This is a genomic window from Lysinibacillus sp. 1 U-2021 (genome assembly GCF_029916965.1).
GTDB lineage: Bacteria > Bacillota > Bacilli > Bacillales_A > Planococcaceae > Lysinibacillus > Lysinibacillus capsici.
Genome location: NZ_CP123966.1, coordinates 2,764,522 through 2,822,192, shown reverse-complemented (window position 1 = coordinate 2,822,192; position 57,671 = coordinate 2,764,522). Strand labels below are relative to the sequence as shown.

At 39.8% G+C, this 57,671-nt stretch carries 53 protein-coding genes (2 of these 53 only partly in view); 15 read left to right on the top strand and 38 right to left on the bottom strand.

The window, feature by feature from the left end; genetic code table 11:
- Nucleotides 1-609 carry the 3' portion of a LutC/YkgG family protein gene (locus tag QH639_RS14490; protein ID WP_237900247.1) on the top strand. Its footprint begins 108 nt before the window's first position, so only the last 609 of its 717 coding nucleotides appear in the window; its start codon lies off the left edge, out of view; the stop codon is at nucleotides 607-609.
- 744 nt (nucleotides 610-1,353) lie between these two features.
- Here QH639_RS14490 and QH639_RS14485 read toward each other — a convergent pair.
- Nucleotides 1,354-2,649, bottom strand: a complete 1,296-nt coding sequence (locus QH639_RS14485; RefSeq protein WP_281114713.1) for an MFS transporter — start codon at nucleotides 2,647-2,649, stop codon at nucleotides 1,354-1,356.
- Nucleotides 2,650-2,770: 121 nt separating this feature from the next.
- Here QH639_RS14485 and QH639_RS14480 point away from each other — a divergent pair, with 121 nt between their 5' ends.
- A complete protein-coding gene (locus QH639_RS14480; protein WP_237900244.1) occupies nucleotides 2,771-4,024 on the top strand; it encodes a helix-turn-helix domain-containing protein in 1,254 nt (417 codons plus the stop codon).
- A 40-nt stretch (nucleotides 4,025-4,064) separates the two neighbouring features.
- On the opposite strand, the gene QH639_RS14475 is transcribed toward QH639_RS14480, so the two are convergent.
- The 10 genes from QH639_RS14475 to QH639_RS14430 form a co-directional block, all read right to left on the bottom strand.
- Nucleotides 4,065-5,969 (bottom strand): endonuclease MutS2, encoded by a 1,905-nt coding sequence (locus tag QH639_RS14475; RefSeq protein WP_237900242.1) that lies wholly within the window; start codon nucleotides 5,967-5,969, stop codon nucleotides 4,065-4,067.
- 609 nt (nucleotides 5,970-6,578) lie between these two features.
- A complete protein-coding gene (rarD, locus tag QH639_RS14470) occupies nucleotides 6,579-7,487 on the bottom strand; it encodes an EamA family transporter RarD (protein WP_281114712.1) in 909 nt (302 codons plus the stop codon).
- 134 nt (nucleotides 7,488-7,621) lie between these two features.
- Nucleotides 7,622-8,158, bottom strand: a complete 537-nt coding sequence (locus QH639_RS14465) for a hypothetical protein (protein ID WP_048390186.1) — start codon at nucleotides 8,156-8,158, stop codon at nucleotides 7,622-7,624.
- A 223-nt stretch (nucleotides 8,159-8,381) separates the two neighbouring features.
- Complete coding sequence (locus QH639_RS14460) at nucleotides 8,382-9,551, bottom strand: toxic anion resistance protein (protein ID WP_281114711.1); 1,170 nt, start codon at nucleotides 9,549-9,551, stop codon at nucleotides 8,382-8,384.
- Between the two features lie 67 nt (nucleotides 9,552-9,618).
- The gene (locus QH639_RS14455) at nucleotides 9,619-9,879 is read right to left on the bottom strand and encodes a hypothetical protein (protein WP_281114709.1); all 261 of its coding nucleotides are present in this window, start codon (nucleotides 9,877-9,879) and stop codon (nucleotides 9,619-9,621) included.
- Between the two features lie 136 nt (nucleotides 9,880-10,015).
- Nucleotides 10,016-11,260: an ABC transporter permease gene (locus QH639_RS14450; RefSeq protein WP_237900235.1), complete on the bottom strand. Its 1,245-nt coding sequence runs from the start codon at nucleotides 11,258-11,260 to the stop codon at nucleotides 10,016-10,018.
- Nucleotides 11,244-12,149 carry an ABC transporter ATP-binding protein gene (locus tag QH639_RS14445; protein WP_048390175.1) on the bottom strand — a complete coding sequence of 302 codons (906 nt, stop codon included), beginning with the start codon at nucleotides 12,147-12,149 and terminating at the stop codon, nucleotides 11,244-11,246. Before QH639_RS14445 ends, QH639_RS14450 begins: the two co-directional genes overlap by 17 nt.
- A gap of 13 nt (nucleotides 12,150-12,162) precedes the next feature.
- Nucleotides 12,163-12,693, bottom strand: coding sequence for a DUF2812 domain-containing protein (locus QH639_RS14440; protein ID WP_281114706.1), 531 nt, complete (start codon nucleotides 12,691-12,693; stop codon nucleotides 12,163-12,165).
- A gap of 77 nt (nucleotides 12,694-12,770) precedes the next feature.
- Entirely contained in the window at nucleotides 12,771-13,307 is a 537-nt protein-coding gene (locus tag QH639_RS14435) for a DUF2812 domain-containing protein (RefSeq protein WP_259419129.1), read from the bottom strand.
- 1 nt (nucleotide 13,308) lies between these two features.
- The gene (locus QH639_RS14430; protein WP_237900230.1) at nucleotides 13,309-13,623 is read right to left on the bottom strand and encodes a PadR family transcriptional regulator; all 315 of its coding nucleotides are present in this window, start codon (nucleotides 13,621-13,623) and stop codon (nucleotides 13,309-13,311) included.
- Nucleotides 13,624-13,776: 153 nt separating this feature from the next.
- Here QH639_RS14430 and QH639_RS14425 point away from each other — a divergent pair, with 153 nt between their 5' ends.
- Both QH639_RS14425 and QH639_RS14420 read left to right on the top strand, forming a co-directional pair.
- On the top strand, nucleotides 13,777-14,364 hold the full coding sequence (locus tag QH639_RS14425) for a TetR/AcrR family transcriptional regulator (protein WP_259419130.1): 588 nt from the start codon (nucleotides 13,777-13,779) through the stop codon (nucleotides 14,362-14,364).
- A 58-nt stretch (nucleotides 14,365-14,422) separates the two neighbouring features.
- Nucleotides 14,423-15,595 carry a YhgE/Pip domain-containing protein gene (locus QH639_RS14420; protein ID WP_237900228.1) on the top strand — a complete coding sequence of 391 codons (1,173 nt, stop codon included), beginning with the start codon at nucleotides 14,423-14,425 and terminating at the stop codon, nucleotides 15,593-15,595.
- Nucleotides 15,596-16,138: 543 nt separating this feature from the next.
- On the opposite strand, the gene QH639_RS14415 is transcribed toward QH639_RS14420, so the two are convergent.
- Nucleotides 16,139-16,720: a TetR/AcrR family transcriptional regulator gene (locus QH639_RS14415; RefSeq protein WP_131519799.1), complete on the bottom strand. Its 582-nt coding sequence runs from the start codon at nucleotides 16,718-16,720 to the stop codon at nucleotides 16,139-16,141.
- Between the two features lie 155 nt (nucleotides 16,721-16,875).
- Between QH639_RS14415 and QH639_RS14410 the strand changes: the two genes are divergently transcribed.
- The gene (locus QH639_RS14410; protein WP_048390161.1) at nucleotides 16,876-17,634 is read left to right on the top strand and encodes an SDR family oxidoreductase; all 759 of its coding nucleotides are present in this window, start codon (nucleotides 16,876-16,878) and stop codon (nucleotides 17,632-17,634) included.
- A gap of 48 nt (nucleotides 17,635-17,682) precedes the next feature.
- Here QH639_RS14410 and brnQ read toward each other — a convergent pair whose 3' ends face one another.
- Nucleotides 17,683-19,023 carry a branched-chain amino acid transport system II carrier protein gene (brnQ, locus tag QH639_RS14405; RefSeq protein WP_131519797.1) on the bottom strand — a complete coding sequence of 447 codons (1,341 nt, stop codon included), beginning with the start codon at nucleotides 19,021-19,023 and terminating at the stop codon, nucleotides 17,683-17,685.
- A 166-nt stretch (nucleotides 19,024-19,189) separates the two neighbouring features.
- Nucleotides 19,190-19,942, bottom strand: a complete 753-nt coding sequence (locus QH639_RS14400) for an alpha/beta hydrolase (RefSeq protein WP_131519796.1) — start codon at nucleotides 19,940-19,942, stop codon at nucleotides 19,190-19,192.
- A 285-nt stretch (nucleotides 19,943-20,227) separates the two neighbouring features.
- Between QH639_RS14400 and QH639_RS14395 the strand changes: the two genes are divergently transcribed.
- Nucleotides 20,228-21,109, top strand: a complete 882-nt coding sequence (locus QH639_RS14395) for a LysR family transcriptional regulator (RefSeq protein ID WP_016994379.1) — start codon at nucleotides 20,228-20,230, stop codon at nucleotides 21,107-21,109.
- 43 nt (nucleotides 21,110-21,152) lie between these two features.
- Here the strand turns inward: QH639_RS14395 and QH639_RS14390 are convergent, their stop codons facing one another.
- Entirely contained in the window at nucleotides 21,153-21,941 is a 789-nt protein-coding gene (locus tag QH639_RS14390; protein WP_048390151.1) for a DUF1835 domain-containing protein, read from the bottom strand.
- Between the two features lie 12 nt (nucleotides 21,942-21,953).
- Nucleotides 21,954-22,577, bottom strand: a complete 624-nt coding sequence (locus QH639_RS14385) for a LysE family translocator (RefSeq protein ID WP_048390149.1) — start codon at nucleotides 22,575-22,577, stop codon at nucleotides 21,954-21,956.
- 216 nt (nucleotides 22,578-22,793) lie between these two features.
- Between QH639_RS14385 and QH639_RS14380 the strand changes: the two genes are divergently transcribed.
- From QH639_RS14380 to QH639_RS14355, 6 genes are all read left to right on the top strand, one after another.
- Complete coding sequence (locus QH639_RS14380; RefSeq protein ID WP_004229554.1) at nucleotides 22,794-23,177, top strand: hypothetical protein; 384 nt, start codon at nucleotides 22,794-22,796, stop codon at nucleotides 23,175-23,177.
- Between the two features lie 390 nt (nucleotides 23,178-23,567).
- Nucleotides 23,568-24,662, top strand: a complete 1,095-nt coding sequence (gene proB / locus QH639_RS14375) for a glutamate 5-kinase (protein ID WP_131519795.1) — start codon at nucleotides 23,568-23,570, stop codon at nucleotides 24,660-24,662.
- Between the two features lie 13 nt (nucleotides 24,663-24,675).
- The gene (locus QH639_RS14370; RefSeq protein ID WP_281114705.1) at nucleotides 24,676-25,926 is read left to right on the top strand and encodes a glutamate-5-semialdehyde dehydrogenase; all 1,251 of its coding nucleotides are present in this window, start codon (nucleotides 24,676-24,678) and stop codon (nucleotides 25,924-25,926) included.
- Between the two features lie 39 nt (nucleotides 25,927-25,965).
- Nucleotides 25,966-26,850 carry a DMT family transporter gene (locus QH639_RS14365; protein ID WP_131519793.1) on the top strand — a complete coding sequence of 295 codons (885 nt, stop codon included), beginning with the start codon at nucleotides 25,966-25,968 and terminating at the stop codon, nucleotides 26,848-26,850.
- Entirely contained in the window at nucleotides 26,850-27,812 is a 963-nt protein-coding gene (locus tag QH639_RS14360; RefSeq protein ID WP_281114704.1) for a carbohydrate kinase family protein, read from the top strand. The genes QH639_RS14365 and QH639_RS14360 overlap by 1 nt, the downstream gene beginning before the upstream one ends.
- Nucleotides 27,813-27,875: 63 nt before the next feature.
- Complete coding sequence (locus tag QH639_RS14355) at nucleotides 27,876-28,265, top strand: RDD family protein (RefSeq protein ID WP_048390139.1); 390 nt, start codon at nucleotides 27,876-27,878, stop codon at nucleotides 28,263-28,265.
- A 122-nt stretch (nucleotides 28,266-28,387) separates the two neighbouring features.
- Here QH639_RS14355 and QH639_RS14350 read toward each other — a convergent pair whose 3' ends face one another.
- Nucleotides 28,388-29,071 (bottom strand): hypothetical protein, encoded by a 684-nt coding sequence (locus QH639_RS14350; RefSeq protein ID WP_281114703.1) that lies wholly within the window; start codon nucleotides 29,069-29,071, stop codon nucleotides 28,388-28,390.
- Nucleotides 29,072-29,165: 94 nt separating this feature from the next.
- Nucleotides 29,166-29,597 carry a GNAT family N-acetyltransferase gene (locus QH639_RS14345; protein ID WP_281114702.1) on the bottom strand — a complete coding sequence of 144 codons (432 nt, stop codon included), beginning with the start codon at nucleotides 29,595-29,597 and terminating at the stop codon, nucleotides 29,166-29,168.
- Nucleotides 29,598-29,722: 125 nt separating this feature from the next.
- Between QH639_RS14345 and QH639_RS14340 the strand changes: the two genes are divergently transcribed.
- Nucleotides 29,723-30,175: a MarR family winged helix-turn-helix transcriptional regulator gene (locus tag QH639_RS14340; RefSeq protein ID WP_004229576.1), complete on the top strand. Its 453-nt coding sequence runs from the start codon at nucleotides 29,723-29,725 to the stop codon at nucleotides 30,173-30,175.
- Between the two features lie 43 nt (nucleotides 30,176-30,218).
- Here the strand turns inward: QH639_RS14340 and QH639_RS14335 are convergent, their stop codons facing one another.
- Entirely contained in the window at nucleotides 30,219-31,574 is a 1,356-nt protein-coding gene (locus tag QH639_RS14335) for an aspartate aminotransferase family protein (RefSeq protein WP_281114701.1), read from the bottom strand.
- A 140-nt stretch (nucleotides 31,575-31,714) separates the two neighbouring features.
- Here QH639_RS14335 and QH639_RS14330 point away from each other — a divergent pair, with 140 nt between their 5' ends.
- Nucleotides 31,715-33,352, top strand: a complete 1,638-nt coding sequence (locus QH639_RS14330; protein WP_281114700.1) for a PucR family transcriptional regulator — start codon at nucleotides 31,715-31,717, stop codon at nucleotides 33,350-33,352.
- On the opposite strand, the gene QH639_RS14325 is transcribed toward QH639_RS14330, so the two are convergent.
- From QH639_RS14325 to pdxR, 13 genes are all read right to left on the bottom strand, one after another.
- Nucleotides 33,341-34,168, bottom strand: coding sequence for an ABC transporter permease (locus QH639_RS14325; RefSeq protein WP_004229583.1), 828 nt, complete (start codon nucleotides 34,166-34,168; stop codon nucleotides 33,341-33,343). The two genes, QH639_RS14330 and QH639_RS14325, sit on opposite strands and share 12 nt — an antisense overlap.
- A gap of 12 nt (nucleotides 34,169-34,180) precedes the next feature.
- Nucleotides 34,181-35,122 carry an ABC transporter permease gene (locus QH639_RS14320; RefSeq protein WP_009374228.1) on the bottom strand — a complete coding sequence of 314 codons (942 nt, stop codon included), beginning with the start codon at nucleotides 35,120-35,122 and terminating at the stop codon, nucleotides 34,181-34,183.
- 16 nt (nucleotides 35,123-35,138) lie between these two features.
- Entirely contained in the window at nucleotides 35,139-36,695 is a 1,557-nt protein-coding gene (locus QH639_RS14315) for an ABC transporter substrate-binding protein (protein WP_009374229.1), read from the bottom strand.
- A gap of 17 nt (nucleotides 36,696-36,712) precedes the next feature.
- Nucleotides 36,713-37,684, bottom strand: a complete 972-nt coding sequence (locus QH639_RS14310; RefSeq protein WP_054550828.1) for a P1 family peptidase — start codon at nucleotides 37,682-37,684, stop codon at nucleotides 36,713-36,715.
- A 3-nt stretch (nucleotides 37,685-37,687) separates the two neighbouring features.
- Complete coding sequence (locus QH639_RS14305) at nucleotides 37,688-38,701, bottom strand: ABC transporter ATP-binding protein (protein WP_066037719.1); 1,014 nt, start codon at nucleotides 38,699-38,701, stop codon at nucleotides 37,688-37,690.
- Nucleotides 38,670-39,704: an ABC transporter ATP-binding protein gene (locus QH639_RS14300; RefSeq protein WP_237900215.1), complete on the bottom strand. Its 1,035-nt coding sequence runs from the start codon at nucleotides 39,702-39,704 to the stop codon at nucleotides 38,670-38,672. Before QH639_RS14300 ends, QH639_RS14305 begins: the two co-directional genes overlap by 32 nt.
- A gap of 15 nt (nucleotides 39,705-39,719) precedes the next feature.
- On the bottom strand, nucleotides 39,720-41,174 hold the full coding sequence (locus tag QH639_RS14295; RefSeq protein WP_237900213.1) for an aldehyde dehydrogenase family protein: 1,455 nt from the start codon (nucleotides 41,172-41,174) through the stop codon (nucleotides 39,720-39,722).
- A gap of 10 nt (nucleotides 41,175-41,184) precedes the next feature.
- Entirely contained in the window at nucleotides 41,185-41,931 is a 747-nt protein-coding gene (locus QH639_RS14290; protein ID WP_281114699.1) for an SDR family NAD(P)-dependent oxidoreductase, read from the bottom strand.
- Nucleotide 41,932: 1 nt separating this feature from the next.
- The gene (locus tag QH639_RS14285; RefSeq protein WP_131519782.1) at nucleotides 41,933-43,021 is read right to left on the bottom strand and encodes a tartrate dehydrogenase; all 1,089 of its coding nucleotides are present in this window, start codon (nucleotides 43,019-43,021) and stop codon (nucleotides 41,933-41,935) included.
- Nucleotides 43,018-44,250 (bottom strand): M20 family metallopeptidase, encoded by a 1,233-nt coding sequence (locus tag QH639_RS14280; protein WP_131519781.1) that lies wholly within the window; start codon nucleotides 44,248-44,250, stop codon nucleotides 43,018-43,020. Before QH639_RS14280 ends, QH639_RS14285 begins: the two co-directional genes overlap by 4 nt.
- Nucleotides 44,251-44,672: 422 nt before the next feature.
- Nucleotides 44,673-45,800, bottom strand: a complete 1,128-nt coding sequence (locus tag QH639_RS14275; RefSeq protein WP_131519780.1) for a conserved virulence factor C family protein — start codon at nucleotides 45,798-45,800, stop codon at nucleotides 44,673-44,675.
- Nucleotides 45,801-45,812: 12 nt separating this feature from the next.
- Nucleotides 45,813-47,699: an ABC-F family ATP-binding cassette domain-containing protein gene (locus QH639_RS14270; RefSeq protein WP_131519779.1), complete on the bottom strand. Its 1,887-nt coding sequence runs from the start codon at nucleotides 47,697-47,699 to the stop codon at nucleotides 45,813-45,815.
- A gap of 124 nt (nucleotides 47,700-47,823) precedes the next feature.
- On the bottom strand, nucleotides 47,824-49,287 hold the full coding sequence (gene pdxR / locus QH639_RS14265) for a MocR-like pyridoxine biosynthesis transcription factor PdxR (RefSeq protein WP_237900209.1): 1,464 nt from the start codon (nucleotides 49,285-49,287) through the stop codon (nucleotides 47,824-47,826).
- Nucleotides 49,288-49,388: 101 nt separating this feature from the next.
- On the opposite strand from pdxR, the gene QH639_RS14260 reads away from it, so the two are divergent.
- Nucleotides 49,389-50,795 carry a pyridoxal phosphate-dependent decarboxylase family protein gene (locus tag QH639_RS14260; RefSeq protein WP_131519777.1) on the top strand — a complete coding sequence of 469 codons (1,407 nt, stop codon included), beginning with the start codon at nucleotides 49,389-49,391 and terminating at the stop codon, nucleotides 50,793-50,795.
- A 195-nt stretch (nucleotides 50,796-50,990) separates the two neighbouring features.
- On the opposite strand, the gene QH639_RS14255 is transcribed toward QH639_RS14260, so the two are convergent.
- From QH639_RS14255 to QH639_RS14230, 6 genes are all read right to left on the bottom strand, one after another.
- Nucleotides 50,991-51,602, bottom strand: a complete 612-nt coding sequence (locus QH639_RS14255) for an HD domain-containing protein (RefSeq protein ID WP_281114698.1) — start codon at nucleotides 51,600-51,602, stop codon at nucleotides 50,991-50,993.
- A gap of 701 nt (nucleotides 51,603-52,303) precedes the next feature.
- On the bottom strand, nucleotides 52,304-53,347 hold the full coding sequence (locus tag QH639_RS14250) for an S-methyl thiohydantoin desulfurase domain-containing protein (protein WP_281114697.1): 1,044 nt from the start codon (nucleotides 53,345-53,347) through the stop codon (nucleotides 52,304-52,306).
- Between the two features lie 16 nt (nucleotides 53,348-53,363).
- On the bottom strand, nucleotides 53,364-54,938 hold the full coding sequence (locus tag QH639_RS14245; protein ID WP_004269402.1) for an OPT/YSL family transporter: 1,575 nt from the start codon (nucleotides 54,936-54,938) through the stop codon (nucleotides 53,364-53,366).
- A 22-nt stretch (nucleotides 54,939-54,960) separates the two neighbouring features.
- Nucleotides 54,961-55,713: an IclR family transcriptional regulator gene (locus tag QH639_RS14240; protein ID WP_281114696.1), complete on the bottom strand. Its 753-nt coding sequence runs from the start codon at nucleotides 55,711-55,713 to the stop codon at nucleotides 54,961-54,963.
- Nucleotides 55,714-55,725: 12 nt separating this feature from the next.
- Nucleotides 55,726-57,405 (bottom strand): hydantoinase B/oxoprolinase family protein, encoded by a 1,680-nt coding sequence (locus QH639_RS14235; RefSeq protein WP_131519775.1) that lies wholly within the window; start codon nucleotides 57,403-57,405, stop codon nucleotides 55,726-55,728.
- Nucleotides 57,406-57,408: 3 nt separating this feature from the next.
- On the bottom strand, nucleotides 57,409-57,671 hold the final stretch of the coding sequence (locus tag QH639_RS14230; RefSeq protein WP_131519774.1) for a hydantoinase/oxoprolinase family protein. Its footprint extends 1,774 nt past the window's final position; only the last 263 of its 2,037 coding nucleotides appear in the window; its start codon lies beyond the right edge, outside the window; it ends in the stop codon at nucleotides 57,409-57,411.

The window sequence follows — 57,671 nt, the reverse complement described above, 5'->3', positions numbered from 1 at the left end:
CAAGATCGTGTGCTCAAAGATGCGACAAAGGATGAATTGGTGGAAATATTAATCAAGCAGTGTGCCAACATCCATACCAATATTGTCATTTCTAATACTGCCACACTTCCAGAGGATTTACAGGACGTTGTTGACAAGTATGGAGGTCAGTCTGTTATTACATGGAAGGATAAACGGTTCCAGGACTACGGATTATCCGCACTTATGAACGAACAATGGCCACGAGCCAATATTCAGCTTTATGAATGGGATTCACAGCAACCTGAGGAAAATATCCGTCAAGCTGAAAAAGCAAATATCGGTGTGACAATTAGTGAAATGACGTTAGCAGAATCGGGAACTGCCGTGCTTTTTAGTAGCAAAGATAGAGGGAGGAGCATTAGCTTTTTACCCGAAAAATCAATCATTATCATTCCTAAAAGTACAATTGTGCCTCGTATGACACAGGCAGCTCGTTGGATTAGTGAAAAAATCCGTCAGGGTGAAAAAATTGCTTCCTGTATCAACTTTGTTACGGGACCAAGTAACTCAGCCGATATCGAAATGATTCTTATCGTTGGTGTCCATGGCCCTATTCAAGCAACCTATATTGTCATTGAGGATCAGTAAAAGAACAGGCATGCATTTCACTGCATGCCTGTTCATGTTGTTGAAAAAGATGATGTCAACAGCAGAAAAAGCAACTTTGCAAGGTGAGGGGTTGATTTCCGTTCCGCCAGCGTCCTTTCCAGGGGGCGTCCGATGAGCCGCTTCACTCACTTCCGTTCGCTCCAGGGTCTCCTCTGTGACGCTCAATCCCCTAGGAGTGACGCTGGCTCCACTCCAATCAACCATTCTGCAAAAGGGGCTTTTCCTTATCTTTCATACTAGCTAGCCGTAGTAATCAAATTAGCCTATTATTTGTATGATTAGAGAAAGGATAGACTCTTAATTTCATTGCGAAGAAGTAATGAGTGTCAAAAGCCCTCCATAATGGGTAGTGAAGACCTTCACTTTATTTGAAAACCTTTGCTAAAAAGTTAGTGGGTTGAAGTGGAAGGCTACTTGACTCCCGTGGGATAGCGAGACAGGCGAAACTCTAAACGGAGCGGTAGCGGAGGAAGCGATTCGGCGCTCGCCCACAGGAAAGCAAGTAGCCTGCAACGGAAATCCATTTCTACCTTTCAATTGACTGTTTTGTTTTTCAACACTAAGAACGAGGCTGGGACAAAAAGAAAAAATGTTAGACCAAGATATAATTAGTCTAACATTTTTTTGATTTAGGAAGGCATATTTAACTTCTTAAAGTGAAAAAGCTAATATCCATTTTTATTGTTTTTCAATATAATCGAGTTCTGTCCCAGCCTCGTTATTTTAAGTTGTTGTGTTCGCGACCCCTTCTGGTAGAGCTGCTTTTTCGTAATACTCTGGATGTGCCTCTTTTAAAATAGATGAGCGCAGCATCACAAGTGAAATGATAATAATAATGACACTCGTTACTGGTAAAATAATAGTTGCTGGTAATGTATCATATAACATGCCATAGACTACCATACCAATCGGCATCATAGACATCGCCATCGTTTCCATTAGCCCAAAAACACGCCCACGATACTCTTCCGCAATGATTTTTTGCATATACACCCCGATGGGCATATTAATCCCCATTTCGAAAATTGCGAAAATAAAGTAAATGATGAGATAGAAGATCACAATAGCTATATAGGAAAAATCAGTAACTAAAGGGATGACTGCTAAGCCAACACTTCCCGCCAATAGTAATAAGCTGATTTTCGAAAAGCGTAAAGGGACCTTTACTTCAGATCTTGTTGCGAAATAAAGGGATGCTAAGAGCATGCCTAATGCACCAGATGCTTCAATAAAGCCAAAGTGTGTGGATTCTACTTTTAGCAATTCAATAATGATGTACGTTCCTCCAACAGCGATGGCAGAAAAGAATAGGTTGATCCACAATGCTACCCACATAATGGTCTTAATGACGTTACGTTGCTTGATATAATGAAAACCACTTTTCAGCCCTTCCCACATCTTTTCTTTTTTCGTATCTTCCCCTCTTGTACTATAAAGGTTAAAATCCATTGTTGCCTCTAAACAAAAGGCAATCGCATAGGCCACCATATTCACCATTAAAAATACATCCATATTAAAAAATCCATACATCATACCACCAATGACTGGTCCTCCAATTGCAGCTACGGACATTGACATTTGGTTAAATGACATCGCACGTTGTAATCGCTCTGGATTGACAAGTGTGGCAATAGCAGATGAAAACGTTACACCAGAAAAGGCTGAGCAAATAGTATTAAAAACAGTAGCTATGTATATAGCATAAACAGACATTCCTACTGTTTCTGTATAAAGCAGTAATCCCCCTACTGTCAAAATGGTTCCTGCCTGTGCTATTAATATTGTGCGTTTTTTTGAAAAATTATCTGCGACATAGCCTGCTAAGGGTGCTACAAGTGCGCGTGGTAATACTGAACAAATCATATTGGTAGCGAAGCTCATTGCCGACCCAGTCATCGATAAAATATACAAGCTAATACCGAATGCCATGACGTTTGCACCCAACATGGCAATCATTTTACTCGCCGTGAACATCCATAAGTGATAGGTCGCCTTTTTTAATTTTTCCGCTTCTTTCATCTATACCCCTCCATTATTTAACTAAATTAAAAAGTTTAATTAGGTTAAACAAAATATACCATAGCTCCCTCTTTTCACGCAAGCAAAAGTTTAATATAATTAAACAAAAGGAGGCGAGGCAGTGGACTCTTTAGGCACACGAATTCGCAAATTAAGGAAAGAACAAAAATTAACATTAGAGGCACTTGCCGGTGATCGTCTAACTAAAGGAATGTTAAGCCAAATAGAAAATGATAAGGCTAAACCTTCTATGGAAAGCCTTGACTATATTGCTGAACGTTTAGGTGTAAAAGCTAGTGCATTACTGGAAGAAGTAACCCCATCCTCCATACGCCAGTTATTGGAGCAGGTGGAAAGTTTATTTGCAGAAGTAAAACGTGGTGATGCTCATCATCATCAAGAAATTGTCGATTTAATTAAGCCGTCTGTGGAGGGCTTGCCTCAAAGTTATGAAGCTGGCCGTTTATTGTATATTTACGCAGATGCCCAGTATGAAGCTGGATTAACAACATGGGAAGTCCCGCTTCAGCAAGCCCGCACTATTTTTAAGGAAATTAATTTACTTAGCCATTGGTTCAAAACCTTTATCCTAGAGATGGCTATTTTAGCAGCAAAACGTCAATATACAGTGGCGTACGATTGTATCTTACAGGCAAAGGAAATTATCGAACAAGAAGACTATCAGCTCGATTCTCGTGATGCCTTATTAATGACTTATTATACAAGTATTTTCCAACTTGCAATTGGTGAGCATGAGGAAGGGAAAAAATTAATTCAAGAGACGATTGCCAATGCTCATAAAAACCAACTGTTCTATCAGATTGATAATATGTACAGAATTGGTGCCTATTGTGCCATGATTGATCGTGATTTTGAACAAACCAATCATATGTTTATGAAACTGGAGCAATATCAGGCATTTGCTGAACGTGTTGAGGTTGATGCTTTTATTTTTGTATTGAAGGCACATTATTATAATAATTACAGCAATAATTATGACCAGGCTCTGATCGAAATAGAACGTTTTTATCAGCTTAGACACGATGATTATTTAGACAAGCTAGATCCAAACTTTTACTATGCTGAAAAAGGAAAATCCTTATATTTACTTGGACAATATGAGGAGGCGAAGGCTGCATTCGAACAGTATAAACACAGACCGATCTATATTAATCATCCATATGATATTTTAAGCTTAAATGAATGCTTTTCCTATAAAGCCCTTTGCTTTGCACATTTTGGTGAGCTAACAACAGCCTATGAAATTGCAAAAATGGCCTATACAGATTCACTGGATTTAGTGGATTTGCCCTATAAACGAAAAATTGAGGAAGTCTATCGAACGATTAAGGCACAGATTGATTCCATAACTTAATTAGTAAAGGGATTGCACGAGGCTGTGCAATCCCTTGTTTTTATTGCTGACGATCACTCTTTATTTGTTTATGGATCTTGCGTAACGCTTTTTTCGACCCACGTTCGATATCGTGCTGAAGCTTCCGATCCTGATAGTCTACAAATAATGTCTCTAAATCATATCCTTCAGGGTATAACTCTGTTGCAGGTAATTCAAGGGCAAGCCGCTTAACATTCACCTCTAGTATTTGCCCCTGATAGAATACGCTGACATTATTGTACGGATTCATTTCTTCATATACCAATCCCACATCATCATAGTCCAATAATTTCACACGATCCCCTTTGGCAAATGTATAAGCTGCTGCCAAGCTTTTTTTCTCTTCTTTAGGCTTTCGAATTTTACTATCCTGAACGAGCGTCAGCTGATATTCTTTATTATTGATATAATCCTTTGCTCTTTGTAAAACCGCTTCGCGGACATTCATTTTTTTAGAAATCCATAAGGCATTGCTTTCTCCAGAGGTGCCGATGAGTAATTGGTACAAAGGCTCTAATGTTTCAGCATGGAAGCGCATTGCCGCATTCATAAAATCAGGATGCATGTCAGAAAATCGTTTAATTTCACCATAATGTGTAGTTGCCACAGTTATACAGCCCATTTGATAAAATTCTTCTAATAGCGCAATGGCTAGTGCAGCTCCTTCATTTGGCTCTGTTCCACTGCCAATTTCATCAAACAGTAAGAGTGTATGATTATTAGCAGCTCTCATAATATCGGAAAGATTTTTCATATGAGAAGAAAACGTACTAAGTGCATTCTCTATACTTTGATTATCGCCAATATCAACAAAGATATGATCAAATACAGCCATTTCCGTTCCTTCGTCCGCTACAATATGGAAGCCCGACATCGTAGCTAATGTTAAAAGGCCAATGGTTTTCAACACAACTGTTTTCCCACCAGCGTTTGGACCTGTAATCATTAAGCTACGGTAGTCTTTCGCGATGGAAAATTGAAGGGGTACCGCATTTCCTGGTAGTAATGGATGCTTACCATTGATTAGTTGAATATAACCGTAATCATTTATACGTGGCTCCCTACCACCAATTTGTCTACTGAACTTCGCTTTGGCAAAAACCATATCGTATTGACTAATCAACTCCATGTTAATGGTGATGGCATGAAGATGTTCCATCAATAGCCCTGATAAAGACGCTAAAATCTGGTATTCCTCCACGGCTTCCTCAGCCTTTAAGGTAGCTAATTCTACATTTAATTTAGCGACAACACTTGGCTCCATAAAAACGGTTGCTCCTTTTGAGGAAATTTCAACGACCGTACCCTGTACATGATTTTTATAGGTCGCCTTAATTGGAATCGTATAGCGATCATCCTTTTGACTAATAAAAAATTCCTGAATATACGGTTTATTGGCACTGTTATTTATAAATTTCGTTAAACGTTCTTTAATTTTTTCCTCTGTCGTTTCCATATGATGTCGGATGCGTTTTAATTCACGACTAGCGGCCGAATCTACACGATTGGCTTTGATCGCAAAATTAATTTCCTCCTCCACGCTTTTAAATTCAGCCATAGAATGAGCGTAAGAGGAAAGAACAGGCGCAAAAAATGCCTTATCTAACATAAATTTTTTGATGTTGCGGCAGCCTCGTAAAAAATCAGAGATACTCACTAGCTCACTGGGATCTAGAAGCATTCCCTTTTCAAGCTTTGTCATAATATGCTCAATATTCGATACCCCTAAAAACGGAACATGCCCCTCTGCATCCAATATTGCACGAGCTTCTGTTGTTTCATTCAACCGATTTTTTACCACTGTTAAGTTTGAGCTTGGCATTAATTTATCTAAAAGCTGTTTTCCTAACCCGCTGACACAATAGGATTTAACGATGTCCTTTAATTCATGATATTGTAATTTTTCAAGTGTAGTATTATTCATTTCTTTTTGCTCCTCATTGTAATGTTTTATCATACATGAAGATACCTACCCAATAATAGATAGCAATGATGGTTTAAACAAAATAAAAAAGCTGTGAGGAATCCCCACAGCTCTATCTTTAAAAGGCGCGTTTTCCTAGCATCACAAATAAAACTTCAGCTAATTGAAGTTTCTATCCTATCTGCCACGCTTAATAAAGTATTGTAGGTATCTACATAGGTTGTTGAAATAGATCCATGACAAAATAAGGGGTGTTTATAACATGTATCCCCTGCTGTCGTCATCGCCACTATTTCATTCAATTTTTACCTAGTTAGAACCTACCGCACTCACAAAAAGCACCTCTCATTAATTGATCATTGTTATCTAATTATTGTCATTTTACTATATGCTAACAGGAAAGTAAAGGTACCTACCTTGTCGAATCTATCAAAAAGACTCTATTGTTAGCCTCACCCTACTCAGTCTACTATTCTTTAAGATACGATTAAACAAATAGCAGAAAATCTAGCAGCTCAATCCGATAAGGAAATAAAAAAGTTTTGTCCATTACAAAGCGAAGTGATTAAAGTTACATAAAAAAGACCTGTAGAAACATCTACAAGTCTTTTACGAAACTGATTTATGATGGGCTTTTCTTGTTTCTATAATTTTCGAACCCGAAAATAAAAGTAAAGCTGCCCAAATAATGCTGAATGCAAGGAGCTCAACCTGACTAAATGGCTCTTTGTATAGCACGATGCCTAAAATTAAGACAATCGTTGGCGATACGTATTGGATAAATCCTAGTAAATATAAAGGAATATTTTGTGCCCCCTTCGCAAATAAAATAAGCGGGACGGCTGTTACTAAACCACTAAAGATCATCAAAATATCTGTTTTAACATCAACATGTAAAAACGAGGCTTGATGTGTAGTAAAAAGATAGACATAATAGCCTAATGCAAAGGGTAAAATCAATAACGTTTCAATGGCTAGGCCTCTTGTAGCATCCAGTGTAATTTTCTTTTTCAGCACACCATAAATAGCGAAAGATAGCGCAATCAATAAAGCTACCCAAGGTACTGAGCCGTAATTGATCGTTAAAATAATCACCGCAATAAAAGCAATTCCTGTTGCTACCCATTGTGCACGACTCAGCGATTCTTTAAAGAAAATCACCCCGAAAATTACTGACAATAGCGGATTAATATAATAACCTAAGCTCGTTTCAATGAGATGATTATGCGTCACTGCCCAAATATATAAATACCAGTTCATTGAAATGACAAAGGATGCACCCGCAAGCTGCCAGAAATGCTTTTGATGTGACCATAAATATTTTAAATCTGCTACGAGATCCTGACGCATTCGAAATACGAGCACTGCCAGCACCGTAAAGACAAAGGACCAAATGACACGGGATAATAAAATCTCCATACTTGGTACATGCTCAAGTAATTTCCAATATAGAGGGAATGCTCCCCAAAAGGCATAGGCAAAAAAGGCTGTCAAAACTCCTTTTTTCTCATTTGACATGCTATTAACGCTCCTACTCTTACTGAAATCGGTTAACGATTTCCTATAATCTTAAACTAGTTAAAGAATAGACTCATTATAGGACTTTGAGTAGCTGCTGTAAATGCCAAATTTCTAGTTCCTTTTAAAAGCTGTTAACCTTTTTGTTCCGACTCTAGCTCAGAAATATACTTGCGTACAGTACTATAGCTAATCTCTGGATTGATTTGGCGCTTGATGCGAATATGGATTTCTTTAATTCCAACCCCTTGCTCACGCATATCTCGAATCATCGACTTCAAGGGCCCCGTCAATGACTCTCGTGACATCGCTGTATATTTACTTAGTTCAATGAGAAGATCTGTATTTTGTTGACGGAGCACCTTCATCTCCTCCACCACGCAATTGTATTCAGTTACCTTTTTCTGCAAGACGGTGTTTTGCTGCTTTAATTTTTGTAAATCTTCTGTTAGCTGTGCATTTTGTTTTTTTAGCATTTTTCGTTCCCGTTCTAAACCATTTTGCTTGTTATCTAAATCTTTATACATAGCATTATATAACTCCTCCATATGCAAAAGCTCTAGATAGCGACTTTGCGGTACAATCATTAAGCTATCTGTCGTGTATAGAGCAAGTGTTCCATCTTTAAAAGGCTCATACGACAATGTAGAGGGATTGATTTTATTTGCCATTTATTTTTTCACTCCTCCACGAATAATTACATGTAATCGAATACCTTTGTGTAGCATCTTTCCGCTTCCTTTTCTATTTGATAACCATTCTCATTTAACATTATCATAATCACTATTTTGCTTTTTGTCAAAGATCATTTCCATTGTGTGGAAGGAGCCTCTATCTGCCTACCCTTTCCATAAAAAAAGCCTCTTGCAACAATAGCTGCAAGAAGCTTTAGCCTTACATTTTTTTCAGTTTCTCATACTCCAATTGCAAACGCTCAATACGTTTACGACCTTCTTCACGGTTTCTTGCTGTTTCTGCTTGAATTTGCTTTGTTTCTTGAATACCAGCCATAATTGTTTGCCATGTTGTTTCAATGGTTTCGATTTTAATGCTTGGACTACCAGCTTGACGAGCGATATTCACACTGTTCTTACTAATATTTTCTGCATTACGCACAAGCATTTCATTCGTACGGCGATCTAGTTCCACCATAGAATCAGAAATTAACTTTTGACGCTTCAATGTCACTGCGTGAATAAGCCCCTGCTTAAAGATCGGAATCGTTGTGACAAAGGCAGAATTAATCTTGGCAATTAGATGATTGTTCCCTTGCTGCATTAATCGAATTTGTGGTGCTGATTGGAATGATACTTGTTGTGCCATTTCTAAATCATAACGACGTTGCTCTAATAATTCCACAGCACGAAGCATTGTTTCATATTCCATAGCTGCCAATTGATCACCACTTTGAGCCTTTTGTTCAAGTGCTGGTAAAGACGCACGAACCTCTTCTGTTTTCACTTCAATAGCTGCAACACATTTACTTAATGATTGGAAGTAGTTTAAGTTTTGATCATACAAATTTTCAAGGTCAATGGTATTACGCTTCATTTCCCCTTCATATTTTTGGATTTCACGGTAAATGACATCCACTTCTTTATTCATGCTGTCATACTTAGATAAGAACCTTTCCAATTGCTCTTTTCCTTTGTTAAAGAGCTTGGAGATGAAACCGCCCTTTTTCTCTTCCGCAAAATCCTGTGGATCAAATTTATCCATAATTTTATTCAGGTTATTTAAAAGCACACTCGATTCTTCCAGCTTACTAGCTTTCATCGTTGCGAGCATTTTATCAGAAAAGGTTGAAATGCCACTTGCCGTTTCTTTACCGAGCTCTAGCATGGCAATTTGATCTTTGACATCAATTTTTTGTGCAAGTGTATGAACCTCTGGATCCTGCTTTAACATTAGCTGGTTTTGAGCGATTTGTGATAGTTCCTGCTCAGATACAAGTACTGGCTTTTGCTCAGCCGTTTGCTGTAAAAGTGGATTTGGCTGTAATAAAGGATTTTCTGAAGCGAATGGGTCCTTGGATTTTAAAAGATCATTGTTGAATTCAGACATATGTTTTACCCCCTGCAATTTATCTCTACTAATTACTTACGATTACCATGTAAAAAAGTTTCATTTTCTATAGGATGAAAAAATACGAATCTGCTATACAATAGCCATTCTGATGTACCTTATATTGCAAACTATATTGATTAGGGTGAGCATTATTAACAAAAATTTCCACTTCAGTGCAATAGTGAAGAATTTCTGCTATTTCTTTACTAGTAGGACACAGCTGTTGAAGCTTTTGAAAGAGCTGCGCTTTTTCTTCGATTGTTGCTAAACGCTGATTTGATGATCGGTCAAGAATTGCCTCCACCTCTGATTTAGCTAACATCATCCCATCCCCTTTTATAAATTATAGCTTCTTTCTAGCCAAAATTCGACTGATTCCGTAAATTCCTTTACATTGTTTGCTAACAATGGCACCATGACACCAAAAAAGCAGCTACATTATCCATGTAGCTGCCATTATGTTATGTTGTTACCTTTAATACCGTTTTAATTTTTTGAATGACGCCGCCAGAGCTATATGTCAATACACTACGTTTATAGAACGATAAACTGAATAGGTATACGACAACAATCGTTACGACTAAAATTCCTAAAGAAAGTAATGGTACAATGCCACCGATATCTGTAGCGCCAATACGCATTGGCATGATCATGCCAGAAGTTAGTGGGATATAAGAGAATATTTTAATGATAATTGTATCTGGATTCCCCATGCCTGTCAGCATAACATAAAAGCCAATAATCGTAATAATCATCGCAGGCATTAATACTTGACCCGCCTCTTCTACTTTCGATACTAAAGAGCCAAATAATGCACCGATAATAAGATAAAGGATAACTGTTAACAGTAGGAATACGATCGCATAGATGACATAGCCAACGGACAATTCCTTGACAATACTAGCAGCTGCATCCCAAACCATCCCACCTTTGATAAACTTCGCATAGATAAGGAACACGATCGCAATAATGCCCATCTGTGTTAAAGCGAGCAATAAAACGCCAGCGATTTTTGCTTTAAAATGTGTCGCTGGTTTGACACTAACTAAAAGCATTTCCATTGCGCGTGAGCCTTTTTCAGAGGCTATTTCAGTCGTAATCATCGAGAGGAATGTAGAAATGAAGAAATAGATTAAAATTCCAACCGCATAGGAAACTACTAGCCCTGATTGCTTTTCTTCTTCACTTTTCCCACCTGTTGATGCCTCATTTAAGTTTTTCGTTGAAATTGTTGTTTGAGCTGCCATAATTTGTGCTGCTTGCTCAGGTGAAAGCGATAATTGTTGTACGGCATAGTGTTGTCCTGCATATTGTAATAAGGATGATAATGTAGATTGATCGTTTAATTTCAGTGGTGTGAACGTAGCAATTTCCGCATGTAATTGACCATTTTGATCGTTAATCGTCACAATCGCATCCAGCTTGCCGTCCTTTACTCTTTTTTCAAGGGTCGATACATCTTGCTCATCCTGAATAAAATTCATATCTCCATTCGAGACAAAAATACCACTTAGATCAGCAGAGGTTTTATTAATAATCGCGATTTGCTGTGCTTCATCATCACCTGTGAATAATTCCTTAATTTCTGACCAGAAGACAGCCACTGACATGACAATTACATATAAACAAGTCATTAAGATAAAGGATTTTGATTTAATTTTAGCTTTATATAATTGCTTCATTAATAAACTAAACTTCGACAACATGGCCACCTACCTTATCTTTAAAGATTTCATCTAACGATAAATAATCTAAGCTGAATTTTTCAATATACTTCCCATTGGATAGCTGCTCAAAGATACCTTGAGCAAAGCTTTCGTCCACTAATGTAAGCACTGTTTGCTCCTTCTCTACACGCACATCCTTGACACCCTCAAGTGCCAATAATTGTGTTGTTGACCAATCCGTACGGACAGCAAGCTTTGTTTTACCATATTGTTTCTTTAAATCTAGTAAGCTTCCAGAAAATAAAGAAACACCTCGTTTTAATAAACACAAATGATCACAAAGCTCCTCGACATTGTCCATTTGGTGACTGGAGAACAAAATCGTCGTGCCTTGCTCTTTCAATAGTAAAATAGCATCCTTTAGTAAATCTTTATTGACGGGATCTAGCCCACTGAACGGCTCATCTAAAATTAAAAACGCAGGTTTATGGATAAAGCTTGCAATGAGCTGTACCTTTTGCTGATTTCCCTTTGACAGTGTTTCTGCCTTATCCTTGCGTTTTTCCTCCAGTTCAAAACGTTGAATCCAAAAATCTATTTCCTTTTTCAGCTCTGCTCGTTTCATGCCACGTAGCTCACCAAAAAAGTAAAGCTGCTCCTCTACCTTCATTGTTGGGAAAATACCACGCTCCTCTGGTAAATAACCAAGGACATCTCGGTTAATGGCATTAACTGGCTGCCCATCCCAAGTAATCGTCCCCGCTGTCGTCTCCTGTAAATCTAAAATCATTCGGAATGTCGTTGTTTTTCCTGCACCATTTTGACCAATTAGACCGAAAATTTCCCCTTTTTCAATGGTAAAATTTAAATCATCTACAGCTGTAAAATCCTTGTACTTCTTTGTGACATGCTGTAACTGTAATGTCATGTTGTCTTCCTCCTTATCCTTCAAATATATGTAAGTCTTGTTTCAAGCCCTTTTTACGATTTTCATTTTTAACTATAGGAATGAATAGCAGTAAGGCGACAAGCAAATTCATGCACCCCACACTTGTATTCATAGATCCTACAACGAATTCCCGTAAACCAAGGGATAGATTATAAATACCAATGATTAAATTTAACAGTAGCACGAATATAAAAATGCGATTCATGGATTTAATATAGTTTATTTTCGAGGAAGCATCTGAAAATATCTCAAAAGGGCCCTCCGATTTTGGTTTTCGATAATAGGCCCACCCACCAAACTTAGACACACACTCGATATTCATTTCGTCTAGAAACTCAAAATAATCCTTTGACTTTCTATTGACAAATTCATTTCGATAAATATATTGACCAGGTATCCCTTTTTCAAAAACAAAGTAGCCTACCACTGTCTTTTTAAGATTCCACCCCCGATCTGCCATGTCATTGACCCATCGTTCTTCCTTTTCATAATCAGTAAAAAAACGATACACTCTTTTTTTCATTTTGCATCACCCCTACTATAAAATCATGCTTCCTTTTTCATTATTTTCTGATTTCCCGGAAAATAATAGACGCTTCGTTAATCCGAAAATACATTTAATTCTCTCTTTAATCGATTACGTATACGCATAAGCTTATAAAATGGGAGGGCAAATAATACAACAACCACAAGATTCAGCGTATTTAACGCGAAACCAACCCAGTCTGTTGTTTGCTCCGAAAAATCGCCAATTAAACCGATCAGTCCAATGAACAAATTAAGTAGAATAAGAGAAAGTAAGAGCATCATCTTTTTTGACAGGTTACCAATTTTCGTTTTTTTATCTGTATACAGCTCAAATGGACCTTCCTGTGCTGCTTTTCTAAAAAATACAAAATTTCCAGAGCGGTCTACTTGTTCAATGTCAGAGGATTTGAGAAATTCGAGAAATTCCTCTTCATAGTGCGTACCGAATCGCTCTAATTCATCATGGCGATAAATATAGCTATTTGGTTCTCCACGCTCAAACGTAAAACGAATCCATGTAAATTTTTTTAAGTGCCAGCCCTGACTAGCCATGTCATTGACCCACTTCTCTATTGCATAGGGATTAATCATCAATCGATATTTATGCATATTATTCAACTCCTCTCGTTATACGGATACCATTGTCAAAAAGTTCCCTTAATCTTAAAATTTCATATTCCACCACTGTTTTTCCAGTTTCGGTAATCATATATTCTTTCTTTCTGCCATCTCCATCAAGTGCCTCTATCCATCCTCGTTCCAACAACGTTTTAATCGCACCATATATGGTTCCTGCCCCTAAGCGCACTCTTCCATTGCTCATTTCTTCCACCAATTGCATAATGCCATAGCCATGCCTCGCCTCAAATAATGCTAATAAAATATAATAAACGCCCTCTGTTAATGGCGGATGCTCCTGTGTCATACAAATCCTCCTTTATATCGTCCATCAATATATCGTCAGTCGATACATTTAAAATATATCAGCAGTCGATATAATTGTCAACGCTCATTCAGAGTGTTGCAGATCCTCGTACACTATGCTAGGATGTAAGTAATTACTTGCATGGAAGGAAGTATGTTCTTGACAACGAAAGGAACTGCGCAACGAATTATCGAAGCTGCTCTACAATTGATTAGTGAAAAAGGCTATACAGCTGCAACGACCAAAACCATTGCAGAATTAGCAGGTGTCAATGAGGTCACTCTTTTCCGTCACTTTGGTAACAAACATGGTTTATTAAAGGCCATTATTGAGCAATTTTCTTATTATCCGCTTCTACAGCAGGAGATCAATCAAAATGTAACGTGGGAATTAGAAAAGGATTTGTTAAATTTCTCACTGAAGCATTTTCATTTTTTAATGTCGATTAAAGATTTTGTCATGATCGGCTTTAAGGAATCCATTCAATTTCCTGAAATTAGTGAGGAAATCGCCAATATCCCTCTCCTCATCAAAAAGGAGCTCATTCACTATTTTCAAGAGATGCATCAACAGGGGAAAATAAGGGAAGTTGATTTTGAAGCAGCAGCGCTATCGCTTATCGCTTTGAATTTTGGTCATTTTATGTCACGTGCTCGACTTGGAACTATCGTATCTGACTTACCAACGGAAGAACTTTTACAAACTAGTGTTGCTATTTTTTCTAGGGGACTCGTTTCCTAGAAAAAATTTTTCTAATCAATGCAAGTAAGTACTTACTTAATTTTAGGAGGAATAAAAAATGACAGGTTTACAAGCACTATTGCGAGTTCGTGAAACCTATATCGGCATTGTTGCAACCATTGCCTTCCAATTAATCTTCTTTACAATTTGGATGACTGCCTATGATGGTGTCAATGAAAGAGCAGAACAGTTAAGCATTGGTATTGTTGTAGAAGATTCTGTAATGGGTCAACAGGTAGCACAGAACATCAAAGGCTCCATCCCCTTTGGAATGGAGGACTATTCTTCGATGAAGGAAGCTGAGCGCGCATTAAACGAACGACAAATTAATATGATTATGCAAATTCCATCCGATTTTACCAATCAAATTCAGGCAGGGAAAGAGGCTGAAATTATTTATGCGATTAATCAAGCCAATGCAAGTGTAGCGAAAAATATGATGGAGGGTGTAGCAAAGCAATTAACAGAAGAAATCAATCAAGCCCTGTATCCAATGCAACAAAATCAAGCGGTTGCAGTCTTTGCTCAACAATTTGCTCAGCTTCCCTTCGAGCAACACACTGCCCAACAAATTACCACTTCTGTCAAAACGACAGTAATGAATGTCAAAGACCATCCCGTCGATGGTACGATTGTAAAAACCAATGATGTAAAGGGATTTGCTGCAAACTTTGTCCCACTTATGGTCATCATCTCCTCCTTTGTGGGAGCGATGGTTATGATTATGCAACACCAACAAGCAGCACAGCTCGTTCAAGACAGCCTATCAAAATGGCAATTGTTTCTCGCAAGACAGCTACTCAATGTGGGCGTAGCCTTTACATTGCCATTCATAACAATTGGCTTGATGCACCTTTTTAATATCGATAGTCAAGAAAGCCTGCTGTCGATTTATCTCTTCCAATCTGTAATGTATCTTGCTTTCCTCAGCTTGGCCCAAGTATTTGTGATTGCCTTTGGAAATATGGGGATGATATTTAATATTTGTGCTCTCTCACTCCAATTAGTAACATCAGGTGTACTTGTTCCAAAAACCATGCTATCTGAAGGATACAAACAGGTCGCTGCCATGCTACCTGCCTCGTATGGAGCAGATGGCTACTACACAATCATCTTTGGTGGTAGTTCTGATAATCTCCTGCAAAACAGTAGCTCATTGGCCATCATCATCTTCGTGACACTAGCCATTGCTACGTTGATCGTCACATTTAAGCCAGCTCCAGTCCGATGATTTAATAGAAAAGAGAAGGTCTACAAGTTGATGTAGACCTTCTCTTTGGTTATCCGCTACTTTTTCTCTTCTATCCTTCAAATTGAGCGTTCTATCCGCTACTTTTCCTCTTCTATCCTTCAATTTTGGCGTCCTATCCACTGCTTCTTACTCTCTCCTTCAAATTGAGCGTTCTATCCGCTACTTTTTCTCTTCTATCCTTCAATTCTGGCGTCCTATCCGCTACTTCTTACTCTATCCTTCAAATTGAGCGTTCTATCCGCTACTTTTTCTCTTCTATCCTTCAATTCTGGCGTCCTATCCACTGCTTCTTACCCTATCCTTCAAATTGAGCGTTCTATCCGCTACTTTTCCTATACTATCCTTCAATTTTGGCGTCCTATCCGTCACTTCTCTCTCTATCCTTCAAATTGAGCGTTCTATCCGCTACTTTTTCTCTTCTATCCTTTAATTTTGGCGTCCTATCCGTCACTTCTCTCTCTATCCTTCAAATTGAGCGTTCTATCTGCTACTTTTTCTCTTCTATCCTTCAATTCAAGCGTTCTATCCCCCACTCCTCACATTCTTTAAAATAGCTGCTAGCTGTTGATTTAACATGGTCACGCTATCGCTGAAATCGCCGCGATACCATTGGATGATGAGCCCGATGATGGCGTTTGCTTGATAGGCACTATAATAGTCGATCGAGATATGATCCCCCATTTGATGTATGTGCTGTGTGGTAATATCACGTTTTAATAGGGAATAAATGCCATCAAAAAGCATGTAATAGTAGGTCAGCGGGACATTTTTAGAAAAGACGATACGGTAAAACATTTTAAAGCGTTCAATATGATGAAAAATACGGATAGTATTGGGATCTAATTGATTTGTGTCCAATGTCGTGACGGCACGATAGGGTTCTTCATAGGATTGATATAAATCCTCCATTATCTCCTGAAAGTATTCTTCAAAGAGCCCCTCTTTTTGCTCGTAGTGTAAATAGAAGGTTCCTCTATTGACCTTTGCTTCTCTACAAATTTCAGCAATGGAGATTTGCTCCAATGGTTTTTGGCTAAGCAAGGTCAATAAAGCATCGTGGAGAGCTTGCTTCGTTTTAATAATCCGTAAATCCGTAGTACGCAATTTTTTCAGCTCCTTAATAAACAGATTGTCCAAATGTGTTGATTACTCAACACATCCCGTTTTTTTGCATATTGAAATCGCTTTCATCTTTATTATATGATTTTAATGAACAGATGTTCAATAAATAAAGAAATTACGATGAGGAGGTCTTTGAGATGAGATTAGAAGGTAAAGTAGCCATTGTGACAGGTGCAGCTTCAGGTATGGGGAAAGCCATTGCAGAAGGATATGCAAAAGAAGGCGCTAAGGTTGCCGTTTCAGACTTAAATTTAGAGGGTGCCCAAGCGGTTGTGGAAGGTATTCAAGCGGCTGGAGGAACAGCATTTGCCATTCAGACCAATGTCGCATCAACAGAAGACTTACAACGTTTATTTGATGAAACAAAAACGAACTATGGTCAATTAGATATATTAGTCAACAATGCAGGTATTATGGATGGTATGGAGCCAGTTGGTGAAATTTCTGATGAACGATGGGAAAAAGTATTTGCTGTGAACACAACAGCTGTTATGCGCTCTATGCGTATGGCTACAGAAATTTTCCTTGCGCAAGGACATGGTGTCTTTGTCAATAATATTTCTGCTGGTGGCTTATATGGGGCACGGGCTGGGGCTGCTTATACAGCTTCAAAACATGCGGTAGTTGGTTTAACAAAAAATACAGCCTTTATGTATGCTGATAAAAATATTCGCTGTAATGGTATTGCGCCAGGAGCAGTGATGACCAATATCGCCTCTTCCATGACAAACATGAGCCAAACGGGTGCTGCACGACAAGCACTAGGACTATCCATCAATCCGCGGGCTGGTCAGCCAGAAGAAATTGCTCAATTAGCGATCTTCCTAGGCTCAGATGAGGCTAGCTTTGTGAATGGACAAGTTATTGCGGTTGATGGTGGCTGGACAGCTTACTAATCCATAAGGAAACACGCACAGAGACATTTTCTGTGCGTGTTTCTTTCATTATATAACTTTTCGAGACGGAATCATGCTTCCAATTACTGCCCCTATTAACGCTGGCAGTATCCATCCTAAGCCAATATCATAAAAAGGTAGCATCGCAGAATAGTATTTCTCTACTGCATCCAATATACCTAACTTCGCATCTGGCACACTTTCTACCAGCGCTTTATAGCCGTCAATCAGGCTAATGAAAAATGTAAAAATCATCGCTATGGCATACACTGTTTGCTTATTCTTAAAGAAGGATGAGCTTAGAGCAAGCAAGATTAAGACGATCGCTAATGGATATAAGAACATTAAAACTGGAATAGCATATTTGATAATATTGTTTAAACCAAAATTCGCAATCGTAAAGGATACAGCACACAACAGAAACACAAACCATTTGTAACTAATTTTTGGAAATACCTCATGGAAAAACTCACTACAAGATGTAATTAAGCCGATACTTGTTTTTAAGCAAGCGAGCACGATGATGACCGCCAATAAAATAGCTCCAAATGAGCCGAAATAATGATCGGCCACTGCCGCAAAGATTAAACCACCATTATCAAAAGTCCCGACAGCATTAATACTGGAAGCGCCCATATATGTTATGAGACCATAAATCAGCGTCATTAAAGCCATCGCAAAAATACCTGATGTCCATGTAGCCTTGGCAATTTCCTTACGATCTGTAATCCCTGCACTTTTAATTGCATTAATGACAACAATCCCGAAGGCTAGTGAGGCAAGGGCGTCCATCGTATTATAGCCTTCTTTAAAGCCTGTCATAAAGGCAGCATCCATATATGCACCGATTGGCTGCTGGAAATGGCCCATTGGCTTCGTAATGCTTGTAATAATTAAAATAAATAAAACAACTAAAAATGCAGGCGTTAAATATTTACCGATATAATCCATTATTTTCGCTGGATTTAAAGAAAAATAGTAGACAATGGCAAAAAATATAAAGCTAAATACAGCTAGTAGCAGTGTTGCATGCTGTGCTTGAATATATGGCTCAAACCCTACTACAAATGGTACAGTTGCTGTACGTGGGATGGCAAAGAATGGTCCGATTGTTAAGTACAGTGCCAATGAAAAAATAATACCAAATATAGGATGAACACGATTGGCTAGATCACGTAAACCATTACTACCTGATAAGCCAATTGCCAAAATTCCGAGGAATGGTAAGCCGATAGCAGTCACTAAAAATCCGATTAATCCAAACCAAAAATTAGTCCCTGCAAATTGACCCATTTGAATAGGAAAAATTAGGTTCCCTGCTCCAAAATACAGTCCAAATAACATGGTACCAATGACTGCGTAAGTTGAAAAAGGTATTTTTTGTTGCATAATTGATGTGCTCCTTAGAAGTTTTAGACTATAGCAAATTATTTTAATCGAATGATTTTTCACTACAATTTCATCATGTTATCAAGCATTTATTATAATTACAATAGTTTTTTCGTTTATCCAGTGAGATTCAACAAAAAAAGAGCTGTCTACTGACAGCCCCTTCTTAGTTTGCAACTGACCATTCAATATGATCTAAAAATTTATAAACATCTTCATACACTTTATCGCGTTCTTTGTCCAATGTAATAATGTGGCCAGAGTTTTCATACCAAATGATTTCTTTGTCGTCTGTTTCCACAGTATTTAAAATAAAAGGTGCGCTTTCTTGATAGAGGTCATCATCTAGTGAGCCTTGTAACACAAGAGTTGGTGCTTTGATCGTTGATAATTCTTCACGCGTTTCTGTTGTTAAACGTGTTACGCCGTCCAATGAATCCTTCGGTGAAATACGTAATTCATGTAATTCTGAAATAATTTGATCTTTTGATTTATTTTCAAAGTGTTTATATAAACGAGCATAGTGGTACAAACGTGTAAATAAGCCTTTTGAATTATCACGTGTAATCGGTGCACACATCGCTACACATGCTTTCACTGGGAATGTCTCTGCTACCTTTAATGAAAAGACACCTCCAAGTGAAATCCCAACAACAGCGATTTCTTCATAGCCTTTCTTTTGTAGGAAGTTATAACCTTCTACTACATCGTTCCACCAATCTTCTGGTTTTGTTTCTAATAATGCTTCTGGTTCTACGCCATGCCCACTATAAATTGGTGCATGCACAGTATAACCTCGTTGAGATAAAAATTCTCCTAGCTTTTTCACATCTTTTGTGCTACCTGTGAATCCATGCAGTAATAGTACGGCTTTATTGCCTCCCTCGATTGTTAGAGGTTGTGGCTTTGTTAACTTCATTTTATGATATCCCCTTCACGGAAATTAATAATTGTGTATTTTATGTGTCTATCTTAACACCCTTTATTCATAATGTACAATTTATAGTTTTTATCAAATCAATGTGTATTGTGCATGAATGATGTCAACTTAACGGCTGTACTATCACACTTTCTGCTACTTAACTTTTCCATTCTGCTAAATAATTGCAACGTCCTTTTAAAAAATTTTTGCTACCTATACTTCCCGTCTGTTTCCCGTTATAATGCAGATAACTTAAAAATCACAAGAAAAGAGGTGAAAAAAATGGAGTGGCAACAATTAGAATATTTTGTAACCGTTGCAAAGTTAGAGCATATGACACGGGCTGCCGAAGCATTAGCGATTTCACAGCCAGCACTTAGTCGTTCAATTTCAAAGCTGGAGGAAGAATTAGGTGTACCGCTTTTCGACAGACAAGGGCGCTCGATTATGCTAAACCGATATGGAGAGCTATTTTTATATCGTGTCCAGCGCATGCGTAAAGAATATGAAAAGGCTGTTTTAGAGTTACAGGAGCTTAATAATCCCGAACTCGGAGATGTATCACTCGGTTTTTTACATACACTTGGAACGAGTATTGTACCCGACTTGATTCGTGCCTTCCGTCAAAAACATCCCCATATCCGTTTTCATTTCACACAAAACTACTCCCATTCACAGTTAAAACAATTACTGGCAGGTGAGTTAGACCTGTGCCTACTAGCTGCGATCGATACAGAGCCACCAGTTTGTTGGAAGGAGTTATGGCGAGATGAGCTCTTTATAATGGTCCCAATTGACCATCCATTAGCCCATCGTAAAAGCATCAAAATGAAAGAATTGGAGCATGAAAGTTTTGTCTTAATGAAAAAAGGCTATGCATTACGCCGCTCAGCTGATCGCTTATTAAATGCTGCGGGCATTAAGCCTAAAATTTCTTATGAAGGTGATGAAGTATCGACAATCGCTGGGTTTGTTGGTGCGGGGCTTGGCGTTTCCTTACTACCCGATGATGAGGATTTAAACCCGAAAAAAATTGTTAAAATCCATGTTGAGGATATGGTATGTGAACGAATTATCGGCATGGCTTGGATAGAAAATCGTTATTTACCGCCATCTGCACGTCAGTTTAAACAATTTGTCTTTGATTTTTATGACAATAAATAATATAAAAAAGATCAAGGCTTTGGCAACCCTGATCTTTTTTATGCTACAGTAATTTAACCTGATAGGAAAAAATATCCGTTGTATCGCCTTTCATTGCAAATACTCCCTGTTCGACGAGCGTCAGTAAGCGATACTCTACAAAATCATTTCCTACATAATGGACAAATGTTTCAAATGTCTGTGCCAAAATATGCGTAGGCATTAGCCACTCTTCATTTTGCTGTAAATGCAAATTTTTTGCACTGGCGATAATGTATGCATCCATTGCATCTTCCTCTACATGCAATAGTTCACTTTTCCATAACCGTAATGTACTTGGCTGTTCTTTGATGTTTTCCCATTCCTTAGCGAGTTGCTGACATTCTTGCACAGAGAATCGTTTTGCACTAGGGCGAAGCTTCATTAGCATTTCCGAGGAAAGCTCGCCTGTATGGCGAATGTCTAAATTGGGGTGAATACTCTTCAGATTCTCCGTTGCATCAATACCATACACCATACTGCATTTATGAATTAACTCACTCATCACATAGCGCAGTCCTATCTGTTCATGTGTGTTGTGACTATACCAAATCCACACATCCACATCACAAGGTAAATTAGCGATTTTTTTCCTCCAGTTTTCATACATCTCATCATACAATTGCTGGTCATCATCATCTAAAATATGCGTGGCTAACCAAGTTTTACGTTCTTCAAAGTTTTGAAGAGGTCCAATCGAGAGATCATCATGGACACTTAGAACTGATTCATTTCGCTGCAAACGATGTTGACGAATTGCAAGTTTCATAGAACCCTGCGTTGCTAAGCTAAAGGTAATATGTAAAATAGCCATGTCCATTCCTCCCTACTGTTTGCTGATGGCAATCTGTATCCCGATAAATGTGAATAGAATACCTTGAACTGTATTTAGTCGTTTAGCAATCGCAGGTTTACCAATAATGACCTGTCTAACTTTCCCTGCAAATATACTAAACAATGAAAATAATACAAGCGCTTGTATTAAAAATACAATACCCAAAATAAGCATTTGAAACGCCACATGTCCTTGCGATGGATTAACAAACTGTGGTAACAGCGCTAGGAAAAATAACGATACTTTAGGATTTAAAATATTCATTAATATTCCTTTTTTATATAATTTAATATAGGCTTGCGTATTTTGCTGTTGCAACGTAAAAGGGTCTCCTTTAGCACGAAATGATTGCCAAGCTAGATATAATAAATACGCTGCCCCTGCAAATTTGACGATGGTAAAAATAATGGTCGATTGATAAATTATCGCAGAAATACCAAGTACTGCTGCACTAATATGAACAAGTAGCCCTGTACACAATCCAAGAGATGTGGCAATACCCGCTTTTTTATCTTGTGTAATACTTTGGGCAAGCACAAATAAATTATCGGGCCCTGGCATAATGGTTAAAATCATCGCAGCCCCTAAAAACGCAAATAACGTTGAGATGTCCAAAACTTTCCCTTCCTTCAACTTCTTTTAAAAAACTATATACATTATACTACATGACGTTGTTCTCACTAGATGTAAGTTTATGACTTTATCCAAAAATTTTTTTCAAATTTCGGTTTCACAATTTATGCTCGCTCAAGCGATACTTTTCTTCCCTAATCCATTATAATAGTAGAAACTCATGATAAACCAGATAACTTCCATAAGAGGTGATTGATAATGGCAGTAAGTGATATTGTCACGCAATATGAGGATGAGCATGGACAGGTTTACTATAAAATGAAATCCCATGACATTGAGGTAAAGGCCACACAAAACGCAGGCTTAGCACCTGTCATCACGTATTGGATGGCTGACAAAGAGATTACAGATTCCATTCGAAATTTACGCTTCAGTCCACGTGCCCCATCTAGCTATATACAAGATTACGAAGAATTTCAAGCAATGCTTTATGCGAAAGAGCAACGGGCCATTAACCAGCTGTATGAACAAATGAGCATTAAACCCAAAAATATGTCTTCAGGGAAACAAGTCATTTGGAGTTTCTTTGTCATTGTGCTGGCTATGCTTCCCCTTTTCATTGCGATTTGGTGGTTTAAATAATTGAATAAGCGACCTCTTTAGCGTTTTAGCGCATCCCTTTCTTAATTTATCAAAACTTTCAAGTAATTTATCCATTCAGCTTGACAGACTTATAGAAGTAGTGCATCCTTTAGTCAATAGATGAGAAAACGAACGAAGACCAGTAGTTAGCCACTGCTTGAAAAGAGAGCGATGCCCATCGGCTGGAAGGCATTGTACAAGAAAGACTAATGAAACCTACTTCGTGAAACGTCCTAGCCAAACTAGGCGCAGTCTCGAGCGTTATGAGAAAAGTGGAATGTCGCATGATATTCAATGTAGGTGGTACCACGGAAGGCAAGTCTTTTCGTCCTAATTTTTAGGATGAAAAGGCTTTTTTTATCTTGATTCAGCAATGATGGAGGTCGTGAGATGGAGAGAAAAAGAATTGTTGTTAAGATTGGTAGTAGCTCTTTAACGAATGCGAAGGGTGAAATCGATAAAGTTCGCTTAATGGACCATGTACAGGCAATCGCCGAGTTGAAGAAATTGGGACATGAAGTGTTACTTGTCTCTTCAGGTGCTGTAGCGGCGGGTTTTAAACAACTTGGCTACCCTGCTCGCCCTGTGACAGTGAAAGGAAAGCAGGCAGCTGCTGCTGTAGGACAGAGCCTACTTATTCAAACGTACAGTGCCTTATTTAGTATTTACGATATCATGCCTGCACAGATATTATTGACACGAACAGATTTTTCTAAAAAAGAATGCTATAAAAATGCCTATGCGACTTTCGAGGAATTGTTAGAGCGATCCATGCTACCGATTATTAATGAAAACGATACAGTGTCAATTAGTGAATTAACCTTTGGAGATAACGACATGCTTTCAGCACTCGTCAGTGGACTTGTCCATGCAGATCAGCTCATCATTTTAACAGATATCAATGGCCTTTATAATGCCAATCCCAATAAAAACCCTCAGGCAGAGCGCATTGATCGACTAGCTGCTATTACAGACGATTTGCTACGCTTTGCGGATGGAACAGGATCAAAGGTTGGCACAGGTGGCATGACCTCTAAGCTGCTGGCAGCACGAACAGCGCTACGTGCAGGTGTGAAGGTATTTATCGGTACAGGTCATGGTGCACAGAAGCTCGTCGATATTTTAGCAGGACATGGTGATGGCACTTATGTGGAGCATGATGAGCTCGCAGTGTTAACAAATCATAAACAGTGGATTGCACTCACGGAAATTTCTGGTAAAATTTTTATAGACAGTGGTGCAGAACAGGCCTTAATGAATAATGGTAAGAGTCTATTGCCTGCTGGCGTCTATCGTGTAGAAGGTGAGTTTGTCAATGGTGATGTTGTAGAAGTCTATAGTGAGAAGGACTTACTAGGACGTGGCGAAGTACTGTACTCTTCCCAAGAGCTTCTCTCTGCCATGGGAAAACGGACTGATACATTGCTGAAAAGCCCTATTGAGGTAATTCATCGAGACAAATGGCTGAAAATTCAAACGAATTAAGGAGGAATGACAAATGACAAGTGAAATTCAAGAAAAAGGACAACGCGCAAAAGCCGCAAGCTACATGTTAAATATTAAAACAACCTGCGAGAAAAATGAGGCACTGAAAAAAATTGCAGAACAGCTATTAATCGATCAATCTGACATTATGGCTCAAAATGCAAAGGATTTGGCACAAGGGGAGCAGCAAGGTATCCCTGCGTCTACATTGGATCGCATCATGCTCAATGAAGAACGGATTGCAGCAATGGCCGATGCCATTCATTTACTCGTCTCCTTAAACGATCCAGTAGGTACAATTGTTGAACGTATTGAAAAAGACAATGGGCTCCGCATTGAAAAACGAATTGTGCCACTTGGTGTTATTGGTATGATCTATGAAGCTCGACCAAATGTCACGATCGATGCAGCAACACTCTCTCTAAAAACAGGCAATGCAGTTATTTTGCGCGGAAGCTCCTCTGCTAAGTTTTCTAATATGGCTCTTGTTGCAAGTATTCATCGCGCGCTTGCTAAAACATCCATCCCTACCGATGCTGTTCAATTAATTGAGGATACAAGCCGCGAAACAGCCAAAGAACTCTTCCATTTAAAAGAGTACTTGGATGTGCTCATTCCTCGTGGTGGCAAAGCGCTGATCGATTTAGTTGTCAATGAAGCGACTGTTCCTGTACTGGAAACAGGTGCAGGCAACTGCCACATTTACGTGGATGAAATGGCGGATTACATAAAAGCAGAGAAAATCTGTCTAAATGCTAAAACACAGCGTCCTTCTGTTTGTAATGCAGCAGAAAGCTTACTCATTCATCCTACTTGGTTTCAAGAACATGGCGTCCAGCTTTTAACGTCCCTTCATCATGCAGGTGTAGCCATCATCGGTGATGAGCAAATATGTCAGCAATTTGCAGCTGCTCTTCCAGCTACGGCGGAAGATTATGCGACAGAGTTCCTTGATTTAAAAATAAGCGTTAAATTGGTGGAAAATGTCTATGAAGCGATTGAGCATATTCAATACTTTGGCACAAATCATTCTGAGGCCATCATTACAGAAGATCAATTAACCGCCGAGACGTTCTTAAACAATGTTGATGCAGCAGCAGTGTATCATAATGCCTCCACCCGCTTCACAGACGGCTTTGAATTTGGCTATGGTGCAGAAATCGGTATTAGTACACAAAAGCTACATGCCCGTGGACCAATGGGCTTGCCTGCATTAACATCAACAAAATATGTTATTCATGGTAACGGCCAAATTCGTGAATAGTTCTTATAGTTTCATAAAATAATAGAAGGAAGGTTTCGGATGAACATCTCAGCAATCATTAAACTAACCGTCTCCATGGCACTGTTTGGTTCCATCGGCTTTTTTACCGTTCACACTGGTGTTCCCGCTACAGAGCTTGTCTTTGTTAGATGCATTTGCGCAACCCTCTTTCTAGGTGGTATGTGGCTCATCACTGGTGGACATAAAACAGAGGTATGGGATAAGAAAGAAATTTTTCAAACGCTTATTTGCGGTGTCTTTATTGTGTTAAACTGGGTATTTTTATTTAAAGCCTTTGAGGAAATGTCCATTTCAATTGCCATTTCCATCTATAATTTAGCCCCCATATTTGTGTTAATTTTAGGCGCTATCTTTTTGAAGGAAAAAATGACCATTCAGGCACTTGTTGCAACAATCACTTGCTTTATCGGTAGTATTTTTATCATCGGTCTCAATAATTTTGTGTCGTTCTCAGAATTTATGCATTCTGGCTTTATCTGGGCCTTACTGTCAGCGGTATTTTATGCCCTTACAATGCTAACAAGCAAAACCATCACGAAGCTTAGCTCGTATGCGTTAACCTATATTCAAACAACAGTTGGAATCGTGATACTACTGCCTTTTATCGACCTCTCGCTGTTTGATGGATTAACGTCAACCAATTGGTTTTATATACTCGGCACAGGCTTTATTCATACAGGATTTGTTTACTATTTATTTTTTGATAGTATTCGTAGCCTGTCTACGATTCTTGTCTCCGTATTGGTTTTTGTCGACCCTGTTGTCGCCATTTTACTAGATATGCTATTGCTTGATTTTATGCCAAGCTTTACGCAAACGATGGGGATCCTTCTCATTTTCGCTGGTATTTTTTATACCATTTATGTTCCTAAGAAAAAGCGACTACCACAGGAGGTCTCATAATGGGCAAGCTCTTCACAATTGGAGAATTATTAATTGACTTTACACCGACACAGCAGCACGGCTCCCTAGCCAACATTGAACATTTTACTAAACATGCAGGAGGGGCACCTGCCAATGTAGCCGCTGTCTGTGCAAAGCTAGGACAGCAGGCGGCCCTTCTCACACAAGTCGGTCAGGATGCCTTTGGTGACTTCCTAATCAAAACGTTGCAGCAAGCAGGTGTAGATACACAGTTTATTCGTCAATCAACAGATGGTGAAACAAGTCTTGCCTTTGTTTCATTAAATGAACATGGCGAACGAGATTTTCAATTTTATCGCCGACATGCTGCAGATCTCTTATACAAACAGGAATACCTCCCCTCGCAGCTATTAACAGCGCACGATATCGTTCACTTTTGCTCTGTTAATCTTGTAGAGAGTCCTATGAAACAAGCACATCTTGCCCTTATTGAACAGGCACATCAAGCAGGAAGCCTTATATCCTTCGATCCGAATGTGCGCCTTCCTTTATGGCAGGATAAGACGGCGTGTTGTGAAACCATTTTAGCCTTTTTACCAAAAGCCCATATTGTCAAGCTTTCAGAGGAAGAACTGTTGTTTTTAACAACTCTAGAAGATGAACAGGAAGCTGTTCAAACGTTATTCAAGGGATATGTAGAAGTTATCATCATTACACATGGTGCTGCTGGGGCTACCTTATATACGAAAAAGCATCATGTGAAGGCTCCTGCTAACAAGGTACAAACCGTTGATACAACTGGGGCTGGTGATGCTTTTATTGGCGCGATTTTAAGTCAATTTCTTCATCATCAACTAACAGTAGATCAAGTGGTAGCTCATTGTGAACAGTATGCAATGTCTCTGCTATCTTTTGCAAACGGATATGCGGGCATTTCAACAACAAAGCATGGGGCGATTCCATCCTATCCTGTACTTTCATTAGATATGAAACTAGGATAAATCGAAACTTTTTGTCCTTATTGTTCGTATGTACTAGTGACAGGTCATTAAAGGAGGGCTTATATGGAATCGATGACAAAAAAACGCACAGCTGCATTTTTAATCGATACAGCTGTTTCAACAGCTGTCACGTTTGGGGTTGAATACTTCCTACGAAAAAAAGTAAAAAATGAGGCTGTTCATGCACTCGTTACGCCAACTGTGGTATTGTGGGCGCTAGAATATGCACAACTCCGTAAAAACGGACAAACGATTGGCTACAAAGCAATGGGATTGACACTCGAAAATGAAGATGGTCGTCCATTATCAGAATGTCAAATTATTAAACGTATGGCTTATCGAGACACTATCAGTACGTTCGATTATCTTAAAGATCGCCAAGCCTTTGAGCAGCAGCATGGTCAACGTCTTCCTCATGATAGCTTTGCAGGTACGGTTGTAAAGAAAAAATAAAGGAAAGCTGCCTTATCGTTTGGGCAGCTTTCTTTAATTGGAGCATTTTGCTAAAGTGGTAATCTTCCTGATCGCCTGAACCATTACAGAAAGTAGCATGGAATTCTCTTTAGAGAAGTACGCTAATCTTTGGAAATAAACTGCTGTATATCCTTCAATAAAATCGCGTTTTCTGACGGAAACCAAAAATAAGTAGTACCATCAAATTGTATGCCATATTGAAAAGCAATGGCATCGTCTGTATAAAGGAGTACATCATAACGGTTCGTATCCCCATTTGGCTCAAAGGATGGGGCTGGTTTACTATTGACTAAAATTGCCTTTATATCTGCCATGTCAGACTGGTTTGTATAGCTAGCCGTTTTCCGATTGCCTTCTTCCGTAGATGCGTAAAATTCTATTTTCTTCACTTCTTCTAATGGAACCTGATCAAAATTCCGTCGCGGCGGAGCTTCAGCTCTTATCATATAAATTCGATAGCCATTAATAACCGACTGATCCTCTACTGCAATGGCATCGTCCAGACCCTTTATCGCATAAAGCTTTGTTCCCTTCTCATGGAAGGCTGCATCGCCATCCTTAAAGCGATAGGAAGTTCTTTTGATATGATCTGCCACTTTAAAATCAACTTCCCCTATTTCCTTATCAATGAATGAACGATCGGCTAACGCTACTTCATATACAGCTTCATATTGCTTACCATCCCATTTGATTAAATCAACCCATTCGATGATGACTTGACTACCGCAAGCAGTCAGTAACAACAAACACATGATACAAAGGCATATCCATTTCTTCAACAACATCCCCCCTTTAAGCAGTAGACCCAAGCAACGATTAAAAAGTTACAAAGTATGACGCTAAGTCTGGCATGTTCTATAATTGTGTGAATTTCGTCTGCTACCAGTATTTCTTCATTAAAATATGGGGGATGCCACAATCCATAAATTCTTCACCTTCACGCTGATAGCCTAATTTTTCATAAAAGCCTTCTGCATAGGACTGAGCATTTAATTTTGCTTTTGTTAGCCCTTTATCTCGAGTAATTTGCTCTAGGCCTACAATAACTTCCTTACCAAGGCCATATTTGCGGTATTCTTCTAATATACAAATACGCTCCAATTTGCCATAGTCCTCTACAACTCGAAGTCTCCCTGTTCCAACAGGTTGCTCATTGTAATACACCAAAATATGATCGCATGGAGCATCCAGTGCATCAAATTCATCATATTCTTCTTCCTCAGGGACTTGCTGCTCTTCAATAAAAACGCTTCGTCTAAAATCAAACGCTGTTTGTAATTCTGCTTCAGTTGTCACTTTTTTTATAGTCATTACTATTCCTCCTAGTTTCTCCTGCCTTATCATCTTCTCTAGGTGCAATTTCACTTTGAAGATGATAGTATTAGTATAGAATGATTTTTATTGCAATTACAACAAAAATCTCAGGAGGATCGAACATGAAAGAAATCTTACGTGAAATAGGTGCCATAGCACGGGCATTAGACTCGATAAGCAATATTGAATTCAAGGAATTGGATTTGACAAAGGGACAATATTTATATGTCATCCGTATTTGTGAACATCCAGGTATTATTCAAGAGAAAGTCGCAGAGCTATTGAAGGTAGACCGTACAACGGCTTCACGAGCTATTCAAAAATTGGAGACCAAAGGCTTTATTGAAAAACGAATTGAACAAGGTAATAAGAAAAATAAATTACTTTTTCCTACAGCTAAAAGCATGGACATCTATCCTTTTTTAAAACGGGAGGGCGAATATTCCAATGCTCGTGCGCTTGAGGGGTTTTCTAATGAGGAGATTAACTGCATTCACAGTCTTCTAACACGTGTGTTGCATAACATCGAAATTGACTGGGAAGAGGTGAAGAAAGGGCATAAACGACAGTATTAAAGGCGATTCCTCGTGTTTTTCTCACATTTGGAATCGCCTTAGGCTAGACATTGGCTGCAAATACTCGTTTTAATACAGCAACCATAAAATCAAAGTCCTCGTCTGTACAGCACAGCGGTGGACTTAACGTAATGATATTATTGAAGCCTTCAACTGTATCACCATTTCTTCCAATAATTAAGCCATTTGCTTGACAATCAGCCATGATTTTCGTGATTAGCTCAGGCTTGGCAGGTGTTTGAGATTGTTTATCTTCAACCAGCTCGATGCCAATGAGTAACCCAAGCCCACGAATATCGCCAACGAAAGGCAGCTCTAATAGGTCTTGCAAATCATGTAGGAATTGAATACCCAAATCTCTTGCTCGCTGCACAAGTCCTTCCTCCTCCATGATTTTTATATTTTCTAAGGCCACTGCACAAGCTGCTGGATTGCCCCCAAACGTATTGATATGGCGAAAATGACTATAGCCGTCCGTCTCTTTAAATTTTTCATAAATGTCTTTCCTTATAGCTGTAATGGATAGTGGTAGGTAGGCACTCGTTAATCCTTTCGCCATGGTAATGACATCTGGTCGAATATCAAAATGCTGATGGCCAAATAGCTTACCTGTCCGTCCGAAGCCACAAATGACTTCATCCATGATGAGTAATACTCCATGCTTTCTACAAATGCGCTCTACTTCTTTGACATAAGTTGGATGTGGAATAAGCACTCCACCACCTGTGATGAGTGGCTCCATAATGACAGCCGCAATGGTTTCTTTTTGCTCCCAAATAATTTTTTCTTCCAATTCTCGGGCAAGTGCTAGGCTGTATGCCTCAATTGACTGCCCTTTTGGACGACGATAGTGATCAGGTGGAGCAACATGTAAGAAGCCTGGTGTCAGCGGCTCGTACTTAAATTTACGTAATGCCTGACCTGTAGCTGCTAATGCCCCAAGTGAACTGCCATGATAGCCCCGATAACGAGCAATGATTTTGTAGCGGTTCCCTTCCCCATTTTGTTGATGGTATTGACGTATTAACTTAAACGCTACTTCATTCGCATCTGAGCCACTAGTGGAATAAAACATCATATAGTCATCATCAAGTAAGCTGTTTATTTTTTCAGCGAGCCTGATGGCAGGTTCATGGCTTTGTGTTAAAGGAGCATAGCAAAGCTTTTTTAGCTGCTCATACGCAACCCTAGCAAGACGCTCACGCCCATACCCTACATTCACTGCCCATAAGCCTGACATGCCATCTAAAAAGCGATTGCCTAAACTATCTGTAATCCATGCCCCTTCTCCCTGCTCAATAATGGGAGGTGCTTTGTCGTTATAGATAGACATGTGATGCCAAATGTTTTCATGATCTTTTTGCTGTAAAGTATGTGTAAACTGATCGTTTCGCTCCATATCATGACCTCCAATCGTGTATCATCGGTGTCTTTTTGTCTATCACCATTTTCCCTATTAAGCTAGTTAATATTGAAATTTTCTGATTTCTCTAACATAATGAAATAGACATTGTACATTCGAAGGGCAGGTGCTAATTGATGTCGAAACATCCTCTACTCGTACGTGATGTCCTCAAGCGCAAGTATTTTGAATCGGCGAAGCTTATTGCAGGGCAGCACGGCCTAGATCGCCAAGTATTGTGGACACATATATTAGAAATTAAAGATTTTGAAACCTTAATCAATGGTGGTGAATTAATTTTAACCACGGGTGTCGGTTTACAGCTAGAACGAGAAACACAAATAGCCTACTTACAAAACCTTATTCGTAATGAGGCAGCTGGTCTTTGTATAGAAATTGGCGACTATTTTGACCATGTTCCCGTAGAATTGATTGCCATGGCAAATGCCCATCATTTCCCTATCATCATCTTTGAGGAAATTGTACGATTTATTGATATTACGCAAGATTTGCACACGTACATAATTAATCAACACCAGCAGGCACTTACACAGCTAGATACACTATCCAAAACGTTTATGGAATTATCATTAATGCCAAATGGTATTTTAAAAATATTACAAGTGCTCCATCAAGATACAAATGCTCCCTTTCTATTTGTTTCAGAAGATACAAAAAGCTTTTATTATCCTATGGAGGCTAAAAAATATTTACGTGTCATGGAGGAGCATTGTCAGCAGTTAGAACTACAAGAGCCCTTGTACCTTCTATCCTTGGGTAAAGACCATTTTGTCATTATTCCTGTTAATGGACTTGGACAAGTGTGGGGCTATTTATGTATGCATTCTGAACTGCCAAAGCAGAGTGATTACACCTTGTTAAATCTTGAACGAGCAACTATGTCGATTGCCCATATTTTAATGCGTAACCGCATGCTTCAGGAGCGACAGCAAAGCCGGGAAGATGAATTCATACTAGCCTTAATTCAAGGTCAGCCAGTAGATATTCAATACTACCAAAGCTATTTACCAATCGAAAGTCGTAATTTATTTTACCGAGTCATCGTGTTCAATCTACATGATGAAGCCAATACTGTGCCTGAAGAAGAATGGCAGGAAATCCAGCTACAAAATGCCATGTATGTTCGTTCGATTCTGAAAAAGCTTGGCTTTTTCCCTACTGTTTCAGTAAGACAGCACGAGATAATTATTTTAGCCTTTTTCATTGCCGCAGATTATATGAAAGACAATCGCGACGCTTTTGATCAAGCAATTTCACAAATCATTGCAAGAAAAGCAGCACAATTTTTTGAGCAACTTACCCTTAGCTATGGTATTAGCAATGTCTATCAAACGATCGAAAGTGTTCATCTGGGCTATAAGGAAGCCAAATCAGCCATCCAAATGCAGCATCATCAATTGACGAGCTCCATCTATTATAAGGATTTAGGTGTTTATCGATTGTTATTACAGCAGGATCAAACAGCTCTCTTACAATTTGTAAAAGATTATTTACAGGAAATTTTAGTATTAGACCAAAAAAGTAGCCATGATTTATTTCAAACATTAGCTGTTTATCTGTCCTGTAATGGAGCTAAAAATGATACTGCAGAACAGCTGTTTATTGTCCGTCAAACACTTTACAAACGAATAGAACGCTTAGAAAGTATACTAGGTGCTGATTTTTTACAAGCTCCCCATCGCCTCAATATTGAGATGGCAGTTAAGGCATATGAACTGTTGCAAAAGACAGCACCTGATCTATTACGATTTTGAACGCGGGTCCATAAAATCTCGTAAAGCATTACTGAGCATATATAAGCCTAAAACAAGAATGGTAATGGCTCCTCCAGGGGCATACGTATACCAAGGGGCACCGATTAAATAGGCTTGTGAATCTTTTAACATTCTACCCCAGCTAGGGTTTGGTGGCTGTACCCCAAGCCCTAAATAGCTCAGTGCTGCCTCGGCTAACATGGCTGTCGCAAAAGTCACAGTTGCTGCCACAATAATTTGCGACGAAATGTTTGGCAAAATATGACGAAACATGATGCTATAAGGCTTAACACCAATTAATTTCGCTGCCAGCACATATTCCGAGTCACGTTGTTGCACAAAGCCACTGCGGGCAATCCTCGCAATAGCAGGTATCGCGATAATCCCCAGCGCTATCGCTGTATTCGTTATTCCTGGGCCGAATACTGCTACAAGCATTAATGCTAAGATGATTCCTGGAAAGGCCATTAAAGCGTCCATCGTACGCATAAATATTTCATCGACCCAGCCACCAACATAGCCTGCAATTCCGCCTATGAGAATACCAAATATCGTTCCAATCGCAACCGTTAATAGACCCACCGCAAAGGCTGTTTGTGTCCCCTTCATAATGCGACTAAAAATATCTCGCCCAAATTCATCTGTTCCAAACATATAGGCACCACCTGGACCACGCAATTTTTCAGGTATATTCATCGCGTTGACATCATGGGGTGTATAAAAAAAGCTAACAATCATGACGAGCAGAAAGCCAACAATGACGAGGAGACCAATGACTAAATTGATTTTTTTAGTATAGCGCTGTAATTGTTTCATGGTAGTCACCTCTTAACGTAATCGAATTCTAGGGTCCAACACAGAATATAAAACATCCACGATAAAATTAATCATGACGACAGCTACTGTAATATACATTACGATCCCTTGTACGAGTGGAAAATCACGATTACTGATAGCCGTAATCAATAACTGACCAATCCCTGGCAATGAAAACACCTGCTCCACAATAATCGTTCCTGCCACAACCTCCGCCATAATCAACCCAAAAACCGTCAATATCGGAATCATGGAATTTTTCAAAACATGCTTATACATTACATTTTGTTCAGACATCCCTTTACTGCGTATCGTACGGACATAATCGAGCTGGACCTGCTCCAAAATGGCTGTACGAACATAACGAAAATTCACCGCAATTTGGGGAATCGCAATCGTTAAGGCTGGAAGTATTAGGGTACTGAGCGCCCCTGCTACACTTTGTGTCCAAGGTATATAGCCACTTATTTTAAAGAAGCTGAACTGTAGGCCAATGTAAAGAATAAGCATCATCCCTAGCCAAAAGGAAGGCACTGCCATACCGATCTGGGTTACAGTCGATAATGACACATCACTTAATTTATTTTGTCTTCTTGCTGCAAACATCCCTAAAGGTAATGAGATGATTAAGACAATGATAAGGGTGAGTCCTGCTAATGACATGGTGACAGGAAGTCGATCAAATAGTAATTCTTTTACTGGCATGGAAAATCGAATGGAATTCCCTAATTGCCCTGTCAATAAGCCCTTCATCCAATCCACATATTGTTCATAAAGAGGACGATCCAAGCCAAGCTCAGATCGTAAATTTTCAATTTGAGTGGGATCCGCCTCTGTTCCTAGCATTGTGCGAACTGGATCACCAGGTAAAATTTGAAAAACACCAAATGTAATAATGGATACTAGAAGGATGGTTGTTATTAACAGGATGATTCGACGTAGGATATACATCATAAGCACTCATCCCTTTCTAGTTTGAAAACTTGACCTCTGACATATCGTGGAACCAGAATGGATAGCTCTTGAGCCCCGTCACCTGTTTGTCAGATCCCCAAACGATTTGATAATCCGCAATATACACTGCTGTTGCCTGCTCAGCTAATATTTCCTGTGCACGATGATAGTACTCTATTTGCTTGGCTTGGTCGGTTTCCTTTAAAACATCAGCCATAATTTTGTCGTATTCTTCATTTTTAAATAAGAAGAAGTTTTCACTATCGTTTGTAGAAATGTAATCATTCAACACTTCAAAAGCAGATGCACGACCTGTTAAGTCAATCGTTGTCATTGCATAGTCACGACCAAAGTAAACGCGATCTAGCCAAATTCCCCATTCCACTACTTCAATTTCTACATCAATTCCGATCTCTTGTAGATTAGCTACGACAATTTGGGCAATATTTGAGTAAATATCATTGTGTGAAGACACTGTAATTTTTGTTTTAAAGCCATCCGGATATCCTGCTTCTGCTAATAACGCCTTCGCTTTTTCCACATCTCGCTCATACATGCTTTCTAAGCCCTTCTTTTGGAAATCGCCCATCGCTGGACTCATATTAGAGCCAAGTGGCACAGCATAGCCTGCAAACACAGAGTCAATAATATCGGCTTTACTAATGGCGTAATTGATTGCTTGACGAACCTTCACATTGTCAAATGGTGCCTTTGTTTCGTTAAATGTAACAATAAGAGAAGAGTTATTATTTTGGTGTGATAAATTATAGCTTCCCTCTACCTCGCTCACACGGTGCCAAGGAACACTCGTTAAATCAACTTCGTTTGCCATTAAGCTCATAATGGCTGCCTGATCATCTGATTGGAAGGCAAAGGTTACTTTATTCAAATAAGGTAATCCTTCTTGCCAATACTGTTCATTTTTCTTAAGCTCTAAATTTGTACCTGGTGCATATTTCACAAAGGCAAATGGACCTGTACCAATTGGATTTTCATTATGCTTCCCATCATTGCTCTTTGGAATAATAGCTGATTGTCTGCCTGTTAATGAATACAAGAAATTTGAATTTGGCTCTTTTAGCTTAATCACAAATGTACTTGCATCAGGCGCCTCTGTAGATGCTACATTATCAAAGCTATTGGACATTTTTTCCCCACCATTTTTCCCCATTAAACGGTCAAAGGAATATTGAATATCCTCCATCGTTAAATCATCACCATTATGAAACTTCACACCTTGGCGAATTTTAAACGTATAGGTTAAGCCGTCCTCAGAAATTTCATAGCTTTCAGCAAGTCCCTCCTTTAAGGAGCCATCCGTTTCAGGAGCCATTAGCCCCTCAAAGATATTTAGAATCATTTGATAAGAAATGGACGCTGTCGCTTTATGTGGATCTAAAAAATCTGGATCATCATTCACACGTACAACAATTTCCTGTGGAGCATCTGTTGCCGCTTGACCATCTGTAGTACCTGAAGTAGTCGTCGTTTTCTCTCCATCACTTGAACACGCTGCCATAACGATTGCCATTAACACTGTTAGTAGTATTAATCCGCTTTTTTTCCACTGCATGGCTGTTCCCCCTTTTTCTAAGTGCTTGTCTTTTGAATGCTTGTATAACTCTCAACATCCGCCAATCGTTCAGCGGCTTTAATGCCAGCCAGAATTGCTTCCTCCATCACCTTTGTCGCTAGTTGGCCTAAATAATCAAGTGCATAGGATTGATCCCCTGTACCAAGCACAAAAATCGTATCGCCATCCAGCATCGTATGAACAGGATAAATCGTGCGTGCTAAGGCATTTTGCGTAAGCTGCGCAATCTTTTTAGCCTCAGCCTTCGTTAGCTTGGCATTCATTGCCACAACACCAATGGTTGTATTTGTACCCGCTAAAGCCTCTGATTGCGCATGTTGCTCTAAATAGGCACAGCAATCCACCCATTGACCAGAATGCGTATCTCTTGCTCCAGCTAAAATTTTCCTCGTTGTAGGGTCCTTGACATCTCCAACTGCATTGACAGCCACGATAGCACCTGCTACAAGACCATCTTTTCCCGCATAGGAAGCACTACCAAGTCCACCCTTCATTGCAAATTCTGGACCAGCTAATTTGCCTACAGTTGCTCCGTAGCCTGCGCCTACATTGCCATTTGGAAATGAGCCAACTTGTGCCGCTTGTGCCGCTTCATAGCCCATTAGTGCTGTAGGTCGTGCATGTGGATCACCGATAAACAAGTCAAAGAGTACAGCACTTGGTACAATCGGTATTTTTGCTACTCCTGCATCTACCCCAATCCCTTGCTCCTCTAAAAATTGCATGACGCCTGTAGCAGCATCTAACCCAAACGCACTACCCCCAGCTAAACAAATAGCATGAACTCGGTCAATTTCATTGATGGGATCTAACGCATCTGTTTCACGAGTACCTGGTGCAGAGCCTCGAACATCCACTCCACAAACTGCTCCGTTTTCCACTACTAGCACCGTACAGCCTGTGATGCCCTCCTTGTTCTCGCGATGTCCTACCTTAACACCTGGCACATCCGTTATATTGCCAAACATTCTTCACACCTCACTTTTTAAATAATTATAATTTTCTGATTTTTTATCATATAAAAAACAGGCTACTCGTTGATGATCATTTTCATTGTGAAGCTTCGGTCTCTCCTGATGGCATCTTTCCATCACATGCGGGCAACGTGTATGAAAGACACAGCCAACAGGTGGATTCATCGGACTTGGTAACTCGCCCTGTAAAAGTATTTCTTGCTTAGGCTCATCAAAATTAACAACTGGTATTGCAGATAGTAATGCTTGTGTATAGGGATGCAACGGATTGGCATATAGCTCCTTCTTTGTCCCAATCTCCACTACTCTACCTAAATACAGCACTGCCACACGGTCACTAATATGCTTCACAACGCTTAAATCATGTGAGATAAATAAATAGGTTAATTGAAATTCATCCTGTAAATCCATCATGAGATTGAGCACTTGTGATTGCACCGACACATCCAATGCTGAAACGGGCTCATCGGCTATAATGAATTCTGGATGAATCGCTAATGCCCGCGCAATTCCAATACGCTGCCGCTGCCCACCAGAAAATTCATGTGGAAATTTATGCATGGCATCCTCAGGTAGCCCTACCTTTTGTAATAGCTCCTTCACACGCTCTTTGCGTTGCTCCTTCGTCAAGGTTAATTGTAGCTTCATCGGCTCTTCGATTATAGAACCGATTCGCATCCGAGGATTGAGAGAGGCAAAGGGATCTTGAAAAATCATTTGCATTTGATTGCGGTAACTTTGTAACTTATTCCCCTTTAAATGCTGGATGGGTTGTCCTTTATACAACACTTCTCCTGCTGTTGGTTCAACAAGCTTTAAAATTGTTCGCCCAAAGGTGGATTTTCCTGAGCCTGATTCGCCAACAATACCAAGTGTTTCCCCTCTATAAATCTCAATCGAAATATCATCAACCGCTTTTATGACCTTTTTCTCTTCCTTCATCGACTTACGCTTCACAGGAAAGTAGGCTTTTAAATGATTAATTTCCAACAAAACTTCTTTCTCTGTCATGAGCCAGCTCTCCTTTCTCCGTGAATAAATGACAGCGTACCTTATGGGCCTCCTGAATGTGATGAACAGCAGGTTGCTCCTGATGACAATGTGCCAGCGCATGGGGACAGCGTGGCGCAAAGCGACAGCCGTCAGGTAATGCATACGCAGGTGGCACAGTACCAGGAATCGATGGTAGCCTTTTGACATCTGTTTCAAGGCTTGGCATCGTCTTTAAAAGCGCTGTTGTATAAGGATGCTGTGGATTTAAAAAGAGCTCTCTTACTGGGGCCTCCTCGACAATCTGTCCAGCATACATCACCATAACGCGGTCAGCTGTCTCTGCAACAACGCTCATATCATGGGTAATGAATAAAATGGCTGATCGATGCTCTTCCTTCATTTTTAGCATCAGCTTTAAAATCTGTGCCTGAACCGTGACATCAAGTGCAGTAGTTGGCTCATCCGCAATCAATAGCTGCGGATTATTCGACATTGCGATGGCAATCATAACTCGTTGTCGCATCCCGCCTGAGAGTTGGTGAGGATATTCAGCGATGACCTTTTCTGCATTCGCAATCCCGACTTCTTTTAAAAGCTGTAGCGCTTTATTCCATGCCTCTTTTTTCGATACCTTTTGGTGTCTTCGTATGCCTTCAATCATTTGATTGCCAATCGTAAAAACGGGATCTAAAGAGGTCATGGGCTCTTGAAAAATCATACTAATTTCATTGCCTCGTATACGGCTCATTTCTTTATTTTTATAGGTAAGTAGATTTTTACCGTTTAAAGTGATAGAACCTGACGTAATTTCTCCTGGAGGTATAGGCAGCAGCCGCATAATGGCTAAGGATGTAATACTTTTGCCACTTCCCGATTCACCAACCAGTGCAACGGTTTCTCCTTTATGAATCGTAAAATTCACATCTTCCACAACTTTTGCCTCTTTGCCATTTTTTAAATGGAATTTAATTGATAAGTGATTGACCTCTAAAAGCACATCTTTTTCTTTTGGCTGTTCCATATGCGTCCCTCCATCTCAGTGTTGATTAGGTGGTGCATAGCGTATAGCGATATTTTTCATTTGCGTATAGTTTCGCAGTGCAACAAAGCCCTTCTCTCGACCAATTCCGCTTTTTTTATAGCCTCCAAATGGCATTTGAATGCCTCCAGCAGCCCCATAATTATTGACAAATACTTGTCCCGCCTGCACACGACTTGCCACATAGTGAGCCGTATCGATATTTTGTGACCAAATGCCCGCCACTAGACCATAGTCCGTACTATTGGCTAATGCGATGGCCTCCTCTACAGTGGAAAATGTCAAGACGGTTAACACTGGACCGAAAATTTCCTCCTGAGCTAATGGATCATTTGGATCAACACCATCAAGTATAGTTGGCTGAACATAAAAGCCGTTCTCATAGCCTGCCAATGTCAATGGTTCCCCACCCGTCACAACATAGCCATCTACCTTTGCTTGCTGTAATAATGCAGTGATTTTTGTATATTGTTGTTCATTCAGTAACGGTCCCATCTCCATATCTGCTTCACCTGGTCCTACTTGGATCACTTGGAACCTTTGGGCTAATCGGGAAATGAAGGACTCTTTTATACGTTCCTCAATGAGTAAACGTGCCCCTGCTGAACAAGTTTGACCAGCATTTTGAATAATTGCACGTACGACTCCCTCTAATGCCTGCTCCATATTAGCATCCGCAAAAACAATATTAGGAGATTTACCACCAAGCTCTAATGTCACAGGCACAACATTTTCAGCAGCCGCCTTCATCACCGCAATTCCTGTGGGAACAGAACCTGTAAACGTAATATGATTAATATCGGGATGTGAAGTTAAATAAGGACCAACTTCTCGTCCCAAGCCCGTAATATGCTGGAAAATCCCTTTCGGCAACTTATCGGCGAACCATTCTGCAATGGCATGTGTTGTTAGCGGTGTATCCTCCGCACTTTTCACAATAACTGCATTACCAGTTGCTATAGCGGCTGCTACACTTCTTGCCGTAATTTGAATCGGATAATTCCATGGCACAATATGTACCGTAATGCCCACTGGCTCTAGCACTACTGCATTTAAAAGTCCATCCTCAATCGGAATTGTATCTCCCATCACCTTATCCGCTGCACCACCATAAAATTCAAAATAGCGTGCCGCTGCTTCAATATCTGCTCTTGCCTGTGATAAGGGCTTTCCTACATCCCGACATTCTAGCAAACTCCATTCCTCTGCATGCTTACGAATATAATGAGCAAATTCGATCAATAACTGCCCACGTTCATAGGCTTTCCATTGACGCCAGTCCTCTCGTTCAAAGGCTACACGGGCTGCACGTACTGCCTCTTCTACATGTTCTTTACTCGCGTTGCTAATTTGTGCAATCACTTCACCCGTTGAGGGATTCTTAACATCGAGGTATGTCTTAGCATCACCGTGAACCCACTCACCATCTATCAACATAGGAATTTTTTTCATTGTACCCCTCCTATAATCCACGGCCACCATCTACATGTAATGTCGTTCCTGTGACCATACTTGCTGCATCTGATAGTAAATAACTAACAGCTCCTGCTATATCTGCTGGCTTCACTAATCGTCCTAATGGCACAGATTGCACAAAGACACTTTGCTTCGTCTGCTCTACGTCTGCACCCTGTGCGGCAAATTGACCAAGCATTTGTGTGTCTGCTGGTCCTGGATGAATCGTATTAACCCGAATTTGACTAGATGCTAGTTCAATTGCTAGTCCTCTCGAAAAGCTCTCTGCTGCACCCTTTGAGGCAATATAAGCCTGTAAGCCTGGTCTTGGTCTCACTGCTGAAATTGAGGCAATTGTAATAATAGAACCCCTTTGCTGTTTTTTCATAAAAGGGACAACGGCCTTTGTTGTGATAAATAAACTTTTCACATTAACATCCATTAAACGATTCCATTCATCCATAGTGACCTCTTCAATCGGTGTAGCTGACTGGGCAATTCCCAGTGCATTAACAAGGCCATCTATTCTGCCATACTTATCAAAAACCTGCTGACAGATGTCTTGTACACGTTCCTCCTGTAACACATTGACTTCAAAGCATTGAAGGGCATCCTGTGTAATATCTGATAAGGCATCTATGGATAGATCAAGTCCAATAACTCGATTGCCCAGCTTTAATTGCTCGTGAATAATGGCCTTTCCCATACCGCCTCCTGCACCAGTAACCACAACTACCTTTTGCTCAACGGCCATGCTAAACACCTCCTGCTGTTAAAGTTCTATTAATAATTTCCTGACAAATCGCATCGCCCATTTGTGCTGTTGTCGCTTGTCCACCAATATCTGCTGTTTTCACAACGCCTTCTTGCAGCACAGCTGTAATGGCTTTAACAATGAGCTGTTCTAAATCTGGTCTGCCTTGATGGCCAAGCAGTAAGGCAAGCGACCAAATTTGAGCGATTGGATTGGCAATGCCCTTGCCTGCAATATCTGGTGCTGAGCCATGAACAGGCTCAAACATCGATGGAAAATCCTTTTCGGGGTTCAGGTTGGCTGATGGAGATAGACCAAGTCCTCCGACAATAGCAGAGCCTAAATCGGATAAAATATCGCCAAACAAATTGGACGCTACCACCACTTCAAAATTCTGTGGTCGTTCTACGAAATAGGCGACGAGTGCATCGATATAAATGGATTCGAGCTGTAGTGCTGGTGAACTTTGCTTCACCGTTTTGCCTGTATGCTCGTCCCAGAATTTCATCGAATGAATAATGGCATTCGATTTTGTCGCACTTGTTATTTTGGTTTTACCATGTTGCTTCGCATAATCACAGGCAGCATGGACAATTTTTTCAATCCCAATTCGCGTCATGATTGTATTTTGAATCGTCATTTCCTGCGGCTGCTGTTGGTACAGTCGACCACCACTGTCCGAATATTCACCCTCTGCATTTTCACGGAAGATCACAAAGTCAATTTCTTTGCCGTTAGCTAAGGGCGACGCTATTCCAGGCAGCGATTTAATAGGACGGAAATTCACATATTGCTGAAAATGCTTTCGAATGGGCATAATTAATTCCCAAACAGTAACATCATCGGGCACACGAGCATCGCCAATAGCCCCAAATAAAATCGCATCATATGTTTGAAGTGTTGCTAGTGCATCATTAGGCATCATACAGCCATGCTGCACGTAGTAATCGGAGCTCCAAGGAAAGATGGTTGTTTCAATTTGTAAGGAGCTATGTTGTTCTTGCAAACAATTTAAAACTTTTAACGCTTCCTGCATAACCTCTTTTCCTATGCCATCTCCTGGTATTACTGCTATTTTGATAGCCGTCATTGTGCATCACCCGCCAAAAATTTTAATGCTGCTAAACGGTAAATGGCTGTTGTTTCTGCCAATTCTTCAATATCCACATACTCATTGATTTGATGAGGGATTTCTCGATCTCCTGCACCAACCGTTACAATCGGAATTCCATGCACATGAAGAAACGTACCATCTGTCGCGCCTGGAACACCGTTATATTTTGGTTCCTTTTCTGTTACCTCTCCCACAGCTTCATAAATAGCCTGTACAACAGGGTCTTCCTTTGCTGTTGCTGTTGCAGGTCGGTTATCAAGAACCGTCAGTTCTACTTTGAAATCAGGATCATCCGCTTGTAATCGTTTAATAATCGCTTCAATCTTACCCAGCAGTTCATCATGGTCCTGCGCAGGCACCGTACGAATATCGAGTGTTGTCATACAGTGATCAGGAATGACATTGATTTGCGCATCTCCCTTCACAGGCGCTCGTAAAATGGTTGGTGTAATAGATGGCCAATTCAGCATTGGATCACGCCCTAATCGTGCTTGCTCCTCTTTTTCCAGCTTTTCAAGCTCTACGATGAAACGTGCCATACGCCAGTTAGGATTGATGCCACTCCACGAAATCGCACCATGCGCCATTTTACCGAAAATATCTACCTGTAAACGAATAGCCCCGCGTTGTGCAATACACACATTATTTTCCTGTGGCTCACAAATAATCGCACCATCCACACCATCGGCCCAGCCATTTTTAATAAAATGCTTAATGCCTAGCATAAGCCCTTCTTCATCACATGGAATACATAAAATAATTTTGCCCGTAAACGCCTCTTGATCTAGTAGCAATGACTGACAAGCTGTAATCATACAAGCAAGATTCCCTTTTGTATCATTCGTTCCCCTGCCATACATACGCCCATCTACAATTTCTGCTCCAAATGGATCATAGGCCCAAGCCTCTCGATTGCCCTCTGTCACCACATCCGTATGTCCTTCGAAAAGTAATGTTTTCCCAGGCTTGCCCGAATCAATAATACCAATGACATTTGGTCGCCCTGGCACAACCTCCTCGATATGCGTCTCGATGCCAATATCTCGTAAATACGCCGCTACAAAAGTTGCCACCTCTTGCTCATTGCCCTTCGGATCGTTCTCACGGTAAACGCTTTCAATGCGCACGAGCTTCTGTGTTAAGGCGATGACCGTCTCACGATCTCGCACATACGATTTTGTTGTCTTTAAACTAGTTACTGTCATGCAAAGGACCCTCCTATTTTTAAAGAATATTCTGAATTTATGTTATTTTAACATTGTCCTTTCTCTATGAAACTAGACAATATGTTAATGATTCAAAGAACGCCTTTAACTTTTTGTTTAGCAATAAATCACTAGAAAAATACATTTTTTTCTGTTTTACACGGTTTTTCGATCAATCTATCGAATGAATGAGAGTATTATTTTTGAATTTTGAGGTAGTTAGAGATTTTTAGTTTGGAAGAGGGCAATTCTTTTTTTGAGCGGAATTACTTTTATTTGGAGCGGGTTCCCACTTCTTTGGAGTGGTTCGCTCACTTCTTGGAGAGGACCTATCACTATTCAGGAGCAACCTCATTCACTTATTAGAGCAAACGCCAACCATTACAAAATAGAAAAAACCAGCATTTGCTGGTTTTTCCTGATTATTGTTGACGGGATTCGGTCATTTGCTTCCAAACCGAGCCTTTTGCTTCTTCGCCTTGTTCGATACGGGCAATGGCCATTTTCACTTGTAGCTTCACTTCGAATTCTTTGTCATCCTCGGCAGCCTTTAATGCTGGTAAGGACTGTTCTGTGCCGACCTCATATAAATACATGGCTGCACGCCAGCGAACCAATTTGTTTTTGTCCTGTAAGGCTTGCAGCATGGCTTCTTCAAATTCTACAAAGCCAAGGTCACTCATGCAGTCACCTGCTGTTCGGCGTACTGCTGCACTTTTATCTTGTAGGGCTTTTTCTAAATAAGGGACAACTGCCACATCCTCAATCATGCCTAAGTACACCGTCGCTAGTCGACGGATAGACATTTGTTCATCCTGTAAGGCTAAATCTAATAGCGGTAGATCGTCTAGCTCAGGATCAGCCATTTGATCGAGCAATTGGAAGCGTTTCTCCCATTCAGGTTGCTTGAATTGCTCTACTGTCACTTTGAGTTTGTCCGTTTTCACAGCGGCTTTTTCACCATCATTATTGATCGCTGTAACAATTTCCGCTAAACGGTCTGCAGAATAAGTAACATCAATCTCCTGTTTGACTGTTTCAGCAATTTCCTCCAGCTCACCGTAGCGAACCCCATAATCAATCCACTTACGTTGGAAAATATAGTTTTCATCTACTGCTGACTCAATAATTTGATTAAAAGCATCCACAAAACGGTCTCCACAGCTCATACGATATTCGCGTTGGTTATCAAAAACTTTTACTTGTAAAGGTACCTGCTTGTAAAACTGTACATGGACATAAACCTCTCCATAAAATTCATTGGCCATAACCGTTTCTTCTTGTGTTTGGACATCTTCCCCTAACACTTGACGAATACTTGCTAGAATGCCTTCCCATGCATATTTGGCATTGCGCTCAACAGCAAAGAAATCGGCTACATGGTAAACGCCCTTTACTCCTTCAATCGCTAAAATAGCAGCTGCCTCACCTGTTGCTTCGTCTTTATTATCCTTTGTAAAATTATAGCTCTTCCCGAATGGTAGCTCTGTATCAACAACAATCTTCATAGAATTGGGACTTGGCGTCGGTTCAATGGTAATAATCTTCATGTCTATCGCTCCTTATCCGTTAACTATTTCATCTAAATACGACCATCTTTCAATTAGATGCTCATACTGTGCATTTAGCTCATCCAACTTAGCTGTTAATTCCTGTAGCTTGGTAAAATCTGAGCCTGCATTGGCGATTCCTTCTTCGGTCTCCATAATAGCAGTTTCTGTTTTCTCTATCTCGTCTGCAATCGTTTCCCATTCTTTTTGCTCTTTAAACGATAGCTTTTTTTTGTCTGATTTTGGCTTTTCTGTTTTTGGCTTTTCTACTTTTGGCGTTTCTACTTTGACAGCAGCTGTCTGCTCACGTTTCTCCAGATACTCACTGTATAAATCCAGTGTTTCCTCTACTTGTCCCTGACCATCTAGTATCCATAGCTTTTTCGCAATACGGTCGAGGAAGAAACGATCATGGGAAATCGTGATAACCACGCCTGGGAAATGCTCGATGAAATCCTCTAGCACACCTAATGTTTCAATATCTAAATCATTCGTTGGCTCGTCCAATAATAAGACGTTTGGTTGCTCCATCAATAAACGTAATAAATGAAGACGCTTGCGCTCACCGCCCGATAATTTTCCAATTGGAGTACCATGAGCATGCAACGGGAATAAAAAGCGCTCCAGCATTTGAGCAGCTGAGTAACGGACACCCTCTGCATCGGTAATATCATTTGAAGCCTCACGTATATATTCAATCATGCGCTCATTTTCATTCATTTTCGGCAATGTTTGCTTGAAATGTGCCAGCTTGACCGTTGACCCAACAAGAATTTCACCTTGATCGGGTGTCAGCTCTCCTGCTAGCATGTTCAACAAAGTTGATTTTCCTACACCGTTCGCGCCGATAATGCCAATTCGATCACCTTGCTGTAGTAGAAATGAGAAGTTTTCAAGGATTTTTTGCTGGCCAAAGGCTTTCGAAATTTTCTCAGCCTCCAGCACTTTACGTCCAAGACGTGTTGTCGCAAGTCCCATATCCAAGGAAACATCTTCTGTTTTGCGTTCTAGGTTTTCTTCTAGCTTTTCAAAGCGTTGAATACGAGCCTTTTGCTTAGTTGAACGCGCCTTCGCACCACGACGTATCCATTTTAATTCTGAACGATAACGATTGCGATCCTTCTGTGCAGAAGCAGCTTGCATCTCCTCACGAATAGCTCTAGCCTCTAAATAATCACCGTAATTCCCTGTATGACGATACAAGGTTTGATTTGCTAACTCGTAAATATGTGTTGATAATTCATCTAAGAAATAACGATCGTGGGTGATGAAAATCACTGCACCCTTTAATCGTAAGACCATCTCTTGAAGCCATTCTGTAGACTGTACATCTAAATGGTTGGTGGGCTCATCTAATAAGTAAAGATCCGCTGGTTCAATTAACACCTTCGCTAATGCAACACGTTTTTGCTGACCGCCTGATAGCGTTAGTACCTCTTTTTCAAAAGTTTCAATCCCAAGCTTTGTTAAGGCCGTCTTTGCAAGGGCATTGACATCCCATGCCTGCTCTTCATCCATGCGCTGTTGCAGACTAAATAACGTCTTTTGTAAACTTTCGGATGTTGGGTTACTTGCTAGAGCAGCAACCGTTTCCTCATATTGACGATTCAGCTGTAAAATGGGCGAATCGCCTGAAAAGACAGCTTGTAAAACTGTTTCACCTGCCTGAAATGTAGGCTCCTGTGGTAAATAAGCGACACGGTATTTATTCGGACGATCTACTGTCATCGAATCCGCTTCCATGTCCCCAGCTAAAATGGATAACAGGGTTGATTTTCCCGTTCCATTTATACCGATTAAGCCTGCCCGCTCTCCCTCATAAATGGTAAATTCAATATTTTGAAAAAGCGTTTTATCGCCCACTGTTTTGGTTAAATTTTGTACAATTAAATGACTCATTCCACTATTCCATCTCTTTCATGTTAGGTATTGTTCATGCCCACACGATTTTTATGTAGACGATTATTGATATCCACTATTCATCATAACACCAAACCGCAGGTAAACAAAGAACAACAAACTATCAACGAACTGGTGGCATGTCCTGTAAATAGGATTCCATAAGCTGACAAAGCTTGATGATTCCTTGTGTTAAGTCGTGGGGTTCAGGATAAGAGTAACTAATTCTTAGATGGTGATATTGTGGCTCTCCTGGATAACAAGCTGAGCTTGGTAAAAAGGTAATTTGGGCTTGTTGAGCCTTCCATAACAGCTCATCCGTATTGCCATTACTAGGTAAAGACACCCAAATATTAAGTCCACCTTTTGGCTCGATCCACGTAACGCCCTTTGGTGCATGCTTATTCAACAATGCAATGGTCTGATCCCTTCTTATCTCTAGTGCAATGCGCAGTTTTTCTAAATGGGCATGCATTCGGTCTGAACGTAAAAATGGAATCAGTGCCTTTTGTGTTAATAAGGGGTTACCCGAATCGGCACTGGATTTGGCAGATAAAAGTCGTTGATGAACGGTACCTTTTGAAAGGATAGCGCCGATTCTACAGCTCGGGGCCAACGTCTTACTAAAGCCTTTTAAATAAATAACATGACCCCTTGTATCTAAAGCTTTCAGAGGTGGTGGTGGTGGGTTATCGTCAAAATAGATTTCATTCCATGAATCGTCCTCTACGATAAGAAAGCCATATTGTTGGGCAAGATCCAGTAACTCGCTCCTTCTCACTTCACTTAAAACTGTGCCTGTCGGATTGTGAAAGGTTGGATTTGTATAGATAAGCTTTGGCTGTTTGCTTAGGCAGAGTGTCGCTAGAAGAGCTGTCTGCATTCCTTCCTCGTCTACTGGTATGGGAATAATGTGGGCCCCCCGATTTCTAAAGACATCGATTGCTGCTGTATATGTAGGGGCTTCGGTAATGACAATATCTCCAGGTCCAATAAATGTTTTAGCCACTATATCTATACCTTGTTGCACACCGTTTGTCACAATAATTTCCTCTGGTGTTGTGGCAATATTACTATATGCTTGTACATAGTCTCGAATTGCCTTTCGTGCATCTTCATCCCCCTGTACCGTTCCATAACGAGCGACAATCTGAGGATCTGTCTGTAATATTTCTACAATTTCATTTACCAAATAAACAGAGGGTAATAACCCAGGGTGGATGGTAGCACTTGAGAATTTGATCGCATACTCCATTCTTTTATTTAACATAGATTGTGAACGTTGAATGTAATCAGGAATGGTTAGTTGCCAATTATAATCACTACGGCTCTCATTTGTGCTTCTTTGTTCTTTGTTTCGAACAAACGCCCCCTTGCCATGTATCACTTCAATATAACCATTTCTTTCTAATAAGGCATATGCCTTACTGACCGTGACAGGGCTCACTTGATTTTCTTTTGAAAAGCTCCGAATAGAAGGTAATTGACTCCCTTCCTGTAAAAATTCTGATCTTATTTTTTCTGCAAGGATAGTTGAAATTTGATCAATTAAAGATTGATCGGACTGACGATTCAGCTTTATTTCCATTGGACCTCCAACTGTTATAGTCTTCATTTGACTGTTATATATATCACTATATAGTGTAGAGGCAGAAATAGCTAAGTTAAAATGAAGGGAAATGATGATACATGATGAACATGAAGCAAGATCAGGAAAAAATAAAAACGCTTTTAATGGAGGTAGTTGACCATGCAGCCAATTTTTTTACTAATCTGGAGCATAGAGCTGTAACGAACCATTCCTCTAGCCTTCCTACTCCGACACTTCCAGAAGTGGGTGAGGGTGCTCAGGCAACACTTCAATATTTTACAAAGCAATTTGCTGAAGGCTTAAATAGTAGTGTAGGCTCAAGGTACTTAGGTTTTGTCACAGGTGGATCTACCCCTGCTTCGATTGTCGGAGATTGGTTAGTAAGTGTTTACGATCAAAATTTATCCCATTCTAAGGGCTCTATTGCAGGTTCAATGGAGCTTGCAACAATTGACATGCTTAAGGAGTTATTGCTATTAAGCGATGATTATCGAGGAACATTTGTCAGTGGAGCTACGATGGCTAATTTTGTAGGACTTGCTCAAGCAAGGGAATGGATTGCACAACACTATGGAAAAAACACTGCGCTGGATGGTCTTTATGGTATCCCTCCAATAAAGATTGTGAGCGGAACGCCCCACTCAAGTATTGTCAAAGCAACTTCTATGCTTGGCATGGGGAGAAATTCCATTCATACTATCCTATGCCTAGAACAGCGAGAAGCCATTGACATCACAAAATTACAGCAGTTTCTTGAAGCAAATCCACATGAACCTTGTATTGTTGTAGCAAATGCTGGAACCGTCAATACGGTTGACTTTGATGATTTACAAGCAATTGGCGAGCTAAAAAGGCGGTACCCTTTCTGGCTTCATATCGATGCGGCTTTTGGTGGCTTTGCAGCCTGTTCACCAAAGTATCGTCACTTTGTCGAGGGCATGAATTATGCAGATTCTATTACAATTGACGCACATAAATGGCTGAACGTCCCTTATGATGCCGCTATGCAATTTACCCGTCATCAATCGTTGCAAGCAACCGTTTTTCAAAATAATGCTGCCTATCTTGGTAGTTCCCTTGAAAATCCAGATTTCTGTGATCTTACACCTGAAAATTCACGTCGTTTTCGTGCGCTACCTGCTTGGTTTTCTTTACAGGCCTATGGTAAATTGGGCTACCAACAATTAATAGAAGAAAATATATTACTCGCACAACAGCTTGGTCAAAAAATAGATGACAGTCCCTACTTTACATTGCTAGCACCTGTTCGACTGAATATCGTGTGCTTCGCCGTCAATCATGAGGCACTGACAGCTGAAATGAACCAACAATTTTTAACAACTTTAAATCAACAAGGCAAAGTATACATGACGCCAACTGTCTACAAAGGTATGCCAGCTATTCGTGCGGCTTTCAGTAATTGGCGTACTTCCCAAGCAGACCTGACAATCATTTGGGAAGCATTAACAACAGCGATATCCTCCTATTTTAATGAATCCATCTAAGCTATTAAATGGTAATGGAGTAGCATGATGAAGGATTCCTCATTTGTTGCGCCTCCAATAATTCACTACAAAACTAAAATGCTACTTGCCATAGGAAATGCACGCTTCATTATTTTTGTACTACGAAGACCATAGCCGAATGAAGCACAAAAACCGCCCTTCAAATTGAAAAGGCGGTTTTTGTGCTATGTGCTATTAACCGATTTCGTGCTGGAGTTGCTTTAAAAAACTTTCCATAAATTGATGACGTTCAAGTGCCATTTGCTTGCCCTTTTCCGTCACCATTAAATCTTTTAGCAGTAATAATTTCTCATAAAAATGAGTAACAGACGCGGTATTGTTTTGACGATATTCTGACTCTGACATATTTGTGCGTGCTTCTTCTTCCTTATCATAAAGCTTGCGACCTTTTGCGCCACCATAAGCAAATGTTCTGGCAATGCCAATAGCACCAATCGCATCTAAACGATCTGCATCTCGGACGATTTTTGCTTCCAATGATGTTGCTTCTAGCTCATTCCCACCATTAAATGACACCTGAGCAATGCAATCTCGAATATGCTGCTTTTTACCCTCACTAACAGGTAATTCCGCAATAAGCTGTTCTTCCTTTTCCTTGCTATCGGTATACTTTTTGTCACTGACATCATGTAAAAGTACCGCTATTTTCACAACTTCTTCATCTGCTGTTGGCTCGCTATGTAGGATAGCTAATGCATTTTGATAGACACGTTCAATATGTTGAAAATCATGACTAGCATCAAATTGCTCATATATTTCACGTACTTTATTCATTAAATGATTCATAGTCTACTCATTCCTTTCCTACAAAATTATACTGTATTTTATTACATAAGAGGTAATCTAGAAAAATTAAAAATCAAATCCATTTCAATTGACTAATTTTTCAGAATATTGTATGATAAACGTACAGAACAGCTATTTGTTCTGTACCTCATATTTTTCAGCAATGTACAACAGCTGTGTGTTTAACAGATTTAACATTAACTTCAGCGGGCTTACAATTGAATAACCTGTTTAAAAGATGACGTGCGTATTGAAAACCTATCATCTAAACAAATAAAAGTGAACACTTTCCCTTAGAAATTCTTTGTTTAACCCGCATAGCCAACTGTACATGCCGAAAATGTGAACAACAAGTTAGTTTGTTGCATGACCAAAAGGATTTCGCCAGTTGTAGCAGAAGTGCATTGTTTTTTCATTACTGGTTGTTACCTTCTTCTAGTCAATACCTTGATTATGTATGAACGTAGCTCCTCCCTTTAATGAAAATCGTACATGATAATTGCTTACAGCTTGTGAATACCACGTTCGATGAGTTGTGCAAATCAGTAAGAAATTCATTTAAGCCATCAATGTATGAAGTGAAAAAGGAAGTAGGAACGATTGTGATAAAATGTATTACCATCCCGCTGAAGGACAAATAAAAGCTGCCCATCTTACATTCAAGTAGATGATGGCAGCTTTTACTGTTTTATTTTCTTACTTTATAGAACGCCTTTGATCACTTCATCAATTTCCCGCAATAGTGCTTCGTTTTGCATAGTTGTACTTAATTTTAAGTTAGACTGGTCTACATGAATCACTGCGACATGCATCCCCTCTTTAATACTTGCACTTGGCACTGGCATCATTTTTTCTATATCGAACGTCATGATGAGGTCTGGGAATTTGGATTGTACCTGCCCTTCCTTCGCTAATGTCATGTACTCATTCCAGAACGTCAGATGGTAATCACCCACTGATAATTCCCCTACATCGAAGCCATTTTCCTTTGTTAACGAATAATTTGTGACAGCGCCTGATACGATGTGCATGCCATTCAAATACTGCAACACTTGGGCTAGCTTTTCTTCAAAGGTTTGCCCATTTAAGAAGCGATAGCCAAGCTCTATGGCCATAGTGATCGCTTTTGGTGCGCCATGTTTTTGTAAATAGTCAATCGTTACAGGATTTCGAGTGACCCCGACTAGCCCGCCTGCTAAAATAGAAGCTTGGCGTGCTGTCTTTGCAGTGCTGTGTAAATTCCCTTCCACAAAGCCTTGGACGGCGAAGTCATCTTTTCCTCCTGCATAAAATTGTACAGATTGGTATTCCTGTTGTTCATGGAGATTTAAAGAACCCATGATGCCCGTTGGATGTGCTCGTCCATTACAGGGAGCATCCACAACAGGTACATGTAATAAGACTGACTGCAACCAGCCATTGATCGTCGTGATGGCACCATTTTCATTTGTAATGATGCCCTTTAGACGTTGATTGACATGGTTGTTCATACTGCGATAGCTCCAACAAAGCTGTTCATTTGAAATATATTGATCGGCCGCTGATGGCGCACCTACCATTGCCACACAGGCAACTAAATCTTCTTGGTCTAATTCAGTAATATCCACGATTTGAGGTTCGCCTGCTGCAAAGATTTCCTCCACTAGCTTGAGTCCTTCCTCTAGGAGACCACCGCCGCCTCCGCCAAGGATTGCTCCTCCATAAACGGCCGCAATCCCATCCTCATACGATAATCCTTTCGCCATTCAGCATGACTCCTTTCTATTTCCCTATTTTGATAATAGAAGTGAAGAAGCTATATAAAGCATCTCCAGCAATAACACCTGCTGCAAATACTGTCATTTCAGATTCTCTCTTACCTTTCGTCACATATGTGAAAATAACACGTAGTAAGATACCCACTAGGACAGCCCAACCAGCAATTGGATTGACAAGTAATAGACCTGTTGCAAATAAGATACCCATTTGACGTTTTGAACCACCAATTAGCTGAATTAATGCACCTGGAATCGCCCAAATCATTAATTGTTTCGCTACATCGCCTGTAACGCCTGATTGAATTGTTGCTGCATACACATGGTTAACAGGTGCTACTAAATCCTGTGCAAAATAAGATTTATAGGATAGCAATACTACAACTGCGGAAATTGCAAAAGCTAGCATACCAGCAATCAATTGTTGCTTGCGACCTTCTTTTTCTAATGCAACATCACTACCATTACCACGTAAAATGAAACCTGTTTTTAAGTCATAGCCCATATCCGCAAATGCTACCCCTGTAGCAGCACTATACCCTGCTAGTAATGCAAGTGCTGGAGCGGGGAAACCAATTAAAATACCAACAATCAGTGTAATAAATGCCACTGCAAATGCAGGGAACCAACCCGCATGCATCGCTGCGATACCTACAATTAGCTCATGGACAAATGCAGCAATCGTTGCAAAGATGATGAATCCTATTAACATACCGAAAGACATGTGTGAAATAATACCGCCTAAAATAGCGATTAATAGAGCAATGGCTAAATATGCTATAAACCCAACACCAAATGCTTGTCGAATTTCTTTTGCATCTTTTGAATAGCTTAACTCTTCTGACTTTTTAGCCGACTTTTTATTCAATAAGGCAAAAGCTACTTGGAAAAGTGCTACAATCCCAGCACCAATCATAACGCCATGTGGAATATAGTAAGCATTTAAGTCAACATTAAATAATTGAACAGAATAGCCTCTTAATAAAAGCCCAATCCCAAACATCGTCAGTGCCCAAATATTACCGATGAACGCTACCCCAAAAGCTGACATTGGAATTTTCAAAACAGATCCCACGATACCAATTAACACGCCACCAATTAATACCTTTGCATTCTTACCGCCTTTATCGCCCGCCTTAATGGCTTCAGCTGTTGCAATCCCTGGTGGCCAAGTACCTGCTGCTGGGAAAATCTTTGTATCGAAAAATTTATATAATAATAAAGCATCAACAAACATCGCTAAAATAACACCGATAAACAATGGTAATACTAAATTTTCATAGCCTAATACATATGGAATACCAATTGGCAACATTAAACTACTTGCTGCACTGAACGTTGCTGCCGAAATGGCAGTTTGAATAATATTTTGTCTGTGTACAGATTTAAAGGCAATTAGCTTGCCAATCGGTATTCTTCCAAGAATCATCGCAAATATTGCCCCAACGATTGATGTATTGGCAGAAATCCCTAAAGTCGTAATCAGCTGTATCCCAATAATTGCCCCCACAACAGATGTTAAGACGATCATTAGTAGAGTTACAGGCTCTAAAGCCCTTGGATGTAATACTTTATTATTCATAGTGTCAGCTCCCCTATTGTTGTTATAATTTTGAAATGTGTGATTGTATTTGCTGAGCTACTTTCACTAACTGTTCAAGCATATTTTTCTCCCTTTGATCATCTAAATCATATACTAACCCAGAAATTGTAAGAGATGCAGTGATTTCCTTTTTATAGTTAAATAACGGTACACTAATGCCAAATGCATGTTCATTATACTCCCCGATGGTAACACACCAGTTGTTTTGGCGAATTTGTTGCAGCTCTTCCTTTAATGACGCTAGGAAAGAAACCTGCTCTTCCATCGATTGTTCCTCATGAAAGAAGGCCATTAATTCCAGTTGCCTGTCCTCGTCTAAATAAGCAAACATGACCTTACAGGAAGCACCGATGTAAAGGGGTGTCTTTGTTCCTAAAGACACCGCATACTTTACATTTTTATTGCTTTCGGCTATTTTCGTTGTGACACCGTATTCATTGTCCATATAAGTAAGAAATACTGATTCATTGATTTCACTGGCAAGATTTTGCATCAATTCATAAATGGTCGAGTGAGGGTCTTTTGAATTCGATAACACATCATAAAAAAGGTACATTTTATAACCTAATTTATATTTTTTCGTGTGTTCATCCTGTATTAAATAACCCGCTTCTGTAAATGTATTAATGGTTCTTTGCACGACACTTGTCGGCAGTTTCATCATGCGTGAAATTTCACGAACACCTAATGCATTTTCTGTCGTTGCAAAGCATTCTAGTATATCCAATGAGTTTTTTAATGTCTTGACAGTCATCTATTTCTCCCTTTAAGCGTTTTGATAACCGTATCGCTCTTTCGCTACATCTACAGAAATATATTCATTTAATAGATCACGTTCAATGGCCTCTGAGCTTCGTTCATGTGGAGGACCATAACCACCACCAGTAGCTGTCACAAGCTCAATACGATCGCCTTTTTGCAATTCATAATTGGCAAGTACGCCCACTGGTCCAATTTTTGTTCCATCCTTTTTATGAATGATTAAATAGTTGTGAGAGCCTTCTCCACCACCATTTAAGCCGAATGGCGCGAATTGATGTCTACCTAAGTTCACAGAAACCCTTTGACCATCATGATTGACTGTATAAACGCGGCGAACACCTAAGCCACCTCTAAATTGACCAGCACCAGCACCGTCACAATTTAAGCTATATTCATCAATTTGAATACCGTATTTTGTTTCTGCAATTTCAACTGGAAGATTATATGTTTCACCATCTCCCATACAATATTGCCCGCTTTGCCCATCCTCGTCATTCGCTGCTCCCCAGCCACCAACAGATGGCTCAACAATTAGGAATGACTCATCATTTTCAGGATTTTTTCCTGTGAGAATAAACGTACAAACAGATTGTAAATGCCCTGCAGATAAGCGTTCTGGTAAATGCGGCGCAAGAGCTTTCCAAATTAGATCAGCTGCCCCAATACGTGCCTCAAAATTCATCGACACAGGATGTGGACGTTTAGCTGAAACAATCGAATTATCATCTGTGATAATCGTTAAGCGTTTAAAGACACCTTCGTTAATTACGTCAATATCGCCAAGTAATGCTAGGAACATAACGCGCACACTTGCCATTAAACCAAACTGAGAACAGTTCATTGGCACATTGACTGCAGGATGTGAGCCTCTGAAGTCACAAATAAACGCCTCATCACTAATTGTGACTTTCACTTTTATTGGATAAGGTCCACCCTTTAATGGGTCCCCTTCAATATAGTCCTCCGCATAAAATTCACCTTTAGGTAGGTGTTGAAGCTCATACTCTACTATTTTCTCACCCTTGTCCAATAATTTTTGAATGGACAATTTCACCGATTCCGCTCCAAACTTCTGACAAAGCTCTGCGATTCGTTTTTCACCTGTTTTTAAGGCGGCTACTTGTGCAAACATATCACCGATTGAAAGCTCTGGTAAACGAACATTCGTAGAAATGATTTCATAGACTGCATCGTTCAACTCACCTTGATGATAAAGTTTGACACCTGGTAGCTGTAAACCTTCCTGATAGATTTCATTAGAATTACTTGTAAACGAACCAGGGTCCATGCCACCTACCTCTGTCCAGTGTGCTTTATTCGCAGAGTACGCAATAATTTCACCGTTGTAGAAAATAGGGAGAACTAAGCCCACATCCGATAAATGCGAGCCACCTCCAACATAAGGGTCATTGATAATAATGACATCACCTTCGTGTAGTTTTTTCCCATTATCAAACTTTTCAATTACACGCTGTACCATTGGACTTAACATCCCAATAAAGCTCGTTACACCGTTTCCTTGACTAATTAAGTTACCCTTGGCATCTGTTAAACCACAAGCATAGTCTAATACTTCATAGATAACTGGACTCATAGAAGAGCGTGCTAGAGCTATAAACATCTCATCGCCTATCGCTAGCAATGAATCTTGAATAATTTCTATTGCAAAAACATCTTTTTTCATGTTTTATTTCCCCTCCATCTCTACTATCAAATTGCCGTATTTATCAATTTCAATTGATTGATTATTATTGATTACGACCGTAGATGTTGGATTTTCTACAATTGCAGGTCCTGTAATGACATAGCCAGGTACTAATTTTTGTTGGTCATAGACATTGACCTCTATCCAACCTGTTCCCTTCACATATAAATTGCGTTGTGCCTTGATACATGTAGAATTGTCGATATGAGAGAAGTCTAGCTCTTTAAATTGAACCGCCTCATCTT

Excerpts from the sequence above, each read along its gene's own strand:
- QH639_RS14485 (WP_281114713.1), bottom strand. The coding sequence starts at position 2,649 with ATGAAAGAAGCGGAAAAATTAAAAAAGGCGACCTATCACTTATGGATG.
- QH639_RS14475 (WP_237900242.1), bottom strand. The coding sequence starts at position 5,969 with ATGAATAATACTACACTTGAAAAATTACAATATCATGAATTAAAGGAC.
- rarD (WP_281114712.1), bottom strand. The coding sequence starts at position 7,487 with ATGTCAAATGAGAAAAAAGGAGTTTTGACAGCCTTTTTTGCCTATGCC.
- QH639_RS14465 (WP_048390186.1), bottom strand. The coding sequence starts at position 8,158 with ATGGCAAATAAAATCAATCCCTCTACATTGTCGTATGAGCCTTTTAAA.
- QH639_RS14460 (WP_281114711.1), bottom strand. The coding sequence starts at position 9,551 with ATGTCTGAATTCAACAATGATCTTTTAAAATCCAAGGACCCATTCGCT.
- QH639_RS14455 (WP_281114709.1), bottom strand. The coding sequence starts at position 9,879 with ATGATGTTAGCTAAATCAGAGGTGGAGGCAATTCTTGACCGATCATCA.
- QH639_RS14450 (WP_237900235.1), bottom strand. The coding sequence starts at position 11,260 with ATGTTGTCGAAGTTTAGTTTATTAATGAAGCAATTATATAAAGCTAAA.
- QH639_RS14445 (WP_048390175.1), bottom strand. The coding sequence starts at position 12,149 with ATGACATTACAGTTACAGCATGTCACAAAGAAGTACAAGGATTTTACA.
- QH639_RS14440 (WP_281114706.1), bottom strand. The coding sequence starts at position 12,693 with ATGAAAAAAAGAGTGTATCGTTTTTTTACTGATTATGAAAAGGAAGAA.
- QH639_RS14435 (WP_259419129.1), bottom strand. The coding sequence starts at position 13,307 with ATGCATAAATATCGATTGATGATTAATCCCTATGCAATAGAGAAGTGG.
- QH639_RS14430 (WP_237900230.1), bottom strand. The coding sequence starts at position 13,623 with ATGACACAGGAGCATCCGCCATTAACAGAGGGCGTTTATTATATTTTA.
- QH639_RS14425 (WP_259419130.1), top strand. The coding sequence starts at position 13,777 with ATGTTCTTGACAACGAAAGGAACTGCGCAACGAATTATCGAAGCTGCT.
- QH639_RS14420 (WP_237900228.1), top strand. The coding sequence starts at position 14,423 with ATGACAGGTTTACAAGCACTATTGCGAGTTCGTGAAACCTATATCGGC.
- QH639_RS14410 (WP_048390161.1), top strand. The coding sequence starts at position 16,876 with ATGAGATTAGAAGGTAAAGTAGCCATTGTGACAGGTGCAGCTTCAGGT.
- brnQ (WP_131519797.1), bottom strand. The coding sequence starts at position 19,023 with ATGCAACAAAAAATACCTTTTTCAACTTACGCAGTCATTGGTACCATG.
- QH639_RS14400 (WP_131519796.1), bottom strand. The coding sequence starts at position 19,942 with ATGAAGTTAACAAAGCCACAACCTCTAACAATCGAGGGAGGCAATAAA.
- QH639_RS14395 (WP_016994379.1), top strand. The coding sequence starts at position 20,228 with ATGGAGTGGCAACAATTAGAATATTTTGTAACCGTTGCAAAGTTAGAG.
- QH639_RS14390 (WP_048390151.1), bottom strand. The coding sequence starts at position 21,941 with ATGGCTATTTTACATATTACCTTTAGCTTAGCAACGCAGGGTTCTATG.
- QH639_RS14380 (WP_004229554.1), top strand. The coding sequence starts at position 22,794 with ATGGCAGTAAGTGATATTGTCACGCAATATGAGGATGAGCATGGACAG.
- proB (WP_131519795.1), top strand. The coding sequence starts at position 23,568 with ATGGAGAGAAAAAGAATTGTTGTTAAGATTGGTAGTAGCTCTTTAACG.
- QH639_RS14370 (WP_281114705.1), top strand. The coding sequence starts at position 24,676 with ATGACAAGTGAAATTCAAGAAAAAGGACAACGCGCAAAAGCCGCAAGC.
- QH639_RS14365 (WP_131519793.1), top strand. The coding sequence starts at position 25,966 with ATGAACATCTCAGCAATCATTAAACTAACCGTCTCCATGGCACTGTTT.
- QH639_RS14360 (WP_281114704.1), top strand. The coding sequence starts at position 26,850 with ATGGGCAAGCTCTTCACAATTGGAGAATTATTAATTGACTTTACACCG.
- QH639_RS14355 (WP_048390139.1), top strand. The coding sequence starts at position 27,876 with ATGGAATCGATGACAAAAAAACGCACAGCTGCATTTTTAATCGATACA.
- QH639_RS14350 (WP_281114703.1), bottom strand. The coding sequence starts at position 29,071 with ATGTTGTTGAAGAAATGGATATGCCTTTGTATCATGTGTTTGTTGTTA.
- QH639_RS14345 (WP_281114702.1), bottom strand. The coding sequence starts at position 29,597 with ATGACTATAAAAAAAGTGACAACTGAAGCAGAATTACAAACAGCGTTT.
- QH639_RS14340 (WP_004229576.1), top strand. The coding sequence starts at position 29,723 with ATGAAAGAAATCTTACGTGAAATAGGTGCCATAGCACGGGCATTAGAC.
- QH639_RS14335 (WP_281114701.1), bottom strand. The coding sequence starts at position 31,574 with ATGGAGCGAAACGATCAGTTTACACATACTTTACAGCAAAAAGATCAT.
- QH639_RS14330 (WP_281114700.1), top strand. The coding sequence starts at position 31,715 with ATGTCGAAACATCCTCTACTCGTACGTGATGTCCTCAAGCGCAAGTAT.
- QH639_RS14325 (WP_004229583.1), bottom strand. The coding sequence starts at position 34,168 with ATGAAACAATTACAGCGCTATACTAAAAAAATCAATTTAGTCATTGGT.
- QH639_RS14320 (WP_009374228.1), bottom strand. The coding sequence starts at position 35,122 with ATGATGTATATCCTACGTCGAATCATCCTGTTAATAACAACCATCCTT.
- QH639_RS14315 (WP_009374229.1), bottom strand. The coding sequence starts at position 36,695 with ATGCAGTGGAAAAAAAGCGGATTAATACTACTAACAGTGTTAATGGCA.
- QH639_RS14310 (WP_054550828.1), bottom strand. The coding sequence starts at position 37,684 with ATGTTTGGCAATATAACGGATGTGCCAGGTGTTAAGGTAGGACATCGC.
- QH639_RS14305 (WP_066037719.1), bottom strand. The coding sequence starts at position 38,701 with ATGACAGAGAAAGAAGTTTTGTTGGAAATTAATCATTTAAAAGCCTAC.
- QH639_RS14300 (WP_237900215.1), bottom strand. The coding sequence starts at position 39,704 with ATGGAACAGCCAAAAGAAAAAGATGTGCTTTTAGAGGTCAATCACTTA.
- QH639_RS14295 (WP_237900213.1), bottom strand. The coding sequence starts at position 41,174 with ATGAAAAAAATTCCTATGTTGATAGATGGTGAGTGGGTTCACGGTGAT.
- QH639_RS14290 (WP_281114699.1), bottom strand. The coding sequence starts at position 41,931 with ATGGCCGTTGAGCAAAAGGTAGTTGTGGTTACTGGTGCAGGAGGCGGT.
- QH639_RS14285 (WP_131519782.1), bottom strand. The coding sequence starts at position 43,021 with ATGACGGCTATCAAAATAGCAGTAATACCAGGAGATGGCATAGGAAAA.
- QH639_RS14280 (WP_131519781.1), bottom strand. The coding sequence starts at position 44,250 with ATGACAGTAACTAGTTTAAAGACAACAAAATCGTATGTGCGAGATCGT.
- QH639_RS14275 (WP_131519780.1), bottom strand. The coding sequence starts at position 45,800 with ATGAAGATTATTACCATTGAACCGACGCCAAGTCCCAATTCTATGAAG.
- QH639_RS14270 (WP_131519779.1), bottom strand. The coding sequence starts at position 47,699 with ATGAGTCATTTAATTGTACAAAATTTAACCAAAACAGTGGGCGATAAA.
- pdxR (WP_237900209.1), bottom strand. The coding sequence starts at position 49,287 with ATGGAAATAAAGCTGAATCGTCAGTCCGATCAATCTTTAATTGATCAA.
- QH639_RS14260 (WP_131519777.1), top strand. The coding sequence starts at position 49,389 with ATGATGAACATGAAGCAAGATCAGGAAAAAATAAAAACGCTTTTAATG.
- QH639_RS14255 (WP_281114698.1), bottom strand. The coding sequence starts at position 51,602 with ATGAATCATTTAATGAATAAAGTACGTGAAATATATGAGCAATTTGAT.
- QH639_RS14250 (WP_281114697.1), bottom strand. The coding sequence starts at position 53,347 with ATGGCGAAAGGATTATCGTATGAGGATGGGATTGCGGCCGTTTATGGA.
- QH639_RS14245 (WP_004269402.1), bottom strand. The coding sequence starts at position 54,938 with ATGAATAATAAAGTATTACATCCAAGGGCTTTAGAGCCTGTAACTCTA.
- QH639_RS14240 (WP_281114696.1), bottom strand. The coding sequence starts at position 55,713 with ATGACTGTCAAGACATTAAAAAACTCATTGGATATACTAGAATGCTTT.
- QH639_RS14235 (WP_131519775.1), bottom strand. The coding sequence starts at position 57,405 with ATGAAAAAAGATGTTTTTGCAATAGAAATTATTCAAGATTCATTGCTA.